Source organism: Polynucleobacter sp. 31A-FELB (assembly GCF_018882405.1).
In the GTDB taxonomy this organism is placed as follows: Bacteria; Pseudomonadota; Gammaproteobacteria; order Burkholderiales; family Burkholderiaceae; genus Polynucleobacter.
In genome coordinates this window covers 172,284-229,954 of record NZ_JACVOO010000001.1, presented here as the reverse complement: position 1 = coordinate 229,954, position 57,671 = coordinate 172,284, and the positions used below count along the sequence as shown (strand labels likewise).

General features: G+C 45.2%; 58 protein-coding genes and 2 tRNA genes (2 of these 60 cut by a window edge). 41 read left to right on the top strand and 19 right to left on the bottom strand.

Features of this window, described 5'->3' with window-relative positions:
* The 6 genes from ICN30_RS01130 to ICN30_RS01105 form a co-directional block, all read left to right on the top strand.
* Window positions 1–1,198: the 3' portion of a transglycosylase SLT domain-containing protein gene (locus ICN30_RS01130; RefSeq protein ID WP_216272673.1), read on the top strand. The gene continues 212 nt to the left of window position 1, outside the view; only the last 1,198 of its 1,410 coding nucleotides appear in the window; its start codon lies off the left edge, out of view; the stop codon is at window positions 1,196–1,198.
* A gap of 35 nt (window positions 1,199–1,233) precedes the next feature.
* Window positions 1,234–3,117, top strand: a complete 1,884-nt coding sequence (locus tag ICN30_RS01125) for a propionate--CoA ligase (RefSeq protein WP_216272672.1) — start codon at window positions 1,234–1,236, stop codon at window positions 3,115–3,117.
* 245 nt (window positions 3,118–3,362) lie between these two features.
* On the top strand, window positions 3,363–4,556 hold the full coding sequence (gene carA / locus ICN30_RS01120; RefSeq protein ID WP_216272799.1) for a glutamine-hydrolyzing carbamoyl-phosphate synthase small subunit: 1,194 nt from the start codon (window positions 3,363–3,365) through the stop codon (window positions 4,554–4,556).
* A complete protein-coding gene (gene carB, locus ICN30_RS01115; RefSeq protein WP_216272671.1) occupies window positions 4,556–7,819 on the top strand; it encodes a carbamoyl-phosphate synthase large subunit in 3,264 nt (1,087 codons plus the stop codon). The genes carA and carB overlap by 1 nt, the downstream gene beginning before the upstream one ends.
* Window positions 7,820–7,838: 19 nt before the next feature.
* The gene (gene greA / locus ICN30_RS01110) at window positions 7,839–8,315 is read left to right on the top strand and encodes a transcription elongation factor GreA (protein ID WP_216229384.1); all 477 of its coding nucleotides are present in this window, start codon (window positions 7,839–7,841) and stop codon (window positions 8,313–8,315) included.
* 42 nt (window positions 8,316–8,357) lie between these two features.
* Window positions 8,358–8,816 (top strand): DUF4149 domain-containing protein, encoded by a 459-nt coding sequence (locus tag ICN30_RS01105; protein WP_216272670.1) that lies wholly within the window; start codon window positions 8,358–8,360, stop codon window positions 8,814–8,816.
* 67 nt (window positions 8,817–8,883) lie between these two features.
* On the opposite strand, the gene ICN30_RS01100 is transcribed toward ICN30_RS01105, so the two are convergent.
* Window positions 8,884–9,510 (bottom strand): YhbY family RNA-binding protein, encoded by a 627-nt coding sequence (locus tag ICN30_RS01100; RefSeq protein ID WP_216272669.1) that lies wholly within the window; start codon window positions 9,508–9,510, stop codon window positions 8,884–8,886.
* Between the two features lie 138 nt (window positions 9,511–9,648).
* Between ICN30_RS01100 and ICN30_RS01095 the strand changes: the two genes are divergently transcribed.
* From ICN30_RS01095 to phoR, 11 genes are all read left to right on the top strand, one after another.
* Window positions 9,649–10,323: an RlmE family RNA methyltransferase gene (locus tag ICN30_RS01095; protein WP_216272668.1), complete on the top strand. Its 675-nt coding sequence runs from the start codon at window positions 9,649–9,651 to the stop codon at window positions 10,321–10,323.
* A 127-nt stretch (window positions 10,324–10,450) separates the two neighbouring features.
* Window positions 10,451–12,328 (top strand): ATP-dependent zinc metalloprotease FtsH, encoded by a 1,878-nt coding sequence (ftsH, locus tag ICN30_RS01090; RefSeq protein WP_216272667.1) that lies wholly within the window; start codon window positions 10,451–10,453, stop codon window positions 12,326–12,328.
* Between the two features lie 25 nt (window positions 12,329–12,353).
* Entirely contained in the window at window positions 12,354–13,223 is an 870-nt protein-coding gene (folP, locus tag ICN30_RS01085) for a dihydropteroate synthase (RefSeq protein WP_216272664.1), read from the top strand.
* Between the two features lie 40 nt (window positions 13,224–13,263).
* The gene (gene glmM / locus ICN30_RS01080; RefSeq protein WP_216272662.1) at window positions 13,264–14,607 is read left to right on the top strand and encodes a phosphoglucosamine mutase; all 1,344 of its coding nucleotides are present in this window, start codon (window positions 13,264–13,266) and stop codon (window positions 14,605–14,607) included.
* Window positions 14,608–14,722: 115 nt separating this feature from the next.
* Window positions 14,723–15,745 (top strand): phosphate ABC transporter substrate-binding protein PstS, encoded by a 1,023-nt coding sequence (gene pstS, locus ICN30_RS01075; RefSeq protein WP_216272660.1) that lies wholly within the window; start codon window positions 14,723–14,725, stop codon window positions 15,743–15,745.
* A gap of 83 nt (window positions 15,746–15,828) precedes the next feature.
* Complete coding sequence (pstC, locus tag ICN30_RS01070; protein WP_216229388.1) at window positions 15,829–16,818, top strand: phosphate ABC transporter permease subunit PstC; 990 nt, start codon at window positions 15,829–15,831, stop codon at window positions 16,816–16,818.
* Entirely contained in the window at window positions 16,815–17,681 is an 867-nt protein-coding gene (pstA, locus tag ICN30_RS01065; protein ID WP_216229389.1) for a phosphate ABC transporter permease PstA, read from the top strand. Before pstC ends, pstA begins: the two co-directional genes overlap by 4 nt.
* A gap of 56 nt (window positions 17,682–17,737) precedes the next feature.
* Entirely contained in the window at window positions 17,738–18,529 is a 792-nt protein-coding gene (gene pstB / locus ICN30_RS01060) for a phosphate ABC transporter ATP-binding protein PstB (protein ID WP_015420964.1), read from the top strand.
* Between the two features lie 12 nt (window positions 18,530–18,541).
* Window positions 18,542–19,249, top strand: coding sequence for a phosphate signaling complex protein PhoU (gene phoU / locus ICN30_RS01055; protein WP_015420965.1), 708 nt, complete (start codon window positions 18,542–18,544; stop codon window positions 19,247–19,249).
* 21 nt (window positions 19,250–19,270) lie between these two features.
* On the top strand, window positions 19,271–19,984 hold the full coding sequence (phoB, locus tag ICN30_RS01050) for a phosphate regulon transcriptional regulator PhoB (protein WP_216272658.1): 714 nt from the start codon (window positions 19,271–19,273) through the stop codon (window positions 19,982–19,984).
* A gap of 60 nt (window positions 19,985–20,044) precedes the next feature.
* A complete protein-coding gene (phoR, locus tag ICN30_RS01045) occupies window positions 20,045–21,352 on the top strand; it encodes a phosphate regulon sensor histidine kinase PhoR (RefSeq protein ID WP_216272656.1) in 1,308 nt (435 codons plus the stop codon).
* A 5-nt stretch (window positions 21,353–21,357) separates the two neighbouring features.
* Here phoR and ICN30_RS01040 read toward each other — a convergent pair whose 3' ends face one another.
* The 4 genes from ICN30_RS01040 to ICN30_RS01025 form a co-directional block, all read right to left on the bottom strand.
* A complete protein-coding gene (locus ICN30_RS01040) occupies window positions 21,358–21,573 on the bottom strand; it encodes a hypothetical protein (RefSeq protein WP_015420968.1) in 216 nt (71 codons plus the stop codon).
* A gap of 81 nt (window positions 21,574–21,654) precedes the next feature.
* Window positions 21,655–22,131: an MgtC/SapB family protein gene (locus ICN30_RS01035; RefSeq protein ID WP_216272654.1), complete on the bottom strand. Its 477-nt coding sequence runs from the start codon at window positions 22,129–22,131 to the stop codon at window positions 21,655–21,657.
* 35 nt (window positions 22,132–22,166) lie between these two features.
* Window positions 22,167–23,177: a CorA family divalent cation transporter gene (locus ICN30_RS01030; RefSeq protein WP_216272651.1), complete on the bottom strand. Its 1,011-nt coding sequence runs from the start codon at window positions 23,175–23,177 to the stop codon at window positions 22,167–22,169.
* A gap of 234 nt (window positions 23,178–23,411) precedes the next feature.
* Window positions 23,412–24,248, bottom strand: coding sequence for a hypothetical protein (locus ICN30_RS01025; protein ID WP_216272649.1), 837 nt, complete (start codon window positions 24,246–24,248; stop codon window positions 23,412–23,414).
* A gap of 192 nt (window positions 24,249–24,440) precedes the next feature.
* On the opposite strand from ICN30_RS01025, the gene ICN30_RS01020 reads away from it, so the two are divergent.
* The 6 genes from ICN30_RS01020 (at window position 24,441) to ICN30_RS00995 (ending at window position 29,593) form a co-directional block, all read left to right on the top strand.
* Window positions 24,441–24,605, top strand: coding sequence for a hypothetical protein (locus ICN30_RS01020; protein WP_216272648.1), 165 nt, complete (start codon window positions 24,441–24,443; stop codon window positions 24,603–24,605).
* Between the two features lie 12 nt (window positions 24,606–24,617).
* The gene (locus ICN30_RS01015) at window positions 24,618–25,124 is read left to right on the top strand and encodes an arsenate reductase ArsC (RefSeq protein WP_216229396.1); all 507 of its coding nucleotides are present in this window, start codon (window positions 24,618–24,620) and stop codon (window positions 25,122–25,124) included.
* A gap of 47 nt (window positions 25,125–25,171) precedes the next feature.
* On the top strand, window positions 25,172–26,920 hold the full coding sequence (locus ICN30_RS01010) for an alkaline phosphatase (protein ID WP_255533025.1): 1,749 nt from the start codon (window positions 25,172–25,174) through the stop codon (window positions 26,918–26,920).
* Window positions 26,921–26,933: 13 nt separating this feature from the next.
* Window positions 26,934–27,650 carry an MgtC/SapB family protein gene (locus ICN30_RS01005; RefSeq protein WP_216272646.1) on the top strand — a complete coding sequence of 239 codons (717 nt, stop codon included), beginning with the start codon at window positions 26,934–26,936 and terminating at the stop codon, window positions 27,648–27,650.
* Between the two features lie 65 nt (window positions 27,651–27,715).
* Complete coding sequence (locus ICN30_RS11730) at window positions 27,716–27,928, top strand: GDCCVxC domain-containing (seleno)protein (protein WP_083893709.1); 213 nt, start codon at window positions 27,716–27,718, stop codon at window positions 27,926–27,928.
* A 180-nt stretch (window positions 27,929–28,108) separates the two neighbouring features.
* On the top strand, window positions 28,109–29,593 hold the full coding sequence (locus ICN30_RS00995) for a Ppx/GppA phosphatase family protein (protein ID WP_216272798.1): 1,485 nt from the start codon (window positions 28,109–28,111) through the stop codon (window positions 29,591–29,593).
* A gap of 32 nt (window positions 29,594–29,625) precedes the next feature.
* Here the strand turns inward: ICN30_RS00995 and ICN30_RS00990 are convergent, their stop codons facing one another.
* From ICN30_RS00990 to ICN30_RS00975, 4 genes are read right to left on the bottom strand one after another with little or no spacing between them, the layout of a single operon-like run.
* Window positions 29,626–30,564 carry a GNAT family N-acetyltransferase gene (locus ICN30_RS00990; RefSeq protein ID WP_255533024.1) on the bottom strand — a complete coding sequence of 313 codons (939 nt, stop codon included), beginning with the start codon at window positions 30,562–30,564 and terminating at the stop codon, window positions 29,626–29,628.
* A 45-nt stretch (window positions 30,565–30,609) separates the two neighbouring features.
* Window positions 30,610–31,011 carry a diacylglycerol kinase gene (locus tag ICN30_RS00985; protein WP_216229400.1) on the bottom strand — a complete coding sequence of 134 codons (402 nt, stop codon included), beginning with the start codon at window positions 31,009–31,011 and terminating at the stop codon, window positions 30,610–30,612.
* 8 nt (window positions 31,012–31,019) lie between these two features.
* On the bottom strand, window positions 31,020–32,048 hold the full coding sequence (locus ICN30_RS00980) for a glycosyltransferase family 1 protein (protein WP_216229401.1): 1,029 nt from the start codon (window positions 32,046–32,048) through the stop codon (window positions 31,020–31,022).
* Complete coding sequence (locus ICN30_RS00975; RefSeq protein ID WP_216272794.1) at window positions 32,045–32,851, bottom strand: UDP-2,3-diacylglucosamine diphosphatase; 807 nt, start codon at window positions 32,849–32,851, stop codon at window positions 32,045–32,047. The genes ICN30_RS00980 and ICN30_RS00975 overlap by 4 nt, the downstream gene beginning before the upstream one ends.
* Before the next feature lie 88 nt (window positions 32,852–32,939).
* Here ICN30_RS00975 and ICN30_RS00970 point away from each other — a divergent pair, with 88 nt between their 5' ends.
* The 5 genes from ICN30_RS00970 to ICN30_RS00950 all read left to right on the top strand — a co-directional run bounded on the left by ICN30_RS00970 (window position 32,940) and on the right by ICN30_RS00950 (window position 36,654).
* Window positions 32,940–33,716: a 1-acyl-sn-glycerol-3-phosphate acyltransferase gene (locus ICN30_RS00970; RefSeq protein ID WP_216272645.1), complete on the top strand. Its 777-nt coding sequence runs from the start codon at window positions 32,940–32,942 to the stop codon at window positions 33,714–33,716.
* 63 nt (window positions 33,717–33,779) lie between these two features.
* Complete coding sequence (gene ppk2, locus ICN30_RS00965; protein ID WP_216272644.1) at window positions 33,780–34,685, top strand: polyphosphate kinase 2; 906 nt, start codon at window positions 33,780–33,782, stop codon at window positions 34,683–34,685.
* Between the two features lie 48 nt (window positions 34,686–34,733).
* Window positions 34,734–35,561 (top strand): hypothetical protein, encoded by an 828-nt coding sequence (locus ICN30_RS00960; protein WP_216272643.1) that lies wholly within the window; start codon window positions 34,734–34,736, stop codon window positions 35,559–35,561.
* Between the two features lie 2 nt (window positions 35,562–35,563).
* The gene (locus ICN30_RS00955) at window positions 35,564–36,130 is read left to right on the top strand and encodes a chromate transporter (protein ID WP_216272642.1); all 567 of its coding nucleotides are present in this window, start codon (window positions 35,564–35,566) and stop codon (window positions 36,128–36,130) included.
* Window positions 36,127–36,654: a chromate transporter gene (locus tag ICN30_RS00950; protein ID WP_216272641.1), complete on the top strand. Its 528-nt coding sequence runs from the start codon at window positions 36,127–36,129 to the stop codon at window positions 36,652–36,654. Before ICN30_RS00955 ends, ICN30_RS00950 begins: the two co-directional genes overlap by 4 nt.
* A gap of 8 nt (window positions 36,655–36,662) precedes the next feature.
* On the opposite strand, the gene ICN30_RS00945 is transcribed toward ICN30_RS00950, so the two are convergent.
* Together ICN30_RS00945 and ICN30_RS00940 are read right to left on the bottom strand one after the other, a co-directional pair.
* Window positions 36,663–38,765, bottom strand: coding sequence for a TonB-dependent receptor (locus tag ICN30_RS00945; protein WP_216272640.1), 2,103 nt, complete (start codon window positions 38,763–38,765; stop codon window positions 36,663–36,665).
* A gap of 89 nt (window positions 38,766–38,854) precedes the next feature.
* A complete protein-coding gene (locus ICN30_RS00940; protein WP_216272639.1) occupies window positions 38,855–39,220 on the bottom strand; it encodes a hypothetical protein in 366 nt (121 codons plus the stop codon).
* Window positions 39,221–39,280: 60 nt separating this feature from the next.
* On the opposite strand from ICN30_RS00940, the gene ICN30_RS00935 reads away from it, so the two are divergent.
* The 9 genes from ICN30_RS00935 to ICN30_RS00895 all read left to right on the top strand — a co-directional run bounded on the left by ICN30_RS00935 (window position 39,281) and on the right by ICN30_RS00895 (window position 48,333).
* Window positions 39,281–39,357: transfer RNA gene (locus ICN30_RS00935), tRNA-Pro, on the top strand.
* A 37-nt stretch (window positions 39,358–39,394) separates the two neighbouring features.
* Window positions 39,395–39,471, top strand: a tRNA-Arg gene (locus ICN30_RS00930).
* A 978-nt stretch (window positions 39,472–40,449) separates the two neighbouring features.
* Window positions 40,450–41,145 carry a hypothetical protein gene (locus ICN30_RS00925; protein ID WP_216272638.1) on the top strand — a complete coding sequence of 232 codons (696 nt, stop codon included), beginning with the start codon at window positions 40,450–40,452 and terminating at the stop codon, window positions 41,143–41,145.
* Between the two features lie 21 nt (window positions 41,146–41,166).
* Complete coding sequence (locus ICN30_RS00920; protein WP_216272637.1) at window positions 41,167–42,486, top strand: FHA domain-containing protein; 1,320 nt, start codon at window positions 41,167–41,169, stop codon at window positions 42,484–42,486.
* 14 nt (window positions 42,487–42,500) lie between these two features.
* Window positions 42,501–43,034 (top strand): FHA domain-containing protein, encoded by a 534-nt coding sequence (locus ICN30_RS00915; RefSeq protein ID WP_216272636.1) that lies wholly within the window; start codon window positions 42,501–42,503, stop codon window positions 43,032–43,034.
* A gap of 36 nt (window positions 43,035–43,070) precedes the next feature.
* The gene (locus tag ICN30_RS00910; protein WP_216272635.1) at window positions 43,071–44,270 is read left to right on the top strand and encodes a PP2C family serine/threonine-protein phosphatase; all 1,200 of its coding nucleotides are present in this window, start codon (window positions 43,071–43,073) and stop codon (window positions 44,268–44,270) included.
* On the top strand, window positions 44,267–45,535 hold the full coding sequence (locus ICN30_RS00905; RefSeq protein WP_216272634.1) for a trypsin-like peptidase domain-containing protein: 1,269 nt from the start codon (window positions 44,267–44,269) through the stop codon (window positions 45,533–45,535). The genes ICN30_RS00910 and ICN30_RS00905 overlap by 4 nt, the downstream gene beginning before the upstream one ends.
* Window positions 45,532–46,338, top strand: a complete 807-nt coding sequence (locus tag ICN30_RS00900) for an RDD family protein (protein WP_216272633.1) — start codon at window positions 45,532–45,534, stop codon at window positions 46,336–46,338. Before ICN30_RS00905 ends, ICN30_RS00900 begins: the two co-directional genes overlap by 4 nt.
* Before the next feature lie 3 nt (window positions 46,339–46,341).
* Window positions 46,342–48,333 carry a protein kinase gene (locus ICN30_RS00895; RefSeq protein ID WP_216272632.1) on the top strand — a complete coding sequence of 664 codons (1,992 nt, stop codon included), beginning with the start codon at window positions 46,342–46,344 and terminating at the stop codon, window positions 48,331–48,333.
* 19 nt (window positions 48,334–48,352) lie between these two features.
* Here ICN30_RS00895 and ICN30_RS00890 read toward each other — a convergent pair whose 3' ends face one another.
* The 8 genes from ICN30_RS00890 to ICN30_RS00855 all read right to left on the bottom strand — a co-directional run bounded on the left by ICN30_RS00890 (window position 48,353) and on the right by ICN30_RS00855 (window position 55,759).
* Window positions 48,353–49,096, bottom strand: a complete 744-nt coding sequence (locus ICN30_RS00890) for a surface-adhesin E family protein (protein ID WP_216272631.1) — start codon at window positions 49,094–49,096, stop codon at window positions 48,353–48,355.
* Window positions 49,097–49,199: 103 nt separating this feature from the next.
* Entirely contained in the window at window positions 49,200–50,081 is an 882-nt protein-coding gene (locus ICN30_RS00885; RefSeq protein ID WP_216272630.1) for a hypothetical protein, read from the bottom strand.
* A gap of 42 nt (window positions 50,082–50,123) precedes the next feature.
* Window positions 50,124–50,528: a hypothetical protein gene (locus ICN30_RS00880; RefSeq protein ID WP_216272629.1), complete on the bottom strand. Its 405-nt coding sequence runs from the start codon at window positions 50,526–50,528 to the stop codon at window positions 50,124–50,126.
* Window positions 50,529–50,745: 217 nt separating this feature from the next.
* The gene (locus ICN30_RS00875) at window positions 50,746–51,135 is read right to left on the bottom strand and encodes a hypothetical protein (RefSeq protein WP_216272628.1); all 390 of its coding nucleotides are present in this window, start codon (window positions 51,133–51,135) and stop codon (window positions 50,746–50,748) included.
* A 193-nt stretch (window positions 51,136–51,328) separates the two neighbouring features.
* Window positions 51,329–53,245: an AAA family ATPase gene (locus ICN30_RS00870; RefSeq protein WP_216272627.1), complete on the bottom strand. Its 1,917-nt coding sequence runs from the start codon at window positions 53,243–53,245 to the stop codon at window positions 51,329–51,331.
* Window positions 53,229–53,867, bottom strand: a complete 639-nt coding sequence (locus ICN30_RS00865) for a hypothetical protein (RefSeq protein ID WP_216272626.1) — start codon at window positions 53,865–53,867, stop codon at window positions 53,229–53,231. The genes ICN30_RS00870 and ICN30_RS00865 overlap by 17 nt, the downstream gene beginning before the upstream one ends.
* A 281-nt stretch (window positions 53,868–54,148) precedes the next feature.
* Window positions 54,149–55,186: a site-specific integrase gene (locus tag ICN30_RS11725; RefSeq protein WP_216272625.1), complete on the bottom strand. Its 1,038-nt coding sequence runs from the start codon at window positions 55,184–55,186 to the stop codon at window positions 54,149–54,151.
* Between the two features lie 195 nt (window positions 55,187–55,381).
* The gene (locus ICN30_RS00855) at window positions 55,382–55,759 is read right to left on the bottom strand and encodes a carboxymuconolactone decarboxylase family protein (protein ID WP_216272792.1); all 378 of its coding nucleotides are present in this window, start codon (window positions 55,757–55,759) and stop codon (window positions 55,382–55,384) included.
* Window positions 55,760–55,845: 86 nt separating this feature from the next.
* Between ICN30_RS00855 and ICN30_RS00850 the strand changes: the two genes are divergently transcribed.
* From ICN30_RS00850 to ICN30_RS00835, 4 genes are all read left to right on the top strand, one after another.
* Window positions 55,846–56,193 carry a hypothetical protein gene (locus tag ICN30_RS00850; protein ID WP_216272624.1) on the top strand — a complete coding sequence of 116 codons (348 nt, stop codon included), beginning with the start codon at window positions 55,846–55,848 and terminating at the stop codon, window positions 56,191–56,193.
* Between the two features lie 92 nt (window positions 56,194–56,285).
* Window positions 56,286–56,972, top strand: coding sequence for a DUF3313 domain-containing protein (locus tag ICN30_RS00845; protein WP_216272623.1), 687 nt, complete (start codon window positions 56,286–56,288; stop codon window positions 56,970–56,972).
* Window positions 56,973–56,974: 2 nt separating this feature from the next.
* Window positions 56,975–57,238 (top strand): hypothetical protein, encoded by a 264-nt coding sequence (locus tag ICN30_RS00840; RefSeq protein WP_216272622.1) that lies wholly within the window; start codon window positions 56,975–56,977, stop codon window positions 57,236–57,238.
* 61 nt (window positions 57,239–57,299) lie between these two features.
* A protein-coding gene (locus tag ICN30_RS00835; RefSeq protein WP_216272621.1) for an alpha/beta fold hydrolase crosses the window boundary here: on the top strand, window positions 57,300–57,671 show its 5' end (the start). 522 nt of this gene lie beyond the right edge of the window; the window shows 372 of its 894 coding nt (coding positions 1–372); the start codon lies at window positions 57,300–57,302; its stop codon lies off the right edge, out of view.

Here is a 57,671-nt window from a genome sequence, read left to right as displayed (position 1 = left end):
GAATACGCCGCTAGAAATTGAGCAAGTGCGCTGGCTTAGTGCTCGTCCTGATTACGTGAATCGCTCGATGACCCGTTCATCTCGCTACCTGTTTTATATCGTGCAGGAAGTCAATGCGCGCAATATGCCAACGGAGATTGCTTTACTGCCTTTTGTAGAGAGCGCCTTCGTCACAAATGCAAAGTCTAGCGCTAAGGCAATGGGCTTATGGCAATTCATGCCGGCTACTGGCAAAGATTTTCGTTTAACGCAAAACGTCTTCAGAGATGAGCGCAGGGATGTGTTGCAGTCTACCGATGCTGCTTTAGATTACCTGCAACGTTTATATAAGCAGTTCGGTAGCTGGGAACTTGCATTGGCTGCCTATAACTGGGGCGCTGGTAATGTTGCTAAAGCGCAGAAGCGTAATTTGGCGGCGGGACTACCGACGGATTACCTCAGCCTAAAGATGCCCAATGAGACGCGCAACTATGTGCCCAAGTTGATGGCCTATCGACAGATTGTGTTGGATCCTCAGGCCTACGGCATTGTGTTACCCGAGCTAGAAAACCATCCTTACTTTGTAGCGGTGGACGTTGGTAGTGATATCGACGTTGATCTAGCGATTAAGTTAGCCGAGATTCCATTGGATGAGTTTCATAGTCTGAACCCATCTTTTAATAAGCCAGTCATTTTGAGTAATGCTAACCAGCAGATTTTGCTGCCCTTTGGTCATGCTGAAATCTTCCAGGCAAATCTGAAGCAATACACCAAGCCATTGTCTTCATGGGCAGCAGTTCAGGTGACTAAAACAGAATCCGTAGATCAGTGCGCCAAGACTCTTGGTGTTGATGCCGATACCTTGCGTGAAGTAAACGGCATTCCAAAGGGGATGCGCATTCGCTCTGGATCTACCGTTCTAGTGCCCAAAACCAGCCGTCGACCCGGTGATATTTCTCTAGCAATGGCAGAAAACGGCAGTCTTAGTCTCGACAAGCCAGTGCCCCCGGCGCCTAAAAAATGTGCAAAAGGGGCAAAATGTCCGGTAGCAAAATCTGCAAAAGGGGCTGTTAAGGGTAATTCTTCCGCAAATAATGCTGCATCTCAGCATAAATCCGCATCGACAGGGCTTGCAAAATCTGCGAAAAATGGAACTGCGAAGACGACTGGCTCCACAGTCAAGGCATCAAATAGCAAAGGGGCTAGCAAGATTCAGTAAGCCCAGACACTTTAATTTACTTATTTAGGTTGACCATGTCCTACAAATCAGAACACGAACGCTCCATTAAAGACCCAGATGGATTCTGGGGAGAGCAGTCAAAACTCATTCATTGGGAAAAACCATTTAATAAAGTTCTGGATTACGCAAACCCTCCGTTTGCAAAATGGTTTGAAGGTGGCCTTACTAACCTTTGCTACAACGCAGTTGATCGACATCTTAAAGATCGCCCCGATCAAATTGCTCTCGTTGCTGTTTCAACAGAAACCAATGTAGAGAAAGCCTACACATTCAAAGAGCTCTACGAAGAAGTCAATCGTATGGCTGCTATCTATAAAGCCAATGGCGTCAAAAAGGGCGATCGTGTATTGATCTACATGCCAATGATTGCCGAAGCTTGTTTTGCAATGCTTGCTTGTGCGCGTATTGGCGCAATTCACTCGGTGGTGTTTGGAGGCTTTGCTTCCCATAGCTTGGCATCACGTATTGATGATGCAAAACCAAAAATGATTGTGACTGCAGAAGCAGGCGCACGTGGCGGTAAAGCGGTTCCTTATAAGCCTTTGCTCGATGAGGCAATTACGCTTGCAAGCTACAAACCTGAGAAGGTGTTAATTGTGAACCGCGGTCTGACTGAGTTCACTACGGTTGCTGGCCGTGATTTAGATTACGCCACTGAGCGCCAAAAGCATCTTAACGATTTGGTTCCAATTGAGTGGGTTGATGCAACTCACACTTCATACATCCTGTACACCTCCGGGACGACTGGTAAGCCTAAAGGCGTGCAGCGTGACACCGGTGGTTATGCGGTTGCTTTGGCTGCAACCATGAAGCACATCTTCTGTGGTAATCCTGGCGAAACCATGTTCTGCACATCTGACATCGGTTGGGTTGTAGGTCATAGCTACATCATTTACGCGCCATTGCTCAATGGCATGGCAACCATCATGTATGAAGGTACGCCATTGCGTCCAGACGCAGGTATTTGGTGGGAGTTGGTTGAGAAGTACAAAGTGTCAGTCATGTTCTCCGCACCAACTGCAGTTCGTGTTCTCAAGAAACAAGATCCTGCGTTCTTAACTAAATATGACCTGTCTAGCCTGCGCGCCTTGTTCTTGGCAGGCGAGCCTTTGGATGAACCAACAGCAACATGGATTCATGATGCGATCAAGAAGCCAATCGTAGATAACTACTGGCAGACTGAAACAGGTTGGCCAATGCTGGCAATTCAGCGTGGCGTAGAAGTGATGCCGCATAAGTTTGGTTCACCAGGTGTTCCTTCATTTGGTTACAACATGAAGTTGCTCGATGATGCAACTTCCGAAGAGTTGGGCCCAGATCAGAAGGGCGTTATTGCAATTGAAGGTCCTTTGCCTCCAGGCTGCATGCAGACTGTTTGGGGTGATGACAAGCGTTTTGTTAGCACCTATTGGGAAACTATCCCGGGCAAGACCATTTACTCCACTTTTGACTGGGGTATTAAAGACAAAGATGGTTACTTCTTCATCTTGGGCCGTACTGATGACGTGATTAACGTTGCAGGTCATCGTTTAGGTACTCGTGAGATTGAGGAGAGCATTTCTAGTCATCCAAATATCTCTGAAGTAGCAGTGGTAGGTATTGAGGACAAACTCAAGGGTCAGGCAGCGATTGCATTTGTGATTCCAAAGGATTCTTCAAATACAGCCACCTTGGAAGCGGAGTGCATGAAGACTGTGGACACCACATTGGGTGCAATTGCGCGTCCGGGCCGTGTTTATGTGGTTACCGCTTTGCCTAAGACCCGTTCTGGCAAGATCGTTCGTCGTGCACTTCAGGCTGTAGCTGAAGGGCGCGATCCTGGTGATATCAGCACCATGGAAGATCAGACTGTTTTGGCTCAAATTAAGACCATCATCGAGCAAAGCGCAAAGTCCTAAAGCTGGCTCGGTTTTAGTTAAAATAAGCCCCTCGGTCGCAAGACTCAGGGGCTTATTACCTTCTAAGCCCAATTGGCTGGGAATCCAAGGGTTTATACGCAAAACTGGTATCATTACCAGGTTCAAAACTTAATAAATTACCCTAGCGCTTAAAGACACTCACCTCCCGCACAAACAGTCCTGGGTTGGTCTTTTTGGGGTGTTGAGCGTCGGATGGAGCAGGGACTGGAGATGGTTTGTCACCCTTGCTTCCTTCTTTTCCTCCCGCCGTGTTGGCTCTAGCCGACGGCACCGTATTTCCCGGTCTTAGTATTGGCGCCCCTGGCGAAACTACCGGCGAAGTCGTTTTCAATACCGCACTTACTGGCTATCAAGAGATCATTACTGATCCAAGTTACTCACGCCAAATCGTGACCTTGACTTACCCTCATATCGGCAATGTCGGTGTGAATGGTCAGGATGCTGAGTCGGATCAAATTCATGCAGCTGGTTTGGTTGTAAAAGACCTCTCCAAGCGTGTCTCGAATTTCCGCTCTGAGGAAAGCCTCGATAGCTACCTCACGAAAGCAGGGGTAGTGGGTATCTCTGGAATCGATACCCGTAAGCTCACTCGCATCCTGCGTGACAAAGGCGCTCAGTCTGGCGCGATCGTCGCTGGCAAGATGGGTGATGATGTAGAGGCTCTTAGCAAGAAAGCCTTGGAGTTGGCTAAAGCCTTCCCGGGCATGGCTGGTTTAGATCTCGCTAAAGTCGTTACAACAAAAACTCCATACCAATGGCGCGAAGCTGAATGGGATCTGCATGGTCCTGACGGCAAGCCTGTTTACAGAACTTTAGACACTAGCAAGCCAATCAAAAAAGTCGTCGCTTATGACTTTGGTGTGAAGCGCAATATTTTGCGCATGCTCACAGAGCGTGGCTGCGAACTCACGGTTGTGCCTGCACAAACTAGCGCTGCTGAAGTATTGGCGATGAACCCAGATGGCGTGTTCTTCTCAAATGGCCCTGGAGACCCTGGTCCTTGCGATTACGCGATTGCTGCAGCAAAAGAAATTATCGAAAAGGGTGTTCCAACATTCGGCATTTGTTTGGGTCACCAGATTATGGGCTTGGCTGCAGGCGCTAAAACTTTGAAGATGAAGTTTGGTCACCACGGTGCAAACCATCCTGTAAAAGATTTGGATACTGGGCGCGTAGCGATTACCTCTCAGAACCATGGTTTTGCAGTAGATGCAAATACGCTGCCTGACAACATTCGTGTCACGCATGTTTCTTTATTTGATGGATCGCTACAAGGTTTAGCTTGGAAAGATAAGCCTGCTTTGTGTTTCCAAGGTCATCCTGAGGCCTCACCTGGCCCTCATGACATTGCCTATTTATTTGATCGTTTTGTGGAGCTAATGAATGCTGCCGCTGTTAGCAATAAGGGAGGCAAATAATGCCTAAGCGTAGCGACATTAAGAGCATTCTGATTATTGGTGCTGGTCCAATTGTGATTGGACAGGCTTGTGAGTTTGACTATTCTGGTGCGCAAGCTTGTAAAGCTTTGCGTGACGAGGGCTACAAAGTCATTTTGGTGAACAGCAATCCTGCGACCATCATGACTGACCCAGAGATGGCTGATGTGACATACATCGAGCCAATTACTTGGGAAGTAGTAGAGCGCATTATTGCCACCGAAAAACCGGATGCCATTTTGCCAACGATGGGTGGTCAAACGGCCTTGAATTGCGCACTCGATTTGCATCGCCATGGTGTTCTCGAGAAATACGGTTGCGAATTGATTGGTGCTTCACCGGAAGCGATTGATAAAGCAGAAGACCGTCAAAAGTTTAAAGATGCGATGACCAAGATTGGTCTCGGTTCTGCCAAGTCTGGCATTGCACACTCAATGGATGAAGCGCATGAAGTTCAGCAACGTATTCAGAAAGAAACTGGCAGCTTAGGTTTCCCAGTTGTGATTCGTCCTTCATTCACCATGGGTGGATCTGGTGGCGGTATTGCATACAACCGTGAAGAGTTTGAAGAAATTTGCAAACGCGGTTTAGATTTATCGCCAACACGTGAGCTCTTGATTGAAGAGTCTCTCTTGGGTTGGAAAGAGTTCGAGATGGAAGTGGTGCGTGACCGTGCCGATAACTGCATCATCGTTTGCTCAATCGAAAACTTAGATCCAATGGGCGTGCATACCGGTGACTCGATCACCGTTGCCCCAGCACAAACATTGACGGATAAAGAGTATCAAATTCTCCGAAACGCCTCAATTGCGGTGTTGCGTGAGATTGGTGTGGATACTGGTGGTTCAAACGTTCAGTTCTCCATTAACCCGGTCGATGGTCGCATGATCGTTATTGAGATGAACCCACGTGTTTCACGTTCATCTGCCTTGGCTTCTAAAGCAACTGGCTTCCCAATTGCTAAGATTGCTGCGAAGCTCGCGGTTGGCTACACCTTGGATGAGTTGAAGAACGACATCACTGGTGGCGCTACTCCAGCATCCTTTGAGCCATCAATCGATTATGTTGTTACGAAGATTCCTCGCTTTGCGTTTGAGAAATTCCCGCAAGCGGATTCTCGTCTGACAACGCAGATGAAATCCGTAGGTGAGGTGATGGCAATTGGCCGCACTTTCCAAGAATCATTCCAAAAAGCGTTACGCGGTTTAGAGGTTGGCGTTGATGGTCTAGATGAAGTTTCTACAGATCTAGATGACATCATTCAAGAAATCGGTGAGCCAGGACCAGATCGTATTTGGTATTTGGCGGATGCTTTCCGTATGGGCATGGGTTTAGATGAGATTTTCAATGAGACCAAGGTTGACCCTTGGTTCTTGGAGCAAATCGAAGAACTCATCACTATGGAAACCGAGCTCAAGCAGCGCAAGATCGATAGCTTGTCTGCGCCAGAGTTGCGTTTCATTAAGCAAAAAGGTTTTTCAGATCGTCGCTTAGGGAAATTGTTGGGAGTAGATGCTTCCTCAGTTCGTGCAGCACGTCACCGTTTAAAAGTAGTGCCTGTGTATAAGCGCGTGGATACCTGTGCGGCTGAGTTCTCTACAAACACAGCTTATTTGTATTCCACTTACGAAGCAGAGCATGGCGAGTGCGAGTCACAACCAACCACTAAAGACAAGATTATGGTCTTGGGTGGCGGTCCAAACCGTATTGGTCAGGGTATCGAGTTTGACTATTGCTGTGTACATGCTGCCTTAGCCATGCGCGAAGATGGCTATGAAACCATCATGGTGAACTGTAACCCAGAAACGGTTTCTACTGATTACGACACATCTGATCGCTTGTATTTTGAGCCTTTAACTTTAGAAGATGTGTTGGAGATTGTTGCCAAAGAAAAACCAAAGGGTGTGATCGTGCAGTACGGCGGTCAAACTCCGTTGAAGTTGGCCTTAGATCTTGAGGCAAATGGCGTACCTATTATTGGTACATCACCAGACATGATCGATGCAGCTGAAGATCGTGAGCGCTTCCAGAAGTTATTGCATGATTTGAACTTGCGTCAGCCACCTAACCGAACAGCGCGTGCGGAAGATGAAGCCCTGAAGCTTGCTGAAGAAATTGGCTACCCATTGGTAGTGCGTCCTTCCTATGTATTGGGTGGTCGCGCAATGGAAATCGTTCATGATGGTCGTGACCTTGAGCGTTATATGCGTGAGGCTGTGAAGGTATCTCATGACTCACCAGTATTGTTAGACCGCTTCTTGAATGATGCGATTGAGTGCGACGTGGACTGTATCAGTGATGGTCAGCGCGTATTCATTGGTGGTGTGATGGAGCATATTGAGCAAGCCGGCGTTCACTCTGGTGACTCTGCCTGTTCTTTGCCACCGTACTCACTATCTGATGAGACGATCGCAGAAATCAAGCGTCAAACAGCGGCAATGGCTAAAGGCCTGAATGTAGTTGGCTTAATGAACGTACAGTTTGCTATCCAGAATGTTGATGGCAAGGATGTCATTTATGTTCTCGAGGTAAACCCACGCGCTTCTCGTACCGTGCCATTCGTATCTAAAGCAACTGGTTTGCAGTTGGCGAAGATTGCGGCACGCTGCATGGTGGGTCAGACTTTAGACCAGCAAGGTATTCAGGCTGAAGTGAAGCCTGAGTATTTCTCCGTCAAAGAGGCGGTGTTCCCATTCAACAAGTTCCCAGGCATTGATCCGATTCTCGGGCCAGAGATGCGTTCAACTGGTGAGGTAATGGGTGTTGGTAAAACTTTCGGCGAAGCCTTATTTAAGTCTCAGTTAGGCGCTGGCATTAAGTTGCCCAAGAGTGGCACTGTGGTGTTGACCGTAAAAGATAGTGATAAGCCAAAAGCAGTTGAAGTGGCTAAGCTCTTGCATCAGTTGGGCTTCCCGATGGTGGCTACCAAAGGTACTGCTGCAGCGATTGAAGCTGCTGGATTGCCAGTGCGCGTAGTGAATAAAGTAAAAGATGGTCGTCCGCACATTGTTGACTTAATCAAGAATGGTGAGATCTCACTGGTCTTTACTACCGTTGATGAGACTCGTACTGCGATTGCGGATTCCCGCTCCATTCGTACTAGTGCCCAGGCTAATAATGTGACTTACTACACCACGATTAGTGCAGCACGTGCCGTCATGGATGGTTTGATGACATCGCAAAATGGTAATAAAGAGGCTCTTGAAGTCTATTCATTGCAGAATCTGCATAAGACTCTCAATTAAATTAAGTTAGGTAAGAAGCATGAACACAATCCCTATTACTAAGCATGGCGCAGAGCTCCTCAAAGAAGAGTTGCATCGCTTAAAGCATGTAGAGCGTCCATCAGTGATTAATGCGATCTCTGAGGCGCGCGCTCAAGGCGATCTTTCTGAGAATGCTGAGTACGATGCTGCTAAAGAGAAGCAGGGCTTTATTGAAGGTCGTATTCAGGAGCTTGAAGGAAAGTTATCTGCCGCTCAAATCATTGATCCAGCAACTTTGGATGTGAATGGCCGCGTAGTATTTGGTGCGACCGTTGATCTTGAAGACCTGGAAGATGGCACCAAGCTGACTTATCAAATCGTTGGTGATGACGAGGCTGACATTGAGTTTAATAAGATCTCGATTAGCTCTCCGATTGCTCGTGCATTGATCAGCAAAGAAGAGGGTGATGTCGTGGCTGTGCAAGCCCCTGGCGGTAATCGCGAAGTAGAAATTCTCGCGGTTCGTTACATCTAATAATCCCAAATCAATATGCAGACTCTAGAGACTCCGAATCATATGGGGGCTCAAAGACTGTTTATTCTGATTGCGGGTTTATGGGTCGGTAGTCTCCTCACTGTAGGCTACTTAGTCGCCCCAGCTATTTTTAGTACGATGACTGATCGCCAAGCTGCCGGCATGGTGGCTGGCAGTATTTTTAAGTTAGAGGCTTACCTCAGCTTAATTGTGTGCATCGGTCTAATGGTCTTAGCTAACCTCCTGGTTAATCGCGGCCTCAGTCAATTCAGACTCATTCGTTGGCTCTTATTGGCAATGCTGCTGTGCTCGATCGCAGCAGCTTTTATCTTCATTCCTTGGATGAATACGCTTAGAGATAACGCCTTAGCCCAAGGCATGCCGGTAATGCAGTCTCCCTCAGCTACTTTATTCGGCAGGTTACATGGGGCCTCTAGCATTCTCTTTATGTTGCAGAGCCTTTTAGGAATCACCTTAGTTTGGCGGCTGACTAAGAGGTAAGGAAAGAGGTGGGCAATAAAAAACGCCGACTAGCGGCGTTTTTAAAAACTCTTTGATGCTCTTTGCATCAAGAACCCAATGATTTCTTCTTAGTGCTGCTCATGCGTACTTTACGTTTCTTAATTGGAGCGGGCGCTGCAACAGCCTTGCGGTAGCCAGGTGATGACCAACCAATCTTTGACTCAGCAGCATCAGCGCGCAGAACACGTTTCTTCGGAGTGGCGCTTTTTGCAGCAGCAACTCTTTCAAAAGGTGACTTGCTGGCTGCAGAGCGTCGATCTGACCTCTCGGAGGTGCTAGTACGAACACCAGCTTTTGCGACAACACGATTCGGTTGACGCTTAGTGCGAGGTGCTTGCAATGATTTCTTGGTTTGCTTGCTAGATCTTCCTAAATTGGCGAGGGCCGCATCAACAATATCAATCGGCTTCCACAGTACGAGTAATTTTCCGATGTGCTGAACTGGAGCTGCACCAAGCTTGTCGCAAAGCTCTTCATAGATAGCAATACGCGCATCACGGTCATCACCAAAGACGCGTACTTTAATCAGGCCGTGATGAGAAATCGCTAACTTAGCCTCTTTAACGACCGCAGGGGTCAGGCCATCGCCACCAATCATGACAACTGGACTTAGTCCATGGGCGTCAGCTTTAAGGGATTTACGTTGTGCAGGGGTAATAGTAAGTGCAGTCATGGGCTCGATGATAGAGCATTAGGGCTTGTAAAACAGGGCTTTCAGCCTCATATAGGCTTATATCAAGATGTTTTACGTCGATTCCTTTTGCCTTGTAGGGCATAAACAAGGAAAATGGACGCCGAAAGTGGGTAAGTTGTGGCAAAGAATAAATTTAATAAAAGTTGGTTGCAGGATCACCTCAATGATCCGTACGTGAAGATGGCTCAAAAAGAGGGCTATCGCGCACGGGCTGTCTATAAGCTGAGCGAGATAGACGAGCAAGACCGACTCATCAAAGCAGGTATGACTATTGTGGATCTCGGGAGTGCTCCTGGGAGCTGGTCTCAGTACGCCCGTAATCGCCTGACGGAGCTTGGTAAAAACAATCCCAATATTGAATCTGGCAAGCCAGATGGAACCATTATTGCGATCGATATTCTGCCGATGGAGGATATTGCAGACGTTTCCTTTATTCAGGGAGACTTCCGTGAGGATGAGGGTTTAAAGGCTCTAGAGGCGCTTTTACCGGCCGATGCGGACGGAAAAGTTGATCTAGTGATGTCGGATATGGCCCCCAATCTATCTGGGGTAGGCGTTGCAGATTCAGCTCGCATGGCTTTTTTGGCTGAGATTGCCCTGGATTTCTCGGTTCAGCACCTCAAGCCTGAGGGCGCCTTATTAATTAAGTGTTTTAACGGTAGTGGCTATAGCCAAATCGTGGAATCCTTTAAAAAGGTCTTTAAAACAGTAGCCTCCAGAAAGCCAAAAGCGTCCAGAGCGAAGTCCTCGGAAATCTTTTTGCTTGGCCGAGACCTCAAACCACCTAAATAACCCCCTAAAAGAAGGGGTTTATTAAATAAATTGGCTCTCAGCCCTTGAAAAAGGCTGGTAGTAGAATCAAATACTTAGGTATAGCAATCCGCTTTAACTCCCGGATTAATCCGGCAAAGGTCTCCTTTTGAATAGCAATATGTTGCAGAAAATCGGTGTGTGGCTCATTGTGGGTCTAGTGCTGTTCACTGTTTTTAAACAGTTTGACAAGCCTAAAGATCAGAATCAGGTCACGTATTCTCAATTCATGGACGATGCCAAGGCTGGCAAAGTCAAACGAGTTGATGTGCAAGGTCGCACACTGCAAGTCACTCCAAACGACGGCAACAAATACTCCATCATCTCCCCAGGAGACATTTGGATGGTTGGCGATCTGATGAAGTATGGAGTCCAAGTTACCGGTAAGGCAGATGACGAACCCAATATGTTGGTTTCTGCTTTGTACTACCTCGGACCGACTTTATTGATTATTGGTTTTTGGTTCTTCATGATGCGTCAGATGCAAGGCGGCGGTAAGGGCGGAGCATTCTCTTTCGGTAAATCCAAAGCGCGTTTGATTGATGAGAACAGCAACACAGTTACTTTTGCTGATGTTGCTGGTTGCGATGAAGCGAAAGAAGAAGTCTTCGAGATTGTTGACTTCCTTAAAGATCCGCAAAAGTTTCAAAAGCTTGGTGGTCGCATTCCGCATGGCGTATTGCTAGTAGGCCCTCCGGGAACTGGTAAGACCTTGCTGGCTCGTGCGATTGCGGGCGAGGCAAAAGTTCCATTCTTTTCTATCTCTGGTTCAGACTTCGTAGAGATGTTTGTGGGTGTCGGTGCATCACGCGTGCGCGATATGTTTGAGAACGCCAAGAAAAATTCTCCTTGCATCATCTTTATTGATGAGATCGATGCGGTTGGTCGTCATCGTGGCGCCGGTATGGGTGGTGGTAATGATGAACGTGAGCAAACTCTCAACCAAATGCTGGTGGAGATGGATGGTTTTGAAAGTAATAGCGGTGTAATCGTTGTTGCTGCAACCAACCGTTCTGATGTATTGGATCGCGCATTATTGCGTCCTGGTCGTTTTGACCGCCAGGTACACGTTGGCTTGCCAGATATTCGTGGTCGCGAGCAAATTCTTCAAGTGCATATGCGCAAAGTTCCGATTGATCCAGATGTGGACGCAGCAGTATTGGCGCGCGGCACACCTGGTTTCTCAGGTGCGGATTTGGCGAACTTGGTAAATGAGTCAGCATTGTTTGCAGCGCGTCGTAATAAGCGTGCAGTAGATATGAAAGACTTTGAAGATGCCAAAGACAAGATCTATATGGGTCCTGAGCGTAAGTCTGCAGTGATGCGTGAAGAAGAGCGTCGTAATACGGCGTATCACGAGTCTGGTCACGCAGTGGTTGCGAAGGTGTTGCCTAAAGCGGATCCAGTGCACAAGGTCACCATCATGCCGCGCGGTATGGCGCTTGGTGTGACTTGGCAGCTTCCTGAGTTCGATCGTGTGAACTTATACAAAGATCGCATGATGGAAGAGTTGGCGATTTTGTTTGGTGGTCGTGCTGCTGAAGAAGTGTTCTTGCATTCCATGAGTACAGGCGCATCGAATGACTTTGAACGTGCTACCAAAATGGCGCGCGACATGGTGACGCGTTACGGTATGAGTGATAGCTTAGGTACGATGGTCTACGTCGATACCGAATCTGAAAGCATGTTCGGTCGCACTAGCTCCAAGACGGTTTCTGAGTTGACTCAACAAAAGGTCGATGCAGAGATTCGTGCATTGGTCGATAGTCAATACGCATTGGCAAGATCGATCCTTGAGCAAAATCGTGACAAGGTTGAAGCGATGGTTACTGCTTTGCTTGAATGGGAAACCATTGATGCGGAGCAGATTACCGACATCATGGAAGGTCGTCCACCACGTGCCCCAAAGCCGCCACCAGCAACCCAGTTTGGTAATTCTGCTGGTACGCCAGGTCCTGCTGCGGGCGCCGCTCCAGCGACTGCTTAATTAGCTTTAAGCTAATAGCAAGGTGATGAAGCAAACTCTGCCCGCAACATGGCGTTGCGGGCGTTTTCTTTTTGACTTCAGTAAACGTCAGCGCCCATTAGTCATGGGTATTTTGAATGCCACACCAGATTCATTTTCGGATGGTGGTAAGTTCAGAACCCCAATTGATGCCATTGCTCAAGCTGAGCGCATGATTGCCAACGGCGCGGACATGATTGATATCGGTGGTGAATCTACTCGCCCCGGTGCTGAACCAGTTTCCCTCCAAGAAGAATTAGATCGCGTCTTACCAGTCATCGAGGCCCTAAAAGATTGTGGCGTAGCGCTATCAATCGACACCTATAAAGCCGAGACTATGCGCCAAGCACTCAGGGCTGGAGTAGATTGCGTCAACGACATTTGGGCCTTGCGACAAGATGGCGCAGTAGAGGCTGTCATCGAGAGCGATAAAAGTAATCCGGATAAACAGTGCGGTATTGTTTTAATGCACATGCAACGTGATCCGCAAACCATGCAATTTGATCCTGAGTATCAGGATGTCATCACAGAGGTAAAGGCGTTTTTACAGGAGCGCGCCACCTTGCTAGAGGATCAAGGCGTCGCCAAAAATAGAATCGCTATTGATCCTGGATTTGGATTTGGTAAAAGCCTTGAGCACAACCTCAAGATGCTGGCCGATTTTGATCAATTCTCGCAATTGGGCTATCCGGTCTTGGCAGGGATCTCTCGTAAATCCATGTTGGGTAAGTTAACGGGTCGCGATACCAATGATCGAGTGGCACCCAGTATTGCTGCCGCTATTCTGGCTGCTGATCGAGGCGCCCGCATCATCCGTGTCCATGACGTTCAGGAGACCGTTGACTCCTTAAAGCTCTGGGAAGCGGTCCAGAACTAACTTAGTTGGCTAAATACCCACAAGTTTTATAATCAAGCCCATGAAAAAACAATACTTTGGTACTGATGGCATCCGCGGCGAAGTAGGGCAATTTCCGATTGTTCCGGAGTTCATCACTCGCCTCGGCTATGCTGCCGGCAAAGTACTGAGTAGCCAGGCAAAGCCCGGTGAGCGTTGCAAGATTTTGATTGGTAAAGATACCCGTGTTTCTGGTTACTTACTGGAAGCCGCTTTAGAGGCTGGCTTTGCTGCTGCTGGTGTTGATGTGATGTTGTGTGGCCCAATGCCGACTCCTGGCGTTGCATACCTCACTAAGGCATTACGCCTATCTGCGGGAGTGGTGATCTCAGCATCACACAATGCCTATCAAGATAACGGCATTAAATTCTTCTCCGCTGAAGGCGGTAAGTTAACGGATGAGTTTGAGTTAGCAATCGAAGCCGAGCTTGCAAAACCGATGGGCTGCGTTAGCTCAAAAGAATTGGGCAAGGCATTTCGTTTAGATGATGCTGCTGGTCGTTATATTGAATTCTGCAAATCCACCTTTCCGGGTGAGCTCAATCTCAAAGGCATGAAGTTGGTAGTGGACTGTGCACATGGCGCTGCGTACCATACTGCTCCTCACGTCTTTCATGAACTTGGCGCAGAAGTAATTTCTATTGGTGTTCAACCCGATGGCCGCAACATCAATGATGGCTTTGGCGCAACTTCTCCTGAAGCATTAATTGCAAAAGTTAAAGAAACTAAAGCAGATCTTGGCATTGCTTTAGATGGTGATGCTGATCGCTTACAAATGGTTGACGCCTCTGGCAGATTATTTAATGGTGATGAACTTCTGTACGTACTTGCAAAAGACCGCATCGAACGTGGTCAAGCAATAGGAGGTGTAGTTGGCACCTTGATGACGAATCTTGCTGTAGAAAATGCTATCAAAGGTTTGGGTATTGGATTTGAGCGCGCCAATGTAGGCGATCGCTATGTCTTGGAATTACTCAAACAAAAAGGCTGGATTATTGGTGGCGAAGGCTCAGGCCATCTGCTGTGCCTAGATCAACATTCAACCGGTGACGGCACTATCGCCGCATTGCAGGTACTAGCAGCTATGAGTCAGGCCAAGAAGAGCCTGGCGCAATTACTAGATTCCGTAAAAATCTTCCCCCAAGTACTCCTGAATATTAAATACAAAGTAGGTTACGACTGGAAGGCAGATGGCACCCTTAAATCCAAGATAAGCCAGGTCGAAAGCGACCTCAAGGGCACTGGCAGAGTGCTTATCCGCGCCTCAGGTACAGAGCCCGTCCTGCGGGTCATGGTTGAGGCCCAGGATGGCGGTGTGGCCATGAGCTCGGCTAAGAGCATTGCTAATCTGGTGCCAACTGTTTAAGTTACTGATTTCATTGACTTAATTTTTACTGTGCAGTCTGTCACAAAAGAGTCACACTCTAGTCGTATCGTTCTGTTATCGCAATGTTGCGGTATTAATTTGAGGATCGATCCACATGAAATCTTTTTTGAAAAAAGCGTTAGTTATTAGCGCGATTTCAATTGCCCCAGTTGCTTTTGCAGCGGATATGACTGGTGCTGGTGCAACATTCCCTTACCCAATTTACGCCAAATGGGCTGAAGCTTATAAAGCCAAGACTGGCTCCAATATGAACTATCAGTCGATTGGTTCATCAGGTGGCATCAAGCAAATTAAAGCAAAGACTGTTGATTTTGGCGCAAGTGACAATCCAGTTAAATTTGAAGATTTAGAAAAAGATGGTTTGGTGCAGTTTCCAGCGATTATTGGCGGCGTAGTTCCAGTGATTAACGTTGAAGGCGTAAAGCCTTACGAACTCAAGCTATCCCCAGATACTTTGTCTGATATTTTTCAGGGTGCAATTACTAACTGGAACGATAAGCGTATTGTCTTGAACAACCCAGGCATGAAGATGCCTGATCTAGCCATTACTGTTGTACATCGTGCTGATGGATCTGGTACTACTGCAATTTTTACAAACTACTTAGCCAAGGTTAGTCAGAATTGGAAAGATGCAGTTGGTGAAGGTGCCGCAGTTAAATGGCCTGCAGCTTCATCAGTGGGTGGCAAAGGTAACGAGGGTGTTGCGGCAAACGTTTCACGCGTTAAAGGTGCTATTGGCTATGTTGAGTATGCATACGCTAAGAAAAATAAGATGACCAGCGTTTCTTTGAAGAATAAAGACGGTCAATTTGTTCAGCCTGATGACATTACTTTTGCAGCAGCAGCAGCTGGTACAGATTGGTCTAAGATTCCTGGTATGGGTACATTCATTACCAATGCTTCTGGTGCTAAATCATGGCCAATCACTGGTGCATCTTTTATCTTGATCTACAAGAATCCAGAGAACAAAGCAAATGCTGCTGAAGTAATTAAGTTCTTTGACTTTGCATTTAAAGATGGCAAGAAGATGGCTGAAGAGTTGGATTACGTTCCAATGCCTGATGTAACTACTGATTTCATTCGCAAGAATGTATTCTCAAAAGTAGTTACTAAGTAAGGTTTGGGACTACTGTCTATTTGTCTCTCATATGACAGCTCCACCGAGGGTGGGGCTGTTTCAATTTTTAAATAAGCTCAATCATGATTGAATCAACTCAGTCGCACTCAGCGCCCACGCCTCAAGCTCTTCGGATTGCTAAGTTGCAACGTATTCAAGATTTTTTATTTCACGGAATTACACAATTTTTTGCTCTATCAGTGCTGATTGCGCTGGTTGGCATCATTATTTCGCTAATTATTAATGCTTGGCCCGCCCTTGATAAATTTGGAATCGGGTTTTTCTTTACTAAAGAGTGGGACATTGTTAATGGTGAGTTTGGTGGCCTAATCGCCATTTACGGCACATTGGTGACCTCCTTGATTGCGCTACTCATTGCCGTGCCATTAAGCTTTGGTATTGCGGTGTTTTTAACTGAGTTATGTCCCGGTCCATTACGTAGACCTTTGGGTACCGCTGTTGAATTGCTTGCAGCTGTTCCTTCTATCATTTATGGAATGTTTGGTTTATTTATATTCGCACCACTTTTTGGTGAGTATATTCAGCCAGCCTTAGCAGCAACGCTGGGTCAAATTCCGGGTTTAGGAATTTTGTTCTCTGGTGCTTTTAATGGCATTGGTATTTTATGTGCAGGCCTCATCTTGGCCATGATGATTCTTCCCTTCATCGCCTCAGTCATGCGCGATGTATTTGAAATTGTTCCACCTGTTCTTAAAGAGTCGGCATACGGTATCGGCTGCACTACTTGGGAAGTGGTAAAAAATATCGTTCTTCCTTATACCAAGGCTGGTGTGATTGGTGGCGTCATGCTTGGATTGGGTAGGGCGCTTGGTGAAACTATGGCTGTCACCTTTGTGATTGGCAATGCACACCGTCTTTCTGCATCCCTTTTCGCTCCGGGCAACTCAATTGCCTCCACATTGGCTAATGAGTTTGGTGAGGCTGAGCTTGGACCACATTACTCTTCTTTATTTGCGCTTGGTCTTGCGCTATTCATGATTACATTCGTAGTTTTAGCCATTGCTAAGTGGATGTTGATGAATATGGAGAAAAAGCAAGGACTTAAAACATGAACGGCCTATCCAATATTAATCCAGCAGTTTTTGCTAAACGTAAGCGCGCCAACAAGATTGGCCTAGTCCTCTCTACTGGGGCTATGGTGCTTGGTATGGTTTTCCTTCTCTGGATTCTGAGCATCCTATTTATTAAGGGCTTCTCCTCCATTAATATGGACGTATTCCTGCACAGCACTCCTGCGCCGGGATCTGAGGGTGGAGGTCTGGCTAATGCGATTGTAGGCAGCTTGATGATTGTGGCTAGTTGTACTTTAATTAGTACTCCGATTGGCGTTTTAGCTGGCCTATACCTCTCTGAATATGGTGATAGAAGTAAGGTTGCGTCCGTAACACGCTTTGTTACAGACATCATGCTCTCAGCACCATCAATTGTTATTGGTTTGTTTGTATATGCAATTGTCGTTGCTCAGGTCCGTCACTTTTCTGGTTGGGCGGGGACTATCGCCTTGGCCTTAATCGCTATTCCAGTAGTAGTTCGCACAACAGAGAATATGTTGCGTTTAGTTCCGGGTAGTTTGCGTGAAGCAGCTTATGCATTGGGTACGCCAAAGTGGAAGGTGGCCTTCATGATCACTCTACGTGCCGCCCAAAGTGGTGTGATTACCGGTATTTTATTGGCCCTGGCCCGCGTTAGCGGTGAAACTGCACCACTGCTTTTTACGGCGCTAAATAATCAATTCTTTACAACCAATATGAATGCACCGATGGCTAACTTGCCTGTGGTGATCTTCCAGTTTGCGATGAGTCCCTACGATAACTGGGTAGACCTAGCTTGGGCTGCCGCTTTGCTCATCACATTCACTGTATTGGGATTAAATATCCTAGCCCGGGTAGTCTTCCGTGAAAAAGTACAAAGCTAATGGCCAATATGAAAACAATGTTTGACTTAAATACAATCGATAGTCAAGGAATCAGAATGAACGACAACACTAATATCCAAACCGCTAAAGAAGTAAAAAATGCTATTGAGGTACGCAACCTCAATTTTTTCTACGGAGCCTTCCAGGGTCTTAAAAATATTAATTTAGATATTGAAGAGGGTAAAGTAACCGCTTTTATTGGCCCATCTGGATGTGGAAAATCTACTCTTCTGAGAACTCTAAATCGCATGTATGACCTTTATCCTGGTCAGCGCGCAGAAGGTGAGATAAATTTCTACGGCCAAAATATTTTAGAGTCTGGTCAGGATCTGAACTTATTGCGCTCACGAATCGGTATGGTTTTCCAGAAGCCAACCCCATTCCCAATGTCTATTTATGAGAACATTGCATTTGGCGTGCGTTTATACGAAAAACTGTCTCGATCTGAGATGGATGAGCGCGTTGAATGGGCTCTCAATAAGGCGGCTCTTTGGAATGAAGCAAAAGACAAACTTAATCAAAGTGGACTATCGCTCTCTGGCGGTCAGCAACAGCGACTGTGTATTGCTCGTGGGGTAGCTGTAAAGCCATCCGTTATTTTGCTTGATGAGCCAACCTCAGCATTGGATCCAATATCTACAGGCAAGATTGAGGAGTTGATTAACGAACTTAAGCATGAATATACGATTGCGATCGTTACGCACAACATGCAGCAAGCAGCTCGTGTCTCCGATTACACTGCATATATGTACTTGGGGAGTTTGATTGAGTATGGCAAGACGGACGAAATCTTTATCAAGCCCAAGCGTAAAGAAACAGAAGATTACATTACCGGCCGTTTTGGTTAATTGGAGAAATAAATGCCAGATAAACACCTATCATCACAATTTGATGCAGATCTAAATTCCCTCTCTAGTCGTTTGTTAGAAATGGGCGGCTTAGTTGAATCCCAGATTTCAACTGCTATGCGTGCCTTCACCCAGATGGATATCGATACCTGTAACGTTGTTATCGCTAATGAGAAAACGGTAAATGATCTAGAAATTCAGATTGACTTGGCCTGTACCGAATTGATTGCGCGTCGCCAACCAACGGCTCGTGACTTGCGTTTGGTAATGGCTGTGTCTAAGGCAATCACCAATTTAGAGCGTGCGGGCGATGAGGCTGAGCGCGTTGCTAAGCGTACTAAGCGTTTAATCGAATCCGGTGCAACCCATAACATTAATGTTGCCGAAATTCGTTTGTCTGGTCAGATGGCTATTTCATTATTGCGCCGCAGTTTGGATGCGTTTGCGCGTTTAGATACAAGCGCAGCTGCTGAAGTGGTTCAAGAAGACCGTCAGATCGATGAAGAGTTTAGGGGCTTTGTACGTAAGCTGATTTCCTACATGATGGAAGATCCACATACGATTTCAACAGGACTCGATATGCTCACGATTGCTAAAGCAATTGAGCGTATTGGTGATCATGCAAAGAATATTGCGGAGTTCGTGATTTATATTGCTAAAGGCTCTGATGTGCGCCATATTCCTCATGAGGATTTGGTTCGCGAGGCTAATAAACCTTAATAAATCAAGGCAGAATCTCTGATGACTCACCGAATATTGATTGTTGAGGATGAGCCTTCGATTGCTGAGTTAATTGCGATCAACCTGACTCATGCTGGATATGAGGTTGAAAAAGCATTGCAGACGGATGTAGCCCTCAATGTGATGCGCGATCAACTGCCTAGCTTATTAATCTTGGATTGGATGTTGCCGGGTAAATCAGGCGTTCAATTTGCCAAGGAGTTAAGGGCAAATGAACGTACTCGATCGCTCCCAATTTTGATGTTGACCGCAAAGAGCGAAGAGTCGGATAAGGTTTTAGGTCTAGATTCTGGGGCTGACGACTATGTAACCAAGCCATTTTCCCCCAAGGAATTGGTTGCCAGGGTCAAGGCGCTTTTACGCCGCCAAACCCCAATCGAGGATACGGGGCCACTTTCAGTTGGACCCTTAAGACTTGACCCTGTCTCCCACCGCATTACTGCCGTTTGGCCAAATCTGGATCCTCAGCCTATATCTCTAGGCCCAACAGAATACAGGCTGCTGCAATTTATGATGGCAAATCCTGAGAGGGTTCATTCACGGGCCAACTTGCTGGATAAAGTTTGGGGCAATGAGGTTTACATAGAAGAGCGCACCGTTGATGTTCACATCAAGCGCTTGCGAGCTGCTTTAGCGCCTACTGACTGCGACCGCTATATAGAAACAGTCCGCGGAAGTGGTTATCGCATTACAAAGCTGCCGACTCAGACCTAACTTCACCCTATCTGGCTAAGGTTTTTTAAGTACTTGGCTCAGATGTTCTAAGATTGCCTAATGCTCTCCGTAATTACCCGTTTTGCGCTGCTCATTATTTTGGCATTTTTTGCTGGATTAATGGCTTTATCGAATTTTGGTCCATTTTTTGGCATTGCCGCTGGAATCGCTGTTCTTGCTATTCCACTGATGTATTCATACATTAATCTTGCTCGCCTACGTAAATACACCTTAAGGGACGCCCTAGAAAGGATGTCTTTGCCAAGCGGCTACTGGGAAGAGATTTTTTTTCGCATTCAAAGGTTGGTAAGGGGTTTAAAGCAACAAATTCGATCTATTGAAAAGCAACACAATCGATTTATTGAGGCTTTTCAGGCATCGCCTAATGGCATCCTGATGCTGGATGATCAAGATCAAATCGAGTGGTGCAACGCTATTTCTGAACGTTTTTTTGGACTCAACTTTAAGCGGGACGTAATGCAAAGGGTCAACTTCTTAATACGTCGACCAGAATTTGTTCAGTATCTATACAGGCGCCAATTTGAAGAGCCACTATTGCTCGAGCGTATGGGCCCCAAGGCAAATTTGAGTTTAATGTTGCAGGCTTTTCCTTTCGGCGATAAGAGGCATCTTTTATTGGTGCAGGATGTTACGGATTTGCAGAAGGCGGACGCAATGCGTCGTGATTTTGTGGCTAATGTCTCCCATGAGATGCGTACACCAATCACGGTATTGATGGGTTTTTTAGAGACGATGCAGTCATTGGATTTGGGTAAGGCTCAGCAGCATCAGTATTTTGAAATGATGATGTCACAAGCTCAAAGGATGAAAAGCCTGGTAGAGGACTTGTTAACCTTGGCTAATCTTGAGGCAAATACTTTGCCAGCCCCAATGCAGCTCATCCAAATCCCAACCTTAATGGCATTGCTAAAAAATGATGCGGAGGCTTTATCCCAAGGTCGCCACGCATTTAACTTTGATATTTCTAGTGCCGATAATCTAATGGGTGAAGAGCGGGAAATTCTCTCTGCATTTGGTAATCTGGTTTCCAATGCTATTCGTTATACGCCCGACATTGCCTCAATTAGCGCAAACTGGCGCATCAATGCACAGGGTGAGGGGGAGTTCTCTGTAACGGATACGGGTCCAGGAATTGCTTCCGAGCATTTGTCACGTTTAACTGAGCGTTTTTATCGAGTGGATCGAAGCCGGTCTCGTGACACGGGAGGTACCGGCCTAGGGCTTGCGATTGTTAAGCATATTGCCAATCGACATCAAGCCCAATTAATTATTGAAAGCACCCCTGGTAAGGGAAGTGCTTTTACACTGCGCTTCCCTAAAGAGAGAATTGCACGACTAGATAGTTAAGGGAATTAATCCTTCTTATCTTTTTTCTTGTCTTTACCTTTTTTCTTTTTGGATTCTTTGGGAAGCTTATCTAGCTTACCGTTTGCATAAAGACACCACACCTTGATCTCTTCAAGGAGTTCATGCAGATCTTCGTAGGACAAATTTTTAAAGTCTTGTAAGCCAATGGCACCTGACTCCTGAAGCTGTTTAACAGCATCTTCATATTTATATGCGCTCATGGATTTCCAAATAAGTTAATAAGAACGCACCAATGCTAGCAAAGTAATATGACAAAAATGTCTTTTTAGAGGACTGGTTTACTAGTCCGGATCACCCGAAATCTCTGAACTTCGTTTAAGCCCTGTAATTCTGCCAAGAAGTCGTTCTAGCGGCCCTCCAATAATGAGGGTGATGAGTATGGCGCACAAGGCCATAATGCCCAGCATCAGTTCGCCTGCGCCAAATGCAGCAGCAATCAGTGCGCAGGACCATATGCTGGCAGAGGTAGTCAATCCATGAACCTTTTGAGTGCTGCTTTCCCGGATGATGACGCCGGCTCCAAGAAACCCAAGACCCGTAATCAGCCCTTGCAAAACATGACTTAATGCCTGGGTATCGGTTTTTCCAAAGTATCCAATTGACATAACCGCCGTAGCTGAGCCGATAGCTACCAGAGAGTGGGTTCTAATGCCTGCGGATTTGTGGTGTACCCAACGGTTTAAGCCTAGGACAATTCCAGCAAATAGAGCCAAGGAGAGACGTAAAGCCATTTCCCCATAAAGATTTAGATATTCCATATATTTCCAGTATGGACGTCTTTTCAATAAAACAGTTAGATAATTTTTCTCATTTTGAGGGAAAGATAAACGGCAGCACCAGCCATGGCCATCAACACCATCACAATATAAAAGGATTCTTTAATGCCAGGCAAGTCTTCCATATTCATACCCATAATTCCAGTAATGAGAGTCATTGGGAGAAAGATTACGGTCATTACAGAGAGAACCTGCAGGTTTCTAGCATTAAATTCAGCGACATGAGCAGCTTGTTCATCCTGTAATACTTTGGCCCGATCATATAGGTTAGAAATCTCCTGAACTAGATAAGACAGTAAGTCCAAATCATCGTTAAGGCGATATTTGTCTTCATCGGAAAACCAGTAGGGCAAGCGTTTTTGTAGGCGATTTAATGCGATCAACTCTGGTGAGAACTGGCGACGTAGGCGGCTACATTGAATACGAACTCTGCCAAGATATTCGTGCTCTGGCAATTCTTTTCCCTTCAGCAATATTTCCTCTAGATCATCCATCGTTTCAGACAGGCGCATTAATAATGTTCTAAGATACTCCGCACGTAAATCAATCAACTCATGAAAGAGCTCAATTGCAGAGCAGGGATTTAATAGCCCATCTCTAAGGTCGGAGCGCAATCGATCGGTTGTTCTCAGGGGATTATTTCTGAGTGAGATCATTAAACGAGGAGTGAGAATGGCCCATAAAGTGCCAAGATTTGAATCACCTTCTTTATCGCCGAATTCTTGATGAAAGTCATTCATCACCATCAGTAGGCAGTCATCCAGTTTTTCAATGCGCTCCAGTCGACTGCGAGTAACGCCCTCATCAATCATTTCCACAACGCGATCTGGTATGAGGGGTGTATTTTTCAACCAGCGCTGCACCTGCGAGTTCGCTAAGTTGAGGTGTAGCCAAACGGATAACTCTGGATCATTCAGAGCATCGGCAATATCGAATAGGGGGATCTCATGATTTTTCGCGGAGGATGTCATGGCCCAAGCAAAAACAACGCCATTAATGGGAAAGGGTTGGATTGGAGATGGAGTCATTAAATGAAGGCTTTTATCTGAGTATGCTGATTGTAAGGATGATGTTTGTCTATTTCGTTTTAATGCTGACATGATGCTGACTTAATAAATCCTTAGAGTTGGTCCAATCGCTAATGAAGCGATAACAATTTGAGGTCTAATTACTATGAAAAAATTCCTAATTAAAGTTTTTATTATTTGGCGCGATATTAGAGTGTCATATAGAAATCGTTATGTAGGTCACCGTTTGGGTAGTTAATATCTCCAGGTAAATCCAATTTCAGAGCGGGAAGCGCTAACTCCCGAGTTGCTAATGACTATCCCCATATTGGCAGCACTGCGCATATACGACAAGCCGATGTCGAGCTCATCGGACACGGAAATAATTGCTGCCAGCAAAGCATAGCTTGTCAGGTATTGCTCCGTGCTGGGTGGGTTGGTAGTGATACCGGTATCCAGTGCAAGTCGGATATTTTGCGATGCGCGCCAGACTGGCGCCATAGAAAAAAAGAGAATATTGGTTCTATTGGTTGGTGGGCCCGTGCCAACTGCGTAATTCGTGTTGTAGGGTGATTTCATATATGAAGCATTGAGATGTATTTCAAGTGCATCCCAGTAGTGAGAGTTAATGAGATTAAGGCCATAGCTTGGTAAAGCTAGGTCCAAGCCATGAACTTGCTGTTGGGTTGATCCGGGTAGGGTGAAGCTGGGCTTAATTGCAAGCGCCCATTGCCCATCTTTAGCCTCTAAAAACCGCCATTTCACAGCAAAGACCTTATTTGAGATCGGCGAGTAATTTCCTCGGGGAATTGAGAAATAAGTCGCCCCGATAGAAGCCTCAACGTTTTTACTCAAACCCCTTGTATATGTGAGGGGGAAGGCCTTTGCTCCTCCTCCGCCAAAGTACTCCTCTCCCGGTGTAATGATGTCGACTGTTGAGGCGGTGCCACCACCATGCGCTGCAGTTTTGAAAAAATACTGCTCAATTTGATTCAATCCCTCGGCAACAGTCCCCGCATCATCTGTATTCAGAGGTTCAAAAGCATTCCCGGAGAGGGAAATGAAAATTAACAGGAAAGCGGCGAATCGCATCAATTGACGGCTGAATTTCTAAAGCTCTCAAAATAATCTTTCTTTGTTACATCTTGAAGAAATAATCCTATTTATTGATGGAAGGGCGTGATTCTTGCCCTTATTAATCAAATTGAAATATTCGACTCCTATGATGGATCATCATCATTTTTTTCTATACAAAGGCTGAGAGCCATGGACTACAGGACAAATATGAATTTAGCAACGATATTTCGTTCGCATGAGGCGAAATTGGGCTTAGAGGATACCAATCCTAAAGAGGGTCTACTAGAGCAAAAGGCTTTTAAGGTGGAATCTCGTACAAACGTATTTTTAGTGGATAAAAGATACGCATTGCAATTGGATGAGTTGATCTAAGTGTTGGTAGATATGAGTCACGCACAAAATATTCTATTTCTTTGTTCTGGCAACTCCGCAAGATCGATTATGGCCGAGGCTTTAGCTACGACACTCAGTCACGGCCGCTTTATTGGTTATTCTGCCGGGGCAAAACCAGTTGGTGTAGTGCATCCCATAGCAATCGAGTTAATTAAGCCAATGGGTTACCCGTTAGAGATTTTGAGAAGTAAAAGTTGGGATGAGTTTGGACGTGAAGGTGCGCCCAAGATGAACTTTGTTATTACTCTGTGCGACTCCGCAGTAGGGGAGGACTGTCCATATTGGCCAGGGCGCCCATCAACTGCACATTGGGGCTTTCCAGACCCTGCCGCAGTTGAGACTGGTGATGAAGCGATGCTCCATGCTTTTAAGCAGGTAGAAATGGGTTTGCGTAATCGAATTGAGTTGCTAATGGACTTGCCTATAGACAAGCTTGATCGATTTGAGATCAAAGAGCGACTCCAAAGTATTCATCACCGCATTAAGTTTGCAAAATAGCAAAATTACATCGAAGCATTCCTTAATCTTCTTACCTCCCAATGGACATGTTTAATTTATCTCGCTTAGTTGCCTTATTAATATTCTCGTTGCAATTAGGTGTGGCGAGTGCAGCAGCACTTTATCCGATTGATAATGCCGCAATTTTGCTGGGATCCCAATTTGATATCAAAATTGAGTTCGATGGAGCAGCTACGCCGGAAGAGTTAGAAATCCAGCTGAATGGGGCTCCAATTTCTAAGCTTGTTAAACAGCAGCCCACTTTCATTTCTAATGAATCGGGAAAGGGTAGCTCCTTAATTTATCGTGATGTTCAATTAAATCAGGCTGGAAAATACATCCTGACTGCAAAATCTAGCCAACAAGCCTTACAGGTTTCCTGGGATGTCTATGCTAGCGGACCGAGGAGGGTTAAGAATGTCATCCTATTTATTGGCGATGGTATGACTATTGCAAATCGAACTTCAGCACGTGTATTTTCAAAAGGAATCTCTGAAGGGAAATATCAAGGCAAGCTGTCATTCGACGATATGACCAATACTGCCTTGATCGGTACATCCGGCTCCGATTCTTTGATAACGGATTCAGCAAACTCAATGAGTGCATACACAACCGGTCACAAGACTGCCGTGAATGCAATGGGCGTTTATGTGTCCAGGGCTTCAGATAACTTATCTCATCCGAAGGTTGAGACAATCGCAGAATTAATCAAGCGTAAAACAAAAATGTCAGTTGGCATAGTTTCAGACGCTGAGCTTCAGGATGCCACTCCTGGTGCGCTAGTTGCCCACACCCGAAGACGGGCTGATAAATCCTATATTGCCGATCAACTCCTGGCAAGTGGGGCGGAGGTCATTTTAGGTGGTGGCTCCGCTTATTTTTACCCTCAGTCCAATAAGGGTTCAAAGCGCAAGGATGAGAAAAATCTTGTCGAACAATTTAAAGCTAATGGTTATGAGATTAGCTTTGATAAAGACGAGTTAATTAAGGCTGGAAATGCCGCAAGTACCAAGAAACTATTTGGTGTTTTTCATCCTGACAATATGGATGGATCGCTAGACCGATTCTTTTTGAAGAAAAATACTGTCGAACAATATCCAAATCAACCTGATCTAACGGATATGACAAGATCTGCCATCAATGTACTATCCAAAAACCCAAATGGTTTTTTCTTGATGGTTGAGGCTGCCTTGATTGATAAGTTTAATCACCCCTTGGATTGGGAGCGTGCGGCTTTTGACACCATCATGTTGAGTAATGCAGTCCAAATTGCTAAAGACTTTGCGAAAACCCATCCTGATACATTAATTATTGTGACCCCAGATCATACGCACAGTGGATCCATTAGCGGTGTTGTTCATGATGCTAAGCCAGGACCTTTGCGGGAAAAGGTTGGTGTGTACGCGGAGGCGGGTTATCCAAACTACCCTAAGGCCAACGTGGAAGGTTATCCGAACCAGATTGATGTCTCAAAGCGTTTGGCATTCTTTTATGGAAATTATCCTGATCACTATGAGACCTTGCATCCTAAGCTTGATGCTACGTTTAAGCCAGCAGTGAAAGATGAGGCGGGCAAGTATGTCGCCAATCCTAAGTACATTCAGATGCAAGAGGATGCAATCCATATGCCAGGCAATTTACCTTCAAACCAATCGGTTGGTGTTCATACCGCAGATGACGCTGTACTTAATGCCATGGGCCCTGGTTCGGAAAAGTTTCGGGGCTTTATGGATAACACCGAGGTGTTTAGGGTTATGGTTGATACCCTAGGTCTAGGAAGTAGTAAATCTAAATGAGCGTATTAGCTTGATGGAGTTCTTAAATAATATTAACTTGATCTCGTTGGCTGACACGGCTGTCAGTCTTTCGGCTGCCTTTATTTTTGGTGGGTTCATTGGGCTTGAGCGCCAATTTCGTCAACGTACCGCAGGCTTAAGGACCAACATTCTGGTCGCCTTAGGGGCCGCAATATTTGTGGATGCAGCAAATAGATTGGTGGGGCATGAGGGCGCCGTACACGTTATGGCCTATGTTGTTTCGGGCATTGGTTTCTTGGGCGCCGGCGTCATCATGCGCGAAGAGGGCAATGTCCGCGGAATCAATACCGCGGCCACGCTTTGGGGTTCTGGAGCGGTGGGTGCGCTGGCTGGTGCAGACCTGATTTTGGAGGCAGCCTTGGCTACATTATTTGTTTTAGCTGCAAATACATTACTTCGTCCTGTAGTGGGCCTGATTAATAGCCAGCCTCTAGACACAGAGTCTGTTGAGGTTACAAATTCCGTTTACATCATTACTCCAAAATATTCCCAAAAAATAGCTCTAAAGTACTTTATTGAGGCCCTAGAAGCTGCTGGATATCAAACTCGGGATATTGAGGTTCATCAGTTTGGTAATGATGATGTCGAGATTCAGGCGGTATTGACCGCTACAGCAGTTGATGGCCTTCAAATGGATGGGTTGATTGCTAAATTAGCTGGTCTAGATTACGTTAGTCAAGCATTCTGGAGTCCAAGCACAACTGACTAGTATTCCTCTCCCTTTCATATCGCGTTGTCTTGTTCCTGAAACATTAGGAGTTCAGTATTCAAAAGGTGAATACTTTATCTAAAAACCAGCACTCCATCATTACCTGTCCTACCTGCCAAGGTCATGAGATTCTTGAAATCCCCAGTGGATATTCTCAGCATCTCTATCGCTGCCCGTCTTGCAGCATCATTCTTAAGCCAAAGTCTGGTGATTGCTGTATTTTTTGTAGTTTTGGTAGTCTTGATTGCTCAAGCTCGGAGCAAAACTTAGCGGCTTAGATAATTACCAGTAGACTACTGCTTGGTTTCATGAATGTGTCACGTTATCTTCATAAAATAGACATATTCAAATAAATTAGCTTAGTTATTGGGAATATTTTGGCCCTTTTTAAAGACTTCTCCGGAAAACAATCCTCTGACTTGGTCGCAGCTGTCGATTTAGGTTCCAATAGTTTTCGCATGTTGGTGGCCCAAGTTGTTAAGACGCCTTCTGGTACTCAGCTTCGTCCAATCGATACGCTGCGCGAATCTGTCCGCCTTGCGGCTGGATTGACCGATAGCAAGCTATTGGGCAATGACGCCTATCAGCGGGGCATCTCAGCTCTTCATCGCTTTGGGGAGCGTATTAGGGGTTTTGACCCCTCTAGGGTTCGAGCAGTTGCTACCAATACATTGCGAGTGGCCAAAAATGCCGCGAATTTTGTCCGGGATGCTGAAGGGGCTCTAGGTTTTCCCATTGAGGTGATTGCCGGTGTAGAGGAGGCTCGACTGATTTATATTGGGGCAGCCCATGAGGTTTCATCGGTCCAAGGAAATCGTTTGGTAGTTGATATCGGCGGTGGCTCGACTGAGTTGATCATTGGCAAGGGATACGAGCCAAAGCTGATGGAAAGTCTTTACATTGGTTGCGTTTCCCACAGCTTGCGCTTTTTCCCAAAAGGTAATATTGATGCGCATGCCTTTAAAGAGGCCGAGTTGGCTGCGCGCCGTGAGATTCAGGTGATTTCTGGCGCCTATTTAAAAAGCGGTTGGAAGCAGGTCATTGGCTCATCTGGTACAGCACGTGCCTTAGCTGATTTGATTGCTGAAAATAATTTTAATTGCCATGTCGATGAAGGTCTGACTATGGGTCGTGTTAATGGCTCCAGCGGATTAATCACGCGTGATGGCCTCAAGGCCATGAAAAAACATCTGCTCAAATATGAGCACATAAGCCAAGTTGAGTTACTTGGTCTTAAGGATGATCGACGTGCCGTTTGGCCTGGCGGTTTGGCGATTATGATTGCCGTCTTCGATGAGCTTGGTATTGAGAGTATGGAGGTTACCGATGCCGCTTTACGTGTTGGTGTCCTGTATGACTTATTAGGGCGCTCGCAACATGAGGACATGCGCTTTGTGACGGTAGAGCAATTTATGCAACGCTATGCTGTAGATCGCGATCAGGCAAGGCGAGTAGGGCACCATGCTGCAGAATTTTTGGCTCAACTACCAAAGCCTGACTCTGAAAGTAGATCCGACAACATTGCACTACTTCAGTGGGCTGCCAACCTTCACGAAATTGGCCTTTCGATTTCTCATAATGGTTATCACAAGCATTCTGCATATATTGCTGGTAATGCAGATATGCCAGGATTTTCTAAGAACGATCAAGCCAGATTGGCTGCGCTATTAATAGGACATACCGGAAAGTTAGGAAAGTTGGCCAATAACCCCAGCTTCAAAGATTGGCGCATGCTATTTTGCTTGCGGTTAGCTCAAGCCCTATGCCGAGGCAGAAGTGATGTTAATTTGCCTAAAGTTAAAGTGTCTGAGCATGACGGATCTTACTTAGTTAGTCTCTCGAAAGACTGGGCAAGAGAGCATCCCTTAACTGAATTTAGTCTACTAAAAGAAGCCGCCGAATGGGATCGTATCGGCCGGCCATACAAAGTAAGTTTGAAGTAATTGATTGGGGGGTGTTCAACCCCCTAACTTTCTCACAGGCCCAAGAAATGCTTCGCGTAACGTGGATTAATTTCTGAAAGACGCAGCATTGTCAAAACGTCTGCAGTATTAAAGTCTGGATCCCAAGCGGGTGCGCTACAAATCTTGGCGCCTAATTTGAGGTAGCCCTTAATCAAAGGTGGCGGCTCCACTTCTAGACCGCCGTTTAGTCGGTCCAGTGGTAAGGGTAGGCGAGGGAATGCATGATTTTCTACTGGCGCCATTTGCTCATTGCTCAGAGAGTTATAGAGGCTTGCTGCGAAGTGACCGCCATCAGCCATTGGGATGCTCGCACAACCCAACATGATTTCATAATTATGCTTTTGCATATACTGTGCCAAACCACTCCAAAGAGCCATAATGACTGCTCCAGAGCGGTAATCGGCATGTACACAAGATCTGCCAAGCTCAACCATCTTTGGGCGTAAGTGATTTAAGCGTGATAAATCAAACTCAGAATCAGAGTACAGGCGACCAATCTCCATAGCCTTATGTGGTGGGAGAACGCGATAGGTTCCTACTACCTTGAGTGACTCTTGATCGCGAATTAGGAGATGATCGCAATAGGCATCAAACTCATCAACATCGAGACCCTCAGAATTGGCCGGTAGGTTTGCGCCCATCTCGTCTGCAAATACCTTGTAGCGCAAGCGCTGAGCTTCTTTAATTTCACTTGGATTACTTGCCCAGGTGATTTGAAAGGCAGGGCGTTTAGGTTTTGAAATTGCCTTATCGACTTGAACAGGCTCTATCGCTGTTAATTCAGCGCGAGTACGCAAGGCAAATTTTTTGCCAAATAGCTTTTTAGCAATCTTTTTGGAAAATAACTTCTTAAGCGCTTCGGCTTTATGTTTTTTTAATTTTCTTGGTTTACCTTCAAAACGGGAATTGAAGATATCGAATGCGCCTAATGGGTTTGGAATATCAGACATAGTTTTCCTTAATGTGTATCTTGAGATCGTAAGTGCACTGCATGACTAATTGATGACAAGCGGTATGCAAATCGTTGCCCAGAATGCAGTTGCAATGAGAAGGGAGAGCATGACAGCGGCTGACCCAAAATCTTTAGCTCTTTTGGAGAGATCATGATGATCAAATGAGATCCGATCAATTGCTGCTTCAACGCTGGAATTGAGTAGTTCAACTACCAAAACCATAATTAGTGAAGAGATGAGGGCGCATTTCTCAAGAGGGCTAATGGGCAAGAAAAATGCAATAGGAGAGAGTACAGCTAGTAAAGTCAATTCTTGTCTAAATGCACTCTCTTCTTTGAATGCGTATACAAATCCACACCACGAATTTTTTGCTGCATACCAGGCTCGAGCGAACCCTCGATTTCCTTTGTGTGGATTTTGATTAATGTTGTAAGGTGTAGTCAAAGTAAACCTTAGGCTAATGCTGTAATGTGAACTTCTGTTGACGGTACTGGCTTAAGGTGATTTGCGAACTGCTCGGATGCTGCGCGCCAGGAGAACTTCTCGGCATGCGCTCTAGCGACTTCGCGAGGAATTTTCAAGGCCTGAAGGCAGGCTTCCCGGAGATCTTCATGCATTGCACCAGCTGGCGAGCTTCCTAGGACATCAATTGGACCAGTTACTGGGTAGGCGGCCACTGGCGTGCCGCAGGCCATCGCTTCGAGTAAAACCAAGCCAAAGGTATCGGTCTTACTTGGAAATACAAATACATCAGCTGCCGCATAAACCTTGGCTAATTCGTGTTGTTGCAAGACGCCAAGATAATTAATGTCAGGATACTGTTCCTTGATGCCGGCCATGGCAGGACCATCGCCGACAACCCATTTGGAGCCCGGAAGATCGATCTCTAGGAAGGCGTTGATATTCTTTTCAACTGCAACTCGACCAACGTAGAGAAAAATGGGGTGTGCTGTATTGAGCGCCTTGGAGTCTTGCATTTTGAAGATGTCCAAATCTACGCCACGTGACCACAGTACAACATTCGATAGGCCATATTTCTCTAGGTCATCCTTCACCACAATCGTTGGCGCCATTACTGCCATAGATGGACCGTGGAACCAGCGGATAAAGGCATAGGTGATGCCGAGCGGGATGCCTGTGCGGGCCTTGACGTATTCAGGGAAGCGAGTGTGGTAGGCGGTTGAGAATGGGAGTCTATTCTTCACTGCATAGGAGCGTGCTGATAAACCTAGGGGACCTTCCGTTGCAATATGCATTGCATCTGGAGCGAATTCTTTAATGCGTCGAGCTACTTCCTTTCCTGGAAATAGGGAGAGGGCAATATCTGGGTAAGTAGGGCAGGGAATTGATTTGAATCCATTTGGGGTGATCATCTCAACCTCATGACCCATTGCAATTAATTCAGCACGAGTTTGTTTTAGTGTTCGCACCACTCCATTTACTTGTGGATCCCATGCGTCTGTAATGATCATAATTTTCATAAAGCGGCCTCTTTAATGAGAGATTCAACAACGGGTTGGAGAGTAATTTCGGGGGCTACAACTGGGTCGCCCTTGATGTAGGTCCAGTAAATAATTTTGAGTTCACCGGATGTGGTTTCAACAAGCGCAGAAAGGCTTTCAACCCAGTCGCCATCGTTGCAGTAAAGGAGTCCATCGATCTCACGAATTTCAGCTTTGTGGATATGACCACATACCACGCCATCACAATCGCGTAAACGCGCTTCTCTGGCCATGATGTGTTCGAAATCGGCTATGTAACTTACTGCGTTTTTAACTTGATGTTTTAAGTATTGCGAAAGAGACCAATACTGCAGGCCCATTTTGACCCGCAGCATATTGAAATAGCGGTTGATATATAAAATAAAGGAGTAGAGAGAGTCGCCTACATAAGCTAGCCACTTTGCGTATTGCATCACACCATCGAACAGATCACCATGGGTAACCCAGAGTTTTCTACCATCTAGCGTTGTATGAATAACCTCTTCTTGAACTTTAATATCGCCAAAAGACATGCCGAAGTATTGACGTGCAGCTTCGTCATGATTACCAGGGATGTAAATGACCTCGGCACCTTTTCGGGCTTTTCGTAGTAACTTTTGGACTACGTCATTGTGGGCTTGAGGCCAGTAAAATGATTGCTTAAGGCGCCAGCCGTCGATAATGTCCCCGACCAGATAAAATTTATCTGCCTCATTGTGTTTTAGAAAATCGAGGAGGTAGTTTGCCTGACACCCTGATGTTCCTAGGTGTACATCTGAAATCCAGATAGCTCTGTAATGCATCATGATTAAGCATTAAGCCTACTCAATATGTATGCATCATGACACTTTTAAGTCAGTTTGATGACTTGATTTATATTGTTGTTTCTATATGAATAAATTACCACCGACCATAAATTTGCAACAGACCTCTAAATTCTTGAGGCTATGTCTTTGGTTCCAAATAGGGGCACACGTTCTTAGCGGGGTTTGCACTCTCTCTTTTGTCTTTCCATTTCTCAAGAGGCCTCAGAAAGATCAAAAAATTCAACTATGGTCAAAGCGTCTCTTAAAAATATTTAATATCCATCTATCCATTCAGGGAGATCAGTTATTAATGGATTCTCCTTATCTAATGGCATCCAACCATATTTCATGGATAGATATTCATGTCATCAATGCGTTCAAGCCCATTAGGTTTGTGGCTAAGTCGGAAGTAGAGGGGTGGCCAGTATTTGGGTGGATGGCTAAACAACTTGGCACTGTATTTATTCGCCGGGATAGCTCTCGCCATGCAAGACAGGTGGTTAGTCAGATGGCCAAGGTTTTGCAAACCGAATCGATTTGCATCTTTCCTGAGGGCACCTCTACTGTTGGAGAGTGTGTTTTGCCATTCAGGCCCAATTTATTTGAGGCGGCAATTGTTTCGCGGGCCCCAGTTTTTCCTCTGGCGATCCAATATATTTCCAAGTCCACTGGAGAGCGAAGTGAAGCCCCGGCCTTTGTTGGTGATATGGGCTTGTTGGAGTCGATGGCCAACATTCTGAGTGCGCGTGATTTGCAGGCTACTTTGACAGTTTTGCCACCTTACGAGCATGACTTAGAGTCATCCTTTGATAGGAAGCAGCTAGCAGCCCATGCTCAGGAGCTGATTGCAAAGACCATTTAGCTGCATTTGTAATAAAAGTGTCATATCCTTGGGATACAAAGCTAGTATCGGTTTGAGGAAAAAATGACATCAAAACACAAAGAGATGGCTGAGTGGTATCAGCGTGCACAAGAAGAAATCTTGGATAGCATGGATGAAGAGCTCGAAATGGAGCTCGATGATGATCGCCTGTCGCAGGACGGTGGCAGTAGCTCCATTATTCCGCGAAACGTTTACTTTAAGGAGCTATTTCGTCTTCAAGGTGAATTAGTAAAGCTCCAAGATTGGGTTGTTGAAAATAAACTCAAGGTGGCCGTCTTGTTTGAAGGCCGCGACTCTGCGGGTAAGGGCGGGGCTATCAAACGTATTACCCAGCGACTCAATCCCCGTGTTTGTAAAGTAGTCGCGCTGACCGCACCTAGCGAACGTGAAAAGACCCAGTGGTATTTTCAGCGTTATGTATCCAATTTACCCGCAGGCGGTGAAATCGTTCTCTTTGACCGTAGCTGGTATAACCGAGCTGGTGTTGAGAAGGTCATGGGATTCTGTACCGATGATGAGTACGAAGAGTTCTTACGTACGGTTCCCGAGTTTGAGCGCATGATCATTCGCTCTGGGATCATATTAATTAAATACTGGTTCTCAATTTCAGATGATGAGCAGTACAACCGCTTCATGATGCGTATCCATGATCCCTTGAAGCAGTGGAAGTTAAGCCCAATGGATCTCGACGCACGTCGTCACTGGGAAGCTTATACAAAGGCAAAAGAGACCATGCTAGATCGCACCAATATCCCTGAGGCGCCGTGGTGGGTGGTTGCTGCAAATGATAAAAAGAAGGCGCGCTTAAACTGCATCTCTCATCTACTTGATCAGATTCCTTACAAAGAGATTGATCATCCGGAAATCACTCTGCCGGCACGTGTCCATAATCCAGACTACTTGAGGGGTCCAGTTCCTAAGGATATGTACGTCCCTGAGATCTACTGATCTTGCTTAGATAGTGTTAACCTCTCATCAATATGAGGGGTTAACCGAATGAAATCTAAGCTAGCAATTACCAATAGAGAATTTAAGCTTCTCATCAAGCCGCAGGGTCTTGATCGAAGAAGCAGGATTACAGCTTTAAGTGATCAGATCCTTCAGTTTTGCAAGAAAAGTAAAGTAGAGTTTTTTCATCTGGATAACGCTACTACAGGGCTACGTAATATCTATTTTTACGATACTCCTGGAGAAGATTTTCGACGCAACAATATTATTCTGCGCGTCCGTGAATCGCGACAAAACATCTGGGTCGATGATTGGTGTGAGGTAACTCTAAAGTGCCGGACTCAAGACCTTGCCCAATCCCATCGATTTGACCCGTCGCCAAAGAAAAGCATTAAATCCAGATTGCGCCTTAAGGAAGAGATTCTGAGGGGTGATGCTGTGGGCTCAACAAGATCAATTTATTCGAATAACGCTATTCTTGATGCGGTGCCTATCGATAGTTTATTTGATCGGTCTCTTGCTAGTGCTATTAAATTCTTTCCTGGTTTAAGCACTCTATCTATCAACAAGCAGGAGCCTCTTCGAATTGTTGGTGGACGCACTAATAAAATTTTAGAAGCATGCTTGCCAATTGGTAATTTAGTTTTTGGCGATGGTGTTCAGGCACATTGCGAGATAGCGATTTGGATGAAAAGTGTAGGCGACCCGATTGTTGGCGAGCTTGCTTTTTCATATCGCGTTAATGATGCTAACAGAGGTCAGGCAAAGGCTCATAAGCGAGCAGATAAGTTTTTTAAAAAACTTCAGGTTGAACTATCAAGCTGGCTTGAGATTGGAAGCACCAAAACGGCCTTAGTCTATGGAAAGCCGGAGTAAGCATGAGTGCTGATGTTGAGTTGAGCGTTAAAAAGACCCCACAATTGTTGGATCTTTTTATCCAATTTTTCATCGTTGGCGCTGTTAGTTTTGGTGGCGGAATTATTGCTTATGAACGGATCTTACTGGTCGAGAAGCGTAAGTGGCTTTCTGCCGATGAATTCATGGCTTATTTAGCCATTAGTCAAACGATGCCAGGACTTAACTCCGTCAATTTGGCTGTGCTTGCTGGCGATCATTTCCGTGGATTTCTAGGGGCGCTGATAGCAAGCTTAGGATTAATTCTTCCAGGATCTATCTTTGTTTTACTCATTGGCATCATTTATGTTGGCGCTGCTGATCACCCCTTGATGAATTTTGTCTTAGCCGGTATTGCGGCAGCTGCAACAGGCCTTTTAGCAGCTATTACCTACAAAATTGGCAGTGATCACTGGCGACATTTAAAGTCTTTGCTCATCATTATTTCTACTTTTCTGTTGATGAGTGTTATGAAGCTATCTTTGCCATACGTGATTTTGATCATGGCGCCGATTTCTCTCTATCTTTATCGGCCGAGTGTAAATCAGTGAGCTCATTGATTCAGTTGGCACTCAGCTTTTCTTTGCTCTCTATTTTGGCGGTAGGGGGTGGTACTGCGGTGTTGCCTGAGATGCAAACATTGCTGGCGCATCAGTTTGGTATTGACCATACTCAATTTGTTCACATCTACAGTATTGGCCAATTAGCGCCTGGACCCAATATGTTGATGGTTCTGGTCATTGGCTATCAAGTTGCCGGGCTAGTTGGGGCGGGAGTGGTACTCCTTTCCTTTTTCCTGCCATCTAGCTTCCTATGTTTTTATGTGGGCCGCCTTTGGAATCATTTTGGTGAAAATCCTTGGAGACGATCTATACAAAATGCATTAGAGCCTATTTCAATTGGCTTAATGGGTTCTGGAGTCTATGCCGTTGGCAAGGCATCTCTAGTTAGCGGGATTACTGCAGCACTTGCTTTGATGAGTTTTTACCTGATCCTCAGAACCAAAATAAATCCAGTATTGGTGATCTTAGGTTCTGGAGGATTTGGTGCAGTGCTGATGGCTTATCTGACATAGTCTAGGGCCTAGAACGTACCCCGTAACCCAACCATCAGACTTCTTCCAGGTTGGGGTGCATACAATCTCACAGCCATTGGCGTAGTGGCATAACGAATTTGCTCATTGAGTAAGTTCTTTAAGTTCATATACACAGTCCAATTCACATCCTTAATTTTCTCTGTATAAGAAATTCCGGCATTTAAGAGGTTGTAGCTAGGTGCTGGACCTTGCTCCCATGCTGCCAAGCGGTTTTGTTGATAGCTATAGATATAGCTAGCATTAGTAAGCCAGCCATTGTGTTGATGAGCAATTTCTGCGCCTAAACGTGGAGCCGGCTGGAGGGGTAAATTTCCGCCCGCATCAAAAGTACCTTGAGAGGCATCACCAAATATGCGCCCACCGACACCATGTTGTTGCCAGTTATAGGTGAGCTCACCCTCAACACCTTTAATGGTTGCAGCCGCTTGTTGGGCTGTGACTACGCTAAAGCCATCACCTTCCTGACCGGGATTGTTAATTGCTGCGCCTGTGTAATAACCATAGATGTAATTATTGAAGCGATTTGCGTACACACTTGCTTTGCCGCGCATTAAGCCGCTATTTTTCTGAATGTTGAACTCTAGGTTATGGGAGGTCTCTTTATTGAGATTGGGGTTACCAATGTCGAATGTGGCGGTAGATTCATGTGCACCATATGAGTAAAGCTCTTGAGCGCTTGGAGCACGTTGGGAGACCGTATAGGCGACTCCAGCACCATGACCTTGCATAAAGCTCCACAGGCCACCCGCAGAGTAGGACATGAGATTAAATTTACGATTCTGCAAGGCAATGCTAGGTGTTGTTCCAGTAGGATCAACCGTAGGCTGGGGTTCTAAGGCCGTTCCTAGATTGGGATTCTGCGCAACGTTGTTGTAACGCAGACCTAAATTACCTTGTAGAGAATTCCATTTACCTTCCTCAATCCAAAACAAGGCATTCGAGTTGGTCTTGGTTGGCGGAACAATCGCGTAACTCCCTGTGCCAACTTCGGTGGCGTTTAAAGAGGCTGCAGATACTTGCGCCCCGAAGGTGCCTTTCCAACCAGCCAGTGGATTGTGGGCAAGCTCAAAGCGAGCTTCATTGGCAATGTTCTTCCATAGAGATGCTGCTTCGCCCACATTATTAAATTCGGTATGGTTGTAATTGGAGTTAGCGGCACTAAATTTAAAAGAGGAGAAGCCATCAAATGGATCGCGCGTTTGATGTTGCAGGTCATATCGATTTTGCGACTGATTAATCGATCCACCCTCAGGCGTTGGAATCCCGTAATTATTATTGAGACGCTCAACAGAAACGCCCGTATAACCATTCTGCCCAATATAAGAAACACCAACCCCTAAATTATTTTGATTACTAAAAGAGTTAGGCAACTTACCGCTGTAATTGTTTCCGCCATCACCGCCTGGCGGGATGCTCCACCCAGCAGCAGGCTCACCTTGTGATTGGGTTGAGTTGCCTGGTATACGGTAATTATTGGCATTGTTAATTGCGGTATCCACGTGAACCGCGACAGATCCAAAGGCGCCATCCACCTCAACCGAACCCGCTCTGCCATTGTTCACTGTTTCGTAGCTGGTATTGACTGCACCCGTGGGTCTATCCGGTAAGTTGGTGAGGATGCGATCATTGACTACGTTAACGAGACCACCGCTTGAGCCAGACCCATAGAGTAGGGCGGCCGCACCACGCAAAATCTCTACTTGATGGGTATTTTGCATGTTGTTTCCAACAGCATGATCCTGAGAGATGTTAGAAACATCGCCAACTGACAGACCATTTTGTAAAATCTGAACACGAGAGCCTTCAAGGCCACGAATGACTGGGCGAGATGATCCGGCGCCATAACCTGTTGCGGATACACCTAGCTCATTAGCCAGTGTTGCACCCAATGTTGTGCCTAGCTTGTTTAACAGCTCATCACCTTGCAAAATCTTAGTCGGCGTCAAAATACTTTGCGTTGCCTCTTGAGATCCAGTTGCGGTTATCTCTAAAGAGGGCTGAGATTGTGTAAAAGCAGTAGTGCTAATGAGTCCTGAAACTAAAACAGGGATTAGCTTGTGCTTAGCCAATGGTTTATCGATTTGATGCATGATGTTTCCTTCATTCCAAATGCGCACAGCGTATTCATTGGCGCAATAAATCTAGAGGCCAAACAATTCAATTTGGCGAGTCAGATGATTTACAGAATGAAGCTAGGGGGAGCTCTGGATTGATATAGCCCAATATGAATTCGGGCTGGAGGGGATTGATTAGATGCCAGTTGTGCTTCATGAAAGAAGTTGCTGCCAATAAATAAGTTGGGTGTTGAGGCAATAAAGCCCGCAAGCGTGAGTGCGTCTAATAGATGACAACTTGCAGTGCTATGACCAAGGGTGGGGGCTTGATCTGCGCAACTCAGTTCGATGTTTTGGTGGTGTATTCCGGAGTGGGCAATCCCATGTGCAAAGCCAATCCAGTGAGTGCCTATTAAGCTGGCAAGCAAAAAGCTCAGGGCTATCCATCCCCGGAATTGCTTGTTCAATTTGCTTAAAAATAAGGCGCTCATGCACCAAATCTTACAGTATTTGCCCTTGTAGGCCATCTCAGTGTAGAATATCGATTCCGTCGGAGTGTAGCGCAGCCTGGTAGCGCACCTGCTTTGGGAGCAGGGGGTCCAAGGTTCGAATCCTTGTACTCCGACCACTTTCTCTTTGTTTTACGTTTTCAGTCCCAGTACACACTGCCTATAGCTCAGCTGGATAGAGCAACGCCCTTCTAAGGCGTAGGTCGCACGTTCGAATCGTGCTGGGCAGGCCAAACAACAAAGCCCAAACCAAGTAAATCAATGGATTGAAGGCATAAAGCGGCACTTCTCAAAAACCCACCAGTCATATTTATACATCTTTTTTGGTCAATTTGACCGCTAGATTGACCAGAATTTGACCAAGTTCTCATATCTGTAGAGTTCTAGAGGACGCGCCGCTTCTTCATACTGGGGCGCAATTTCAACCCCACCCGATACCCACCGATCTGATTTGGGTGTTCGGGCCAAACCGATGCATATCAGTGTTTGGCACCCATATTTTAAAAATTACTACTTCTTGTCAAATATTTGACGGGCTATAGCCGCTAGTAAACCTTGTATTGTTCATGGTATGACCAGAGTTTCATCCTACAATATCCACCAGTGCCCGGATTGCAAGCAGAAACATATTCTGCCGAACTATGCCTCTATAAGTTTGACCGTAGCTGTTGATGCATATGTACTTGATGGGGACATAAGGACATGTTTTCGCTGTGGGGCTGTGAAGCCCTTTAAGCAATTTGTATATGTCGGCACAAAGCAGAAGTCTAGGCCTGACCACACCCCGTCTTATGTGAAATTGATCAAGCGGTTATTTGGCATAAGGCAGCCTGCGATAGAGCCGCATCCAACTAAGATATATCCGTATTTGAATCAATCAAGCCCGATAGGCTGATCTAAGTCATGGGGGCTCCAATATCCCAAATCGTCCAATCGGAGCCCTTTATGGTTCTCACTGCCACCTCTTCCGCAAAATCAATATCTATAAGGTTTGTAGGGGTGCAACACCCTTGTTACCAATATTGGTCGTTTGGACCGGCGTTTCATGCCCAATCAAACGTGTGATTAGCCGGTGCCTGCACTTAAAAGATCGAAACACATGGTTAGCTGTAGGTAAAACCTCAATTAAAGAGCCGATAGTTTGGTTTGTGCGTGGCTATTGGTTATAAAATTAACTATTAACTTGAATTGCTTTAAGCGCAAACCTAAATATGAGTCATAAATTAGTCATAATCCTTTTGGCACTAAACGGTTTAAGTCTCTCTGTAAATGCTCAAAACTCCAAATCAAATTCACCGGCTGGTTTATTTCCCGCGGCAGCTGGACTTGGAGGGGTAGAAATTGTTGAGCCTCAAATTAAAACTACTATTCAGCGGATAGATGAGTCTCCTGGCTCTGCAAAAGTAGCTGCTGGGACTATGGAAGAGTTTCTCGTATTTGAAGGCTTATGTAAAAAAGGTGATGCGAAGGGCTGTCTGTCGGCAGGGAAAATCCTTACAAGCGAAACTGCTCCTAAAGAAATATTTGACTTAAGTTCTACACAGCGCATCAATAGAGCTATCAGGAGTTATGAGACTGCAATTAATTCAGGAAACTTAGAGGCGGCAGAATTGGCTTACGACCTCTATTACGACTCAAATTTAATTAATCGCCAATTGAACTCTTATACCGACAAAGACCGGGCGAATGAGTTGATGTCTTTAATGCTTAATAAGCAATACCCGGGAGGACAAATTCGACAGGCAAGGGAGTACATAGAGAATCCTGAATACGCACTGAGTCTGGGTAAGAAAAAGGAAGCTTGCCAAACTTCATCTCAACTTTCTTCAAGGAGTGATTTGACAGCCTCAACAAAGAAAATTGTCGAAGATTTAAATTCAGGAATAGTTTGCAAAATTGCTAACTAACGTAAAAATAAAACCATTCTTATGCAAAAAAAACTCCTAGCAATTGCAACCTTAGTAATTCTTTTGATTCCAGGTATTTCTCATTCTGGAGGGTTGGATTCGAGGTATGCCTCCATTGACTGCAAGGCAAATGCAAGCGAAGGCTTGATGAAGTGCAACTATAGATACGCACCAACCATTGCAATAAAAGATATTTTTTTAAAGGTGAATGGGAGGCCGGTCCAAATTCCAGAAAAGGGCATGACCAGTTATCCATCTGAAGGCCAAAAAACAAGCATCCTTTTTTTGGCCGATATTAGCGACCCATCGAGACGAAATACTGTAGAAAAAATTTACGCTCGTGATATTTCGGAAATGTTGTCTGCTAAGAAGCCTTATGAAGAGATTGGTTTGGCGGTTTTTGATAGCGACATGGAGGTCTTAGCCCCAATCAGCGCTAACGAAGAGGTTGTCTTGAATGCATTGGGTTCAATTAAGGCTACCGGTCAAGCCACCGAGTTTTATAAAAACATAATTGCTGCAATTGATGTCCTAAAAAAGAGCGAGGGTTCGCGTAAGGGTTTAATTATTCTCTCTGATGGCAAGGATGAAGACAAGGCGTATAGAAGTGAGGATGTGCTGAAAGCCGCAAGGGAGGCGAACGTATCAATCTTATCCCTTGGATATGCTGAAAAACAATCGGACTTACCAAGCTTGCAGACTTTAAAAAAACTTGCCGATGATACATATGGGCTTTATGTAAATGTTTCTAATAAGCGGCTTCCTGCCGATTTAGTTCAGCGCCCATTTTCTTTTGTAGAAAAGGGTGGTGATATTAGTTTTGACTCAACTCCGTTTAGGGGTGTGCAGACAATCTCTCTCGAGATGAATGCGGACACTCCTGATCCCATAATAGTTTCTACGACAGCTGATTTTTCTGTTGGCCGGAGTTATTGGCGGAGATCACTTGACTGGTTAATGCATTTTTGGTGGATTTTTTTACTTTCCCTTGCAATGCTAGCCGCGGTAATTGTTGGAATCAAAAGATTTAAAAATAAATCTAGCCCTATTGAATACGCATTTCTAGATGAAATGAATGGGGAGGGAACTAGATATTCAATTACAAAAACTGCAAGTCGTATTGGAAGAGGGGCAGATAACGATATTCGTTTAATGAATGACTCCATCTCCTCTCATCACGCTGAGATTCATAGGAGGAGAGAGGGTGGATTTTATATTGTCGATCTTGCCTCTACTAATGGTGTATTTGTAAATGAAAACAAAATTACCCAAACCGAATTGTCAAATGGGGATTTGGTAGAGTTGGGCGAAGTTAGATTACATTTTATTATTAACAATTAATAGTGGGAGAAGCTATGTCAGATGACGATACAACGCGCATTGTTACAAGAAAATCAAATCAAGGTGTGGATGAGACGCTTGCGAATACAAATGCTATTTCACAAGATCGAGGTCACGTATCATCAAGCAGTAACGATGAGCCTCTTACGAAAATATTCAAGCCCTCCTCAAGCGGTGCAGATTCCATTGATTCTAAGGATGGTTTCTCTGGCGATCCAGTAGTCGGTTGGCTGGTTGTTGTGGATGGGCCTGGTCGTGGAAGATCTGCCAGCCTTGGCTATGGAATGAATAGTATTGGGCGAGACTCCAAAGAACGTGTCCCGCTAGATTTTGGTGATGAGGAGATTTCACGTAACTCTCATGCAATGCTGACATATGATGGAAAGAATAGAAAATTTTATGTGCAGCATGGGGGCGGAATAAATTTAACTTATGTTGGTGACTCCCCCGTACTTCAAGTGCAAGAGCTTAAGGGCAGAGAAATTATTTCCATAGGCAGCACTAAGCTTTGTTTTATACCATTCTGTGGCCAGGATTTTGATTGGTAATTAATGTTTAAAAAGATGCGGGGTATAAGTCCAGTCATGTTTCGTAAAAATGTGAATTTTTCTGCTAAGGAGATCGTTGGTCAAAGAGCTAATCAGGAGGACTATTCGCTTTTTAGATTGCTAAACGGTTCTACAGCCCTGCTTGCAGTCTTATCTGATGGCATGGGCGGCCACTCATCTGGTGAGGTAGCAAGTAGAACTGCAGTTGATTCTTTTGATAGAACATTTAATGAATACCCCTCAGAATCAACCCCTGTAAAGCTAGGGGCCGCCTTACAGCAGGCCAACAGTGAGCTAGCTAAAGCAATACGTTTAAAGAATGACCTAGATGGAATGGGCTGCACACTTGTTGGGGCTTATATTGATAAAAATGGTTTGCAGTGGATCAGTGTTGGGGACTCCCCGTTGTTTCTGTTCAGGGGTGGTAGGTTATCAAGATTAAATGCTGATCATTCCATGGCGCCTTTAATTTCTGAGTCATTGAGCCAGGGAAAGATTACAAAGGATGAGGCACAAAATCATCCAAATCGGCACGCATTACGTTCGGCGGTGATGGGTGATGAATTGCCGCTAATTGATGCGCCAAATTCACCAATAGCACTATTTAAGGGTGATGTCGTTATTCTGGCTAGTGATGGTCTGCTCACCCTTGCCATGAAAGAAATTGAGCAGATTATTAGCAGAAACCTTGGGGGTGGGGCAGAGACCATTGCCCAACGATTACTGTCAGCCGTTGAGGCAAAAAATCATCCCAGGCAAGATAACACCTCTGTTCAGGTAATAGCCATGCCATCCTCGATGATTCAATCGCGATTTGGCTTTAGAAAAGTGATCTTATATTTAATCAGCTTAGTGCTATTCGCGTTTTCTGGATTTGTAACGTACTACTGGATTACGAATGATGAGGGGGCAATCAATAGATTATTTTCTAGCTCGGATGTGAATGCTCCAAAACCAGTTAAGTTGCCTGAGACTGATGGTTTGATACAGCCGCAACCACAGGGATTGGATGGACTTAAGCCTTCTGGTCAAGAAGATGCTGATAAATCTCCGGCCGTTAAGCCTCCGCCTGAAAAGACTAAAGTGATTGAGTCGCCAGCTCAAAAATCTAAAAAGACCCCTTCAGTCGTAAATAAGAAGCTTGCAAATGAAGCGGTGGTAAACCCAAGCCCTGATGCTGACAGCTCCCCCAAAAGTATTCCACAGTCAGATTCAGGGGAGGCAAAGCCTCAATGAGAATGCAGCTGTTTAAAGTATTTTTTATTTCATTCGCTCTCTCCAGTCTTGCGAATGCTGAAAGTACTATTGATAGGGCTGATAAAAGTACTGTGATGATTATTACGGCAGACGGTAAAGGTGATCTTGTTGGTCTTGGAACGGGGTTTGTTGTCGGAGATGGTGGTATCGTTGCAACAAACTACCATGTAATTGATGACGCAAAAGAAGTGTATCTTTTTGCCAAATCAACTGGTAAAGAAGTTAATAACTTTCCAGCTAGGGTTATTTGGAGCTCAGAGACTCTTGATCTTGCTCTATTAAGCTCGCCCACATTAAAGGCTCCACCGCTACCTCTTGCGATAGCCTTGCCAGCAAAGGGTAGTCAAGTCATCTCAATTGGATTTCCTGGCGATGCAAACAGATTTATGAAGCCCGATCATCTTGAGTCCACTGCAACACAGGGAATTATTGGGCGAAATTTCAAATCTCCTTGGTTTAGAAAGGGCGACCCGATAAATATAGTGCAACACAGCGCCCCTATTAACAAGGGGAATAGTGGTGGCCCTCTTATTGATCTATGTGGCCGAGTTCTTGGGGTCAATACTCAAACTTCACTTGGACGTTTGGTCGGCAACGCTAGGGATGGATTTTTTGTTAGCCAGACAGATGGAATCTATTTTGCCTCCCATATTTCTGAACTAATATCTCAGCTCACCTCAATGGGGGTCAAATTTACGGCTGTAGATAGCGAGTGTATTCCAGGGGCGTCAAGCTCGGCTGATGTCATTAAGTCCGGGCCTCAAACATGGCTTTTCCCCGGCTTGATTATTGGGACCTTGCTACTTGCAATTGGAGCGATAGTAATTGCTCTTAAGAAGCCAAAGTTAGTGACTGAAAGCTATACACAATTTCTTAAAAGATCCAGTAAGAGTATTCGATCGCCTTTACCTAACGTTACCAGGGGCTCATCTTGGATATTGAATGGATGCGACTCGCTTGGCAATAAATTAAGGGTCGAACTAAGTCCTCGCGCAATTACGCCATCAGGGTTAATTGTGGGTCGTGATTCCAATCATTCTCAATTGGTAATTATTGATCCAACTGTATCCAGACAGCACGCAAAGTTTCATCTGGAATCCGGTAAATTGTTTGTTACTGACCTTAATTCAAAAAATGGCACCTTAATCGATGGAAGGCCAATTTCTGGCTCAACCCAATTAAAGTTTGGTCATCATATTTCATTTGGAAAAGTGGGTCTAAAAGTTGATGAGGTTTCCGAATGATTTATGCTGGATTTTGGCTTCGAGCGGCAGCATATGTAATCGACTATGTGTTTGCGATTGTATGTTTGACGTTAGTTTTTTTGGTCTTTAGTATCAAAGATGAAACTGGCGGACTTGCTTCGTTGCTTTCAATATGCACCATGTGGATTTACTTTACCCTTTTTGAATCAAGTAAATGGCAGGCTACCCCTGGGAAGCGTTTGTTAAAAATTCGAGTTACGGACTTAAGTGGATCTCGTATAACTATTGGCAGGGCGGCAGCTAGAAATTTGGCCAGGATCCTGTCTGGATTGCTTCTGGGAATTGGTTACATCATGACCGCTTTTACGGACAAGAAGCAGGCGTTACATGATCAGATTGTGAATACTTTAGTTTTAAAGGGTGTACCGAATAATGATTTTGCCTTTGATCAGATTGACTTAGAGAATCCAATTGATAGCAGCGTTGTTGTTACTGCTGAGTCAAGCGGTCGAAAGCGTCAAAAGTGGGTCATGGCTGGCTTTGATTCGGATGGAAGGGTGATTCGTATTAGTTTTGATTTTGATGACCCAAGGTTATTGGAGCGGGGGATTATCATTGGCCGCGATTCAAAAACAGCAGACATCCACATTGGGGATGCCTCAATTTCCAGAAATCACGCACGTTTATTTAGGCTCGATCAAGAAATTTGGATTGAAGATCTCGGTTCGACTAATGGCATTTCTATTTCTGGAAAATTACTTTCATCCCAAGGGAAATCATTGTTGCCTTCTAGAGGGACTCTGACCATTGGGGGCATTATTTTTACTATAGGTAGGGATTAATCAATGTCAGATGATCTTAGGGCGCTTCCCATTGGTTATGTAGTTTCTGACTACCGTATTGACGGAGTATTGGGTCATGGTGGTTTTGGTATAACTTATTTAGCAACAGATACGATGCTTAATAGGCGGGTCGCCATAAAAGAGTACTTTCCACGTGAGTTTGCTGTGCGAGAGGGGACTTTGATAGTCCGCGCTGCAGGTAATAAGGAGGATAGGGAAACTTTCTCTTGGGGTTTAAAGCGTTTTTTAGACGAGGCTCGTGTACTAGCGCTGTTTGACCACCCCAATATTGTTGCGGTCAGACGCTTTTTTGAATCGAATGGAACGGCCTACCTTGTAATGGATTACTGTGATGGTGTTCCTTTGGATGAGTTAATTAAAAATAAGGGGCCACTTAATTCGGATCAGTTGAATAGATTGCTTATTCCCATACTTGATGGCTTGGAGAGGGTTCATAACGCAAATTTTCTTCATAGGGATATCAAGCCGGCAAATATTTTTATCAGATCTGACGGTAGCCCAGTTCTTTTGGATTTTGGAGCGGCAAGGCAGGAGGTCGTCAGTCATAGTAAGAGCGTAACAAGTTTGGCTACTCCTGGATATGCTGCTTTTGAGCAGTACTCTACTCACGGAAAGCAGGGGCCTTGGACTGATATTTATGGTCTTGGTGCAACGCTGTATCGCGCCATTACCGGCGAAAAACCTCAAGATGCACCCGACAGAATTTTGGAGGACACTCTTGAGCCTTTGACAGCTAAGCCTCTCCCTAGCTTCGATGGAAGGTTATTAAGAGCCATTGATATGGCGATGGGGGTTCGTCCAAATCAGCGCCCGCAGTCAGTCCAGCAGTGGCGCAGTCAACTTGGTATTCGAGCTCCCGAAATTAAGCAAATGGAAATTCCAGCTCAAAAGACGGTAATTATTTCGGCCCCAATTCCAGCGGAACCTATAAAGCAGGTTCAGACTGCGGATTCACCACTCAAACAAATCCCTAATACCCCATCGAAAATTAAGGCTACCCCAAGCAGCACTTTTAAACCGATGCTAATTGGAATTGCCATGCTTGCGGTTATCTCTGTAGGATATGTAGCTTTAAATTCAACAACACATGATCAAAGCCTTGTTAAGCCAACTGTAGTTCCCGGCTCTATAAGCGCCTCGAATGAAGGCACCTCATCCCACCCAGTGCAGCAGCCTGCTGTTCAGCCTCAAAGTATTCCGAACTGCATTGGGGCAAATACTTCTTTGTGGACCAATTGCCTTGGTACCCAATCATTTGATGCTGATTCTAAGTGGGCAGGTCAAAAATATATCGGAACCTTTGTTGATGGAAAGCGAAGCGGCGACGGGACTTATTCATGGCCAAATGGTGATAAATATATTGGGCAATTTAAAAACAATGCTCCAAATGGCTCGGGTTCATTTATTTGGGCTGATGGCACTAGCTATGTCGGATCATTTAAAGATGGATTGAAACATGGCAACGGCACCCAAACATTATTGAAGGGGGGTAAGTATGTCGGAGGGTATCGCAATGACCTTATGGACGGACAGGGCACGCTTTACAAGCCTGATGGTTCGGTAGCCGTAAAGGGGGTTTGGGTAGGAGGGCAGCTCCAATCTCAATCAGAGGTTCAGCAAAAGCCAGAGATGAGCGCATCCGAGCGTATGTCGATATGTACTCGAGCTGCAGATGAGATGAATAAGACGCCCGGAAAACAGTTGGACAAAATAACAATATTCAAGTCTGCAACATGTTATTTGAATTCTGGGGTGCCAACCTTTGTCTACACTTATGGTGTTTTAGGTGATACATCATCGATAGGTCAGCAGCAAATAACGAGTCTTTTGCCCAATCGAATCAAGGAGTGGTGTTCAAATAAAGAATTAAAACCACTCCTCGAAATGTTTGAGATTCAGGATAGATATGTCGAGAATTCAACCGGAAAATTTCTGGGGCAGAATTCCATTGGTACAAAGGCCTGCAAGCGCTGAAGTTGAATGCAATAACCCTCTATTTTTTACAGTAAACGCTTCCAATCCTTTCAAAAAAGCTTCCTTTAGGAGCATTTCCCCAGGGGGCGAATTCGGGATCGATTTTTGACTCAAGTGCAACAGTTCCTTGAGGGGATAGAGATTCTGATTTAAGCATTTGATACTTGGAGATTCTGCAGTCGTAAACATTTTCAGTTATGGTAGTTTTTATGGTCTTACCCTCGGATTGAATAGGGGGCGCATATTCAATTTTAGAAATGTAACCAACAAAATTACCCTTTTTTATTACGGATTCCTTTAAGAGGTAAACCGTGTATGAGTTGGAAACATCGGGACCTAGGCTGGCCCACTCAGTGTTGGGTGGATATTTAGCTAACAGCGTGCTATTTACTGCTGTGCTGGAGCTTCCTGAGGATCCACCAATTTTGTAATCACAAACAAATCTCATATTTAGTTCGCCAACACTGCCTTTTCCAATCGTTATAGGGCTTAGGCGTGGGTCATCTGGCTGGAATGCAAAGTCAAATTTAATGACATTTCCGGATTTATCCAGCGTTCTTACTTCGTATATGACAAAAGAACCATTGGTGCAGTTGTAGGCTTGCTTTTGAAGTCTTGAATCAAAGTCGTCAAATATGGGTCTTGGCGTTTCTTTGTACCCTCTCTTGAATCTAAACCAGGCAGACCTTGAGCCATCAGGCAATAGTTGGATGGATGAGGGGTCAATCTCATATGTATCCCCAGATGAATATGTGGATGACACCAAGGTCATCTGACTGAGATTTTGTGAGTTAGCTGTCAGTGATAAAGCTAACAATGATGCTAAGAGTAGTTTGTTGAGTATGCGCATATGAGTGAAGTGGGTCTTAGTTTTTGTATAGTTTCTGCCAATCGAAATCATTTTTGGCACCAGAAGGCAGGCCGGATGGTTCGGCTGATTTGGCAGTAGGTGGTTTATGTTCCGGTGCTCTATCGGGCTTGGAGGAGTTATTTAATTTCGTTAAATAATCAGCTAGGCTAGAATCTTTCGATGTTTGTGCGCTTTGAACTTCGCCGGGAATATATGTCTTTGTAATCTGGCTTGATTTAGGGCAGAACTGATAGAGCAAAACATTTGCAGGCGACCTTTTAGGTGGTCGCTGCCACTGAACTGTATCAACGGGTCTTGAAATACTGTCTTTGCAATTTATTTCAATTTGCCCTGTTGACCAGCTATTGCCACTTTGACCGAGCGTAAGAATGTCAAAACGATAAATATTTGCAATTCTTGAGTTTCTTGCGACCTCATTCTTTGAATAGTAAAACTCATTTTGACTGGAGTCTGCAGATATAAAACCGTATGGTTTGTTATAAAAAGTCTTTCCGCAAATCTTTTCTTTTGCTATGTAGCCTACTGATCCAGGAGGAAAGTCCATATTTTGCGGAGTGGGGGTACCGCCTAGGGTGCCAATTACCTTTCCCGAAGTGTTATCACAATTAAGTTCATACACCCAATTACCAGATGCAGTTGCCGATATAGGAACCTTTGCGGGCGCTCTAAAAGTATTTTTACTTAAGAAAGTAAGTTGGTATGGATCGAAATAAACGGTTCCGTATTGATTTTTTGTAATTGGGACCCACTCAGCCCTGTCATTCGCCGCTACTTCTTCGGGCTTCTGAAATGTTCGGTTTACAGCGGCACTCATACAGCCAGCAAGGGCAAATGCGCTAAGTGTAATTAGCGAGGTAATTAATGATTTCTTATCCATAATTAAATATTCTATTCGTTATAAAAATAGAAATCTTATTTTTTATTTGCAGTTTGGATTGGGTCTATTCCATTGATCGGTGCCGCCACCCCCAGGGCCGGTATAGCATCCACCCCCTGGTCCCGTATATGCACCGCCGCCAGGCCCTGTATAAGCTCCTCCACCCGGCCCGGTATAAGCGCCACCCCCTGGCCCAGTGTATAGGCCACCCCCCGGCCCTGTATAAGCTCCTCCACCCGGCCCGGTATATAAACCGCCTCCTGGTCCGGTATAAGCGCCACCCCCTGGTCCGGTATAAGCGCCACCCCCTGGTCCGGTATATAAACCGCCTCCTGGCCCAGAGTAGCAGGGGCCCCCAGGACCAGAATATCCAATGCAATTTGCAAGTGATGGTCTAGCAAAGAAAGCTAGGAGAATAAGGGTGCAGTAAATGAGGCGAGTATTCATATTGCAAATCCTTTAATGGCAATTGCTTGGCTTGATTATGGGGCTATTTCGAGTTTGGAAGATGAGTGGTTATTGATATTCATGCTCCTTAACGGAGATTAACTCTTCATCTTGGGTTAATAGTCGCCACTTATGTGCTGGTGGGTGAAATTAAGGCGGGGGTAGACTCCACCAAAGACCGCTATGAGTCAATGGGGGGGCGGTCATATCCTGCTGATTAAAGTGGTTTTGATTTTCTTCTAAAATTAATTCCTAGGGTAACTGCCAGTTCATTTAGTTCCGCAAACTTCTTTCTTCTTTCAGCTATCGCTTCTTTTGTGAAGTTCCCAAATGTTGTATTGGCCTTGCGAATTGCCTCAATTCCTTCTTTTGTTCGTGGTCCAGTAGCACAACCTGAATGGAATTTGCAGCGTGATACCTTGCTCGTCTTTAGTGCGACATGACCACACTGTTTTTTTGTTCGCGAGCTGACGCCAACACATCTACGGCATTTAATCTTACCTCCTGCCGTCACCAAGAAGGGTTCGGGATTCCTGATTTGACATTTTTTTGAACGTTGTTGGAGCCGTGCAGTTGTAGTGGTTTTTTCTATATTCATATTAGTCATAGTCGAGATTCTCAATTCATAAATGCACCCCCAATGGGTGCTTATATATATAGGCGCCTGCTCGGATGAGACCCAATAAAATCAATCACTTAGAACGGGCAACAGGCACGCTTGTACCTGCCCGTATAACTTAGTTGCTAGGTGGGGTAAGCTTCTTCGCCCAATTTGTTGCCCGTTCATTTGCCTGCTGCCTTTATGAGTTTGCTAGTTTCTTGCCGCTCTCGGTTACGGTCATCACGCCACGATTGGGTATTGTGATGAAGCCCTCCCGGTTTAGCAGTTCGAGCTTTTCCAGTAGTGCTTTCTCCGCTAGGCCGAACTTCTTTTTAACCCCACCATAAATCTCTTTAAATTGCGTCTTTGATAATGCGCAGAGCTCGATCTCCTTAAGTAGATCGGATTGTTGATGGTCTTTTGCTATTACGTCAAATAACTCAAGGGAGCCGTCATCACGCCTAGCTAATAGAATAGGGTCAATTGGTTTGCCATAGTTTGACTTAACTGACTGTAAGGATAGAAGCGGGGGAAGTGTTTTGGGGTCACCGTAGTTTTTTGAGCTAGCCTCATTTAAAGAGTTCAGTTGATATACAAGTCGAACGCCATCAATAAATGCGCTCGATCCACGAGAATTGTTTTGGCTACCAGCCTGCCCGGCAATTTTATTTACGTGATGAAGGGTTAAAACGCATGTATTAAGTCGATCTCTAATTGTTTGCAGGGATTGCACGAACCTCGTGGTATCTACTGCCAGGTTCTCTTCGCCACCTCTAAAGCGGGCTATTGGATCAATAATTACTAGACCAATTTGATCTCCAATAATGCTCTGTATTTGTTCGCAGAGTCTACTTGGCACTTCTGTTTCAGATACTTCGCCCTTTATATTTTTTTCGGTAAATAGCTCTACCGAATCGGCTAAATCTATGAAATGGAGATTTTCATTAATATTTATTCGTGCCTGAGCTGAAAGCCCCTTTGCCGCTTTATGTAGACGCCTTTGTAGTTCCGTTGCGTCATCCTCACCGCTAATGAAAACCACCCTTGCTGGTGCTTTGACAGTAAACCTCCCCAAAAGACTTGTTCCTGATGCAACGCTTATCGCTATATGCATAGCTAGAAATGACTTTCCCGTTCCGCCGGCAGCTATTACGGCACTTACTATCTTTGAAGGCAAGAAATCCTGTATTACCCATTCACGAGCCGGGGGTTGAGTGCTTAATAAGGTTCCTGCAGGTATTAACTTATAGAGTGTTTTTGGTTTGGTTTGTTTGTTAATCACCTCCGGGTGATTTTGCAAGTGTGTTTTCCAGATGCTGTCATGAGTACGCATAACTTCTGCATAGGGGAGTGGTGGCTCAAGAGTCTGATTCCATTCGATTGCTGTTTTAAGCGTTTCCTGTCTTGTTTCGCCTCTACCAATACATCCACCCACAAGTGCCGCCAAATTTGTATTTCTTGATCCTTCTGTAAAGCCGCCTCCTAGGAGGGCCGATAAAACTCTGGGTTGTGCATGAGGCTGCAGTTCCTTATAGTTTGTATAGGTTGGCGTTCTGTAGTGTCTGGGGTTTATCGGCGAGCCTAGTAGCGCACAACATTTTGCAAATACTGCATTTTTTGGTGGATAGCTAAATACGTAATACGCCCTAGAGATATCCGAGCATGCTGGGTCAATGATTTCGCGTAATCCTGAGTTGAATTCAAGAAAATTTTCTCTAACTGCAGAGTAGTTATCTGCCTCAACTTCATCAGTTAGTGCCAAGCAAACTCGATATCTTGGTTCGGTGGCAGTGTGTGACCATGTTGTGTGTATCACGCCCGAAAAGGCCTTAACTAAATCAATAATTTCTTCAAATGACTTCCCTTGAGCATCATCAATGTCAAATACGAGTGCTGAAACCGCCTCGATATTTCGATTTGCCCGAGTCTTTTCGTTACCAAACCGATAGGGCCCGAATAGATTTACATCTTTTGTTTCAGATACTACCGGAGTGCTTAGGTATGAAAGAAGGTCGGACGTGCTTTTTTCTAGAGTATGGGCCTTAACAGTTTTAATATTATTAAAGACTGCATAAGATTTTTTTGACTCTAGATTTGATTTAAATATGGATTGCATTTTTGTTGCCCTCCAGTTGCCTTGTTTGACACAAAACTTCTAGGAATGTCATTTCTTCGATCGTTATATCGTCTTGGGATTTGATTGCTGTTAAGGCGCCAATCTGTTGACGAAGTTCCAGGAGTTCGCCTGAGTTATTGCTACCGATAATTACAGACAAGCCATTAGCGCAGCCTCCGTAAATCCCAATACCGTCGTTTAGTGTGAATCCCGCTAGCTCTCTTGTTTGAATTTCGACTTCAATTTCTGGGCGCCCATGATTTGGCTCTACGAAAACGATGGGTGACCCGTTTTTGGTTTCCCACCAAGTTATGTGATCACTAGTCGTTTCAAGTTTTCGAATTTTGTTGTGCTGGACTGGCGCTTCAACCACTGTCAGGGGTTCTAGTCCGGTTGCATCAACAAGTTGAATTAAGCGTGCGACCCTCAGTAGCATTGACGCTGCAGCTTCGCGATTCTCGAACCATTGATGTTTTGGTATTTTTTGAATCTTAGTGTTTGCACCCCATATAAAGCTGTATCGGTCGTACAGCGAGAAAGATTGAAGTGCATTAATTGCCAATACTAGTACTCTGGGTGACCCCAAAGGCGAGACGGATTTATAGACGCAGTAAACGTGCATGATTCTTTCCTTAATTAGGATAGTTAATTGGTGGAATTTGTTTGCAGACGTTTTAGGCAACGGACGCTGATCCGTTTTTGGTAAATCACCTGGTGAATTATTGGAGTCTGTTGGGGGCGTCAGTTTTACGTCATGACGATAGGGACTTAACAGAGCTTCCGGTGTCTGAGTTGCGAATTCAGTTTGGCGCTGATTTGATCTTAACCGTTCAGCATTGAATATTCAAGAGTTCCTTCTCCACAACACGTTATGGAGAAGGTTGGTGTTTTTCGGCAACAGAGCTATGTGTTTATCTTGTCTAGCTTGGCAAAAATTGCCTGATGGCTCGGGTGTGTGTAGCGTGCCAACTGACTAAGTGTCTTATGTCCGCTGATATGGCTAAGTTCGATAACATTCAATCCAGCATCCGAGAGGCGGCTCAGCGCTTCGTGACGCAGATCATGGTAGCGGCAGTCTTCAAACGGATTAACCCCATTTAATGCCCAGTTAGCTTTTGCGGTTTTGACAGCTTTTTCAAAATATCTACGCAGCGCATCCAGCTTCAATGGAAAAACATATTCGGGGTCCTCATGCATTACCCCATTTAGTATTTGAACTGCCTTTAGGGTAAGAGGCACTTGTCTAGGGTCACCGTTTTTCGTAATGTGTAAAAAGGCCCTTCGGCTTGGTAGGTCGATATCCAACCACCTTAAGCCCATAAGCTCACCTCTGCGCATCCCAGTTTCTAGGGCAAATTCCACAATAGGCTTTAGTAGTTTTGATTTGGATTGTTCGCATGCAGAAAGTAGGGCAGTTTCTGCTGCCCCATTGATGCGTTTTGTTCTGCTCGGGTTTGCTGGTAGCCTCTTAACCCCCTTTATCGGGTTATCAACAGCGATTGACCATTCCGTTTGTAGCATTTGATAAATCTTGGAGATGGCGTTGTAGTAGTGGTTTACGGTGTCGCCAGACCGCCCCCTGGAAAGTAGGTCATCTCGTAGGGCAAAGACTTTGGTTTTATCGATACTTTGGATGTTTTCACTGCCCCAGTGCCCAATCAGCGTTCTAATCGTGCCGCTCTCTGTTTTGCAGTTGCGCTTATGAATAGAGTGATTCTTGATGTAGTGCGCTGCCGCTTCGCCAAAGGTTAAATCCTGATCTAGCATGCGGTTGGTCAGCGTCTTGTTGGGTTTTATAACCCCTTGATCGATGTCTGTCTCGATCTTTCTTGCCCACTTAATGGCTTCAAGACGGGTTTTAAAGGTTTGCGATAGGGTGGAGTAACCCTTGCGTATGATGCGCACTCTAAAGGTGTCGCCACGTTTCTGTATGGATGCCACAATTGACCTCGTTGACCAAAATTTGACCAAAAGGTTTCTAAGAATGTGGCGCTTCCTCCCAACTCATTGTTTTATCTTGGCTTTTCCCTATGACCCTTTGGGTCCGCAACGCCCTTCTAAGGCGTAGGTCGCACGTTCGAATCGTGCTGGGCAGGCCAAACTCTCCTGTTCTACCCAGCCCACAAGCTCCCCGCTTTAAATTCCCATTTCCGCAAAGACTTCCTTGGCGCATCTAAAGCTATCAATCGCAGCCGGTACGCCACAGTAGATTGCCGTCTGCATTAGGATTTCACGAATCTCGTCTTTCGTAAGACCATTATTAATCGCGCCTTTTAGGTGCAACTTGAGTTCATGAGGGCGGTTGAGTGCCGTCAGCATCGCCAAGTTAATCATGCTCCTGGAGCGGCGATCTAAGCCGGGTCTATTCCAGATTGCATTCCAAGCAAACTCAGTAACCAACTCTTGCATGGGCATATTAAATTCGCCCGCATTCTTGATGGAGTTATCCACGTACTCGGATCCTAGTACCTCTCGGCGAGTTTTCAGGCCTTTTTCAAATGCTTCTTTACTCATCTTGATCTCCTGTGTTGTTGTCATATTGAATCGATTCCATATATTGCCACTATTCATGTAGTGCTGTTTAGCCTAGAATGATTTCCATGAAAATCATCATCCCTATTCGCATTGCTACTCTCTTTTTTGTACTCGCTCTGTTAAGCGCCTGTACCGTTGATAAGCTCGAGGCAAGACTTCAGGCAGACCCTGAATGCAAGCCAATCATGAATGCTAAGACTGGCGCTTTAATGCCTTGCCCTGGGACTGATAAGCAATTTTATAAATCCATTCCCGCCTTAAACGTGAGTACGCCTAAGGCAACTCCAGCTGCAGCGACGCAATCATCTTCAGCTGCCGTTACGCCAAGCCCAAAAGCAGCTACTGCACCAGTTGAGTGCAAGCCACAGCTTCACCAAAAATCAGGTAGTTTGATGCCTTGCCCAGCCCCATAGGCTGGATTTATTTGCGCTCTGCAATGAGCGTATGATCTGATAAAACTAGCTCAAGGGCTAATGCCAATCAAATCACTCACTGGATCTAAAAAATGAATAAATTAGGAACCTTAGTTGCAGCTATTTCTGTAGCTACTTTATTGGCTGCTTGTAGTAACACTCCTAAATTGGCCAGTCAGCCAATGCCAAAGTCAGGTTTCTTGCCAAATTACTCCGTGCTTGTGCCTATGGCTACTTCTGAAGCAGATACTCGCATCTGGAGATATCGTAAGGGTGGCGTTAATCCAGGCTCATACACCGCAGTGATTTTGGATCCAATTTATTTAAATCAGAACGCTACTAAGGAGATTTCTCCAGAGGCGATTAGTCAGGCGCAGATCGCATTACAGGATTCAATGGTGAATGCGGTGAACGGCCGTGGAAACATTAAGATCGTAAATCAACCAGGCCCTGGCGTAGCTCGTATCTCTGTAGGTATTACCGGTGCAGAAAGTTCAACAGACAGCTTGCAGCCATGGAATTTCACGCCGATTGGTTTGGCAATGAACGCGGCTGCTTATGCTGGTGGCGTAAATTCCAAAACTCCAGCGATGTTGGTAGAGAGCAAGATTACCGACAGTCAAACCAAAGAAGTAATTGGTGAAGGCTTGGTAACTATTCAGGGTGAATCATTCCGTACCGGTGGTGGTTCAGTTGAATCCTTTGTTGCAATGGCTAAGAAGGTAGTTAAGGTAGCTATGGAAACTTCTGCTGATCCAAGAGCAACTGCTAGTAAATAAATATGCGAACTCTCACTACATACTTAGGTCTGATTGGCGCAGCCGCGTTTGTGTTTGCAGCAGTTCCTGCACATGCTGATGACGCCTCACGTAATAAAGAAATTCAAGAGCGCTTTGCTAAATGCGATACCAATCGTGATGGCAAGCTCACTCTCGAAGAGGCAAAGGGTTGTATGCCTCGGATCTATGATCATTTCAGCATGATTGATACGCAGGGTAAGGGCTATGTGACTGTTGCTGAAATTCAAGCTATGGCTGCAAGGTAATTGCCAATAGATTGATAGAATGAAAGGGCCTCGAAAGGGGCTCTTTTTATTGGAGCAGATCATGTCGTATGTAATTGAAGGTTTTAAAGATTCCATCATTACTGTGCCCTCGGCGGATGGCCCCATTGATATTGCTTGCCAGACTGCCGGCTCTGGGCCTGCATTGCTATTGCTACATGGCTTCCCTCAAACTAAGGCTATATGGAGACATATTGCACCTGAACTAGCAAAACGATTTTCAGTAGTTGTAACGGATCTTCGGGGTTATGGTGCTTCATCAAAGCCAGTAGGCGCACCTGATCATTCGACTTATTCAAAAAGAGCCATGGCTGCCGATCAGCATGCAGTGATGCAATCACTTGGGCATAACAAGTTTTCCGTATTAGGCCATGACCGTGGCGGTCGGGTATCGCATCGCTTAGCGATAGATTTC

Coding starts and splice junctions, on each gene's coding strand:
- ICN30_RS01125 (WP_216272672.1), top strand. CDS start 1,234: ATGTCCTACAAATCAGAACACGAACGCTCCATTAAAGACCCAGATGGA.
- carB (WP_216272671.1), top strand. CDS start 4,556: ATGCCTAAGCGTAGCGACATTAAGAGCATTCTGATTATTGGTGCTGGT.
- greA (WP_216229384.1), top strand. CDS start 7,839: ATGAACACAATCCCTATTACTAAGCATGGCGCAGAGCTCCTCAAAGAA.
- ICN30_RS01105 (WP_216272670.1), top strand. CDS start 8,358: ATGGGGGCTCAAAGACTGTTTATTCTGATTGCGGGTTTATGGGTCGGT.
- ICN30_RS01100 (WP_216272669.1), bottom strand. CDS start 9,510: ATGACTGCACTTACTATTACCCCTGCACAACGTAAATCCCTTAAAGCT.
- folP (WP_216272664.1), top strand. CDS start 12,354: ATGAAGCAAACTCTGCCCGCAACATGGCGTTGCGGGCGTTTTCTTTTT.
- glmM (WP_216272662.1), top strand. CDS start 13,264: ATGAAAAAACAATACTTTGGTACTGATGGCATCCGCGGCGAAGTAGGG.
- pstS (WP_216272660.1), top strand. CDS start 14,723: ATGAAATCTTTTTTGAAAAAAGCGTTAGTTATTAGCGCGATTTCAATT.
- pstC (WP_216229388.1), top strand. CDS start 15,829: ATGATTGAATCAACTCAGTCGCACTCAGCGCCCACGCCTCAAGCTCTT.
- pstA (WP_216229389.1), top strand. CDS start 16,815: ATGAACGGCCTATCCAATATTAATCCAGCAGTTTTTGCTAAACGTAAG.
- pstB (WP_015420964.1), top strand. CDS start 17,738: ATGAACGACAACACTAATATCCAAACCGCTAAAGAAGTAAAAAATGCT.
- phoU (WP_015420965.1), top strand. CDS start 18,542: ATGCCAGATAAACACCTATCATCACAATTTGATGCAGATCTAAATTCC.
- phoB (WP_216272658.1), top strand. CDS start 19,271: ATGACTCACCGAATATTGATTGTTGAGGATGAGCCTTCGATTGCTGAG.
- phoR (WP_216272656.1), top strand. CDS start 20,045: ATGCTCTCCGTAATTACCCGTTTTGCGCTGCTCATTATTTTGGCATTT.
- ICN30_RS01040 (WP_015420968.1), bottom strand. CDS start 21,573: ATGAGCGCATATAAATATGAAGATGCTGTTAAACAGCTTCAGGAGTCA.
- ICN30_RS01035 (WP_216272654.1), bottom strand. CDS start 22,131: ATGGAATATCTAAATCTTTATGGGGAAATGGCTTTACGTCTCTCCTTG.
- ICN30_RS01030 (WP_216272651.1), bottom strand. CDS start 23,177: ATGACTCCATCTCCAATCCAACCCTTTCCCATTAATGGCGTTGTTTTT.
- ICN30_RS01025 (WP_216272649.1), bottom strand. CDS start 24,248: ATGCGATTCGCCGCTTTCCTGTTAATTTTCATTTCCCTCTCCGGGAAT.
- ICN30_RS01020 (WP_216272648.1), top strand. CDS start 24,441: ATGAATTTAGCAACGATATTTCGTTCGCATGAGGCGAAATTGGGCTTA.
- ICN30_RS01015 (WP_216229396.1), top strand. CDS start 24,618: ATGAGTCACGCACAAAATATTCTATTTCTTTGTTCTGGCAACTCCGCA.
- ICN30_RS01010 (WP_255533025.1), top strand. CDS start 25,172: ATGTTTAATTTATCTCGCTTAGTTGCCTTATTAATATTCTCGTTGCAA.
- ICN30_RS01005 (WP_216272646.1), top strand. CDS start 26,934: ATGGAGTTCTTAAATAATATTAACTTGATCTCGTTGGCTGACACGGCT.
- ICN30_RS00995 (WP_216272798.1), top strand. CDS start 28,109: ATGTTGGTGGCCCAAGTTGTTAAGACGCCTTCTGGTACTCAGCTTCGT.
- ICN30_RS00990 (WP_255533024.1), bottom strand. CDS start 30,564: ATGTCTGATATTCCAAACCCATTAGGCGCATTCGATATCTTCAATTCC.
- ICN30_RS00980 (WP_216229401.1), bottom strand. CDS start 32,048: ATGAAAATTATGATCATTACAGACGCATGGGATCCACAAGTAAATGGA.
- ICN30_RS00975 (WP_216272794.1), bottom strand. CDS start 32,851: ATGCATTACAGAGCTATCTGGATTTCAGATGTACACCTAGGAACATCA.
- ICN30_RS00970 (WP_216272645.1), top strand. CDS start 32,940: ATGAATAAATTACCACCGACCATAAATTTGCAACAGACCTCTAAATTC.
- ppk2 (WP_216272644.1), top strand. CDS start 33,780: ATGACATCAAAACACAAAGAGATGGCTGAGTGGTATCAGCGTGCACAA.
- ICN30_RS00960 (WP_216272643.1), top strand. CDS start 34,734: ATGAAATCTAAGCTAGCAATTACCAATAGAGAATTTAAGCTTCTCATC.
- ICN30_RS00955 (WP_216272642.1), top strand. CDS start 35,564: ATGAGTGCTGATGTTGAGTTGAGCGTTAAAAAGACCCCACAATTGTTG.
- ICN30_RS00945 (WP_216272640.1), bottom strand. CDS start 38,765: ATGCATCAAATCGATAAACCATTGGCTAAGCACAAGCTAATCCCTGTT.
- ICN30_RS00940 (WP_216272639.1), bottom strand. CDS start 39,220: ATGAGCGCCTTATTTTTAAGCAAATTGAACAAGCAATTCCGGGGATGG.
- ICN30_RS00925 (WP_216272638.1), top strand. CDS start 40,450: ATGAGTCATAAATTAGTCATAATCCTTTTGGCACTAAACGGTTTAAGT.
- ICN30_RS00920 (WP_216272637.1), top strand. CDS start 41,167: ATGCAAAAAAAACTCCTAGCAATTGCAACCTTAGTAATTCTTTTGATT.
- ICN30_RS00915 (WP_216272636.1), top strand. CDS start 42,501: ATGTCAGATGACGATACAACGCGCATTGTTACAAGAAAATCAAATCAA.
- ICN30_RS00910 (WP_216272635.1), top strand. CDS start 43,071: ATGTTTCGTAAAAATGTGAATTTTTCTGCTAAGGAGATCGTTGGTCAA.
- ICN30_RS00905 (WP_216272634.1), top strand. CDS start 44,267: ATGAGAATGCAGCTGTTTAAAGTATTTTTTATTTCATTCGCTCTCTCC.
- ICN30_RS00900 (WP_216272633.1), top strand. CDS start 45,532: ATGATTTATGCTGGATTTTGGCTTCGAGCGGCAGCATATGTAATCGAC.
- ICN30_RS00895 (WP_216272632.1), top strand. CDS start 46,342: ATGTCAGATGATCTTAGGGCGCTTCCCATTGGTTATGTAGTTTCTGAC.
- ICN30_RS00885 (WP_216272630.1), bottom strand. CDS start 50,081: ATGGATAAGAAATCATTAATTACCTCGCTAATTACACTTAGCGCATTT.
- ICN30_RS00880 (WP_216272629.1), bottom strand. CDS start 50,528: ATGAATACTCGCCTCATTTACTGCACCCTTATTCTCCTAGCTTTCTTT.
- ICN30_RS00875 (WP_216272628.1), bottom strand. CDS start 51,135: ATGACTAATATGAATATAGAAAAAACCACTACAACTGCACGGCTCCAA.
- ICN30_RS00870 (WP_216272627.1), bottom strand. CDS start 53,245: ATGCAATCCATATTTAAATCAAATCTAGAGTCAAAAAAATCTTATGCA.
- ICN30_RS00865 (WP_216272626.1), bottom strand. CDS start 53,867: ATGCACGTTTACTGCGTCTATAAATCCGTCTCGCCTTTGGGGTCACCC.
- ICN30_RS00855 (WP_216272792.1), bottom strand. CDS start 55,759: ATGAGTAAAGAAGCATTTGAAAAAGGCCTGAAAACTCGCCGAGAGGTA.
- ICN30_RS00850 (WP_216272624.1), top strand. CDS start 55,846: ATGAAAATCATCATCCCTATTCGCATTGCTACTCTCTTTTTTGTACTC.
- ICN30_RS00845 (WP_216272623.1), top strand. CDS start 56,286: ATGAATAAATTAGGAACCTTAGTTGCAGCTATTTCTGTAGCTACTTTA.
- ICN30_RS00840 (WP_216272622.1), top strand. CDS start 56,975: ATGCGAACTCTCACTACATACTTAGGTCTGATTGGCGCAGCCGCGTTT.